Annotated in this window: 47 protein-coding genes and 4 pseudogenes; 18 read left to right on the forward strand and 33 right to left on the reverse strand. The window is 39.2% G+C overall.

Translation table 11 applies throughout. The features are described 5' to 3' along the window. A partial coding sequence (locus FTU75_RS06540; protein WP_180115461.1) for a BapA prefix-like domain-containing protein occupies nucleotides 1–1,005 on the reverse strand: 1,005 nt, incomplete at its 3' end. A gap of 501 nt (nucleotides 1,006–1,506) precedes the next feature. Further along, nucleotides 1,507–2,703: a peptide antibiotic transporter SbmA gene (sbmA, locus tag FTU75_RS06545; RefSeq protein ID WP_180115462.1), complete on the reverse strand. Its 1,197-nt coding sequence runs from the start codon at nucleotides 2,701–2,703 to the stop codon at nucleotides 1,507–1,509. A 459-nt stretch (nucleotides 2,704–3,162) separates the two neighbouring features. Between sbmA and FTU75_RS06550 the strand changes: the two genes are divergently transcribed. After that, entirely contained in the window at nucleotides 3,163–3,357 is a 195-nt protein-coding gene (locus tag FTU75_RS06550) for a hypothetical protein (protein ID WP_180077334.1), read from the forward strand. Between the two features lie 284 nt (nucleotides 3,358–3,641). Here FTU75_RS06550 and FTU75_RS06560 read toward each other — a convergent pair whose 3' ends face one another. The 9 genes from FTU75_RS06560 to FTU75_RS06595 form a co-directional block, all read right to left on the reverse strand. Next, nucleotides 3,642–4,364, reverse strand: coding sequence for an AbrB family transcriptional regulator (locus tag FTU75_RS06560; protein ID WP_257223730.1), 723 nt, complete (start codon nucleotides 4,362–4,364; stop codon nucleotides 3,642–3,644). A 99-nt stretch (nucleotides 4,365–4,463) separates the two neighbouring features. Continuing rightward, nucleotides 4,464–5,396 (reverse strand): LysR family transcriptional regulator, encoded by a 933-nt coding sequence (locus tag FTU75_RS06565; RefSeq protein WP_180077346.1) that lies wholly within the window; start codon nucleotides 5,394–5,396, stop codon nucleotides 4,464–4,466. Nucleotides 5,397–5,622: 226 nt separating this feature from the next. Next, the gene (locus FTU75_RS06570; RefSeq protein ID WP_111886050.1) at nucleotides 5,623–5,730 is read right to left on the reverse strand and encodes a DUF2474 family protein; all 108 of its coding nucleotides are present in this window, start codon (nucleotides 5,728–5,730) and stop codon (nucleotides 5,623–5,625) included. Nucleotides 5,731–5,741: 11 nt separating this feature from the next. Next, a complete protein-coding gene (gene cydB / locus FTU75_RS06575; protein WP_180115463.1) occupies nucleotides 5,742–6,746 on the reverse strand; it encodes a cytochrome d ubiquinol oxidase subunit II in 1,005 nt (334 codons plus the stop codon). Further along, the gene (locus FTU75_RS06580) at nucleotides 6,739–8,169 is read right to left on the reverse strand and encodes a cytochrome ubiquinol oxidase subunit I (protein WP_180115464.1); all 1,431 of its coding nucleotides are present in this window, start codon (nucleotides 8,167–8,169) and stop codon (nucleotides 6,739–6,741) included. Before FTU75_RS06580 ends, cydB begins: the two co-directional genes overlap by 8 nt. Nucleotides 8,170–8,428: 259 nt before the next feature. After that, nucleotides 8,429–8,842 (reverse strand): DUF2946 domain-containing protein, encoded by a 414-nt coding sequence (locus FTU75_RS18405; RefSeq protein WP_078193302.1) that lies wholly within the window; start codon nucleotides 8,840–8,842, stop codon nucleotides 8,429–8,431. A 205-nt stretch (nucleotides 8,843–9,047) separates the two neighbouring features. Then, entirely contained in the window at nucleotides 9,048–9,920 is an 873-nt protein-coding gene (locus FTU75_RS06585) for an MBL fold metallo-hydrolase (protein ID WP_078193078.1), read from the reverse strand. 2 nt (nucleotides 9,921–9,922) lie between these two features. Continuing rightward, a complete protein-coding gene (locus FTU75_RS06590; protein WP_180024030.1) occupies nucleotides 9,923–10,339 on the reverse strand; it encodes a DUF6691 family protein in 417 nt (138 codons plus the stop codon). Between the two features lies 1 nt (nucleotide 10,340). Further along, nucleotides 10,341–10,757, reverse strand: coding sequence for a YeeE/YedE family protein (locus tag FTU75_RS06595; RefSeq protein ID WP_180035493.1), 417 nt, complete (start codon nucleotides 10,755–10,757; stop codon nucleotides 10,341–10,343). Between the two features lie 126 nt (nucleotides 10,758–10,883). On the opposite strand from FTU75_RS06595, the gene FTU75_RS06600 reads away from it, so the two are divergent. Then, nucleotides 10,884–11,192 (forward strand): metalloregulator ArsR/SmtB family transcription factor, encoded by a 309-nt coding sequence (locus FTU75_RS06600; RefSeq protein WP_180115465.1) that lies wholly within the window; start codon nucleotides 10,884–10,886, stop codon nucleotides 11,190–11,192. Nucleotides 11,193–11,235: 43 nt separating this feature from the next. Here FTU75_RS06600 and FTU75_RS06605 read toward each other — a convergent pair whose 3' ends face one another. The 4 genes from FTU75_RS06605 to dsbD all read right to left on the reverse strand — a co-directional run bounded on the left by FTU75_RS06605 (nucleotide 11,236) and on the right by dsbD (nucleotide 15,225). Next, nucleotides 11,236–11,598 (reverse strand): YidH family protein, encoded by a 363-nt coding sequence (locus FTU75_RS06605; RefSeq protein WP_180115466.1) that lies wholly within the window; start codon nucleotides 11,596–11,598, stop codon nucleotides 11,236–11,238. 88 nt (nucleotides 11,599–11,686) lie between these two features. Continuing rightward, the gene (gene dsbG / locus FTU75_RS06610) at nucleotides 11,687–12,439 is read right to left on the reverse strand and encodes a thiol:disulfide interchange protein DsbG (RefSeq protein ID WP_180115467.1); all 753 of its coding nucleotides are present in this window, start codon (nucleotides 12,437–12,439) and stop codon (nucleotides 11,687–11,689) included. A 21-nt stretch (nucleotides 12,440–12,460) separates the two neighbouring features. Beyond that, a complete protein-coding gene (locus tag FTU75_RS06615) occupies nucleotides 12,461–13,303 on the reverse strand; it encodes a TlpA disulfide reductase family protein (RefSeq protein WP_180115468.1) in 843 nt (280 codons plus the stop codon). Then, nucleotides 13,300–15,225, reverse strand: coding sequence for a protein-disulfide reductase DsbD (dsbD, locus tag FTU75_RS06620; protein WP_257223731.1), 1,926 nt, complete (start codon nucleotides 15,223–15,225; stop codon nucleotides 13,300–13,302). The genes FTU75_RS06615 and dsbD overlap by 4 nt, the downstream gene beginning before the upstream one ends. A gap of 167 nt (nucleotides 15,226–15,392) precedes the next feature. Between dsbD and FTU75_RS06625 the strand changes: the two genes are divergently transcribed. Together FTU75_RS06625 and FTU75_RS06630 are read left to right on the forward strand one after the other, a co-directional pair. Continuing rightward, entirely contained in the window at nucleotides 15,393–16,082 is a 690-nt protein-coding gene (locus FTU75_RS06625; protein WP_078193085.1) for a response regulator transcription factor, read from the forward strand. Further along, nucleotides 16,061–17,422, forward strand: coding sequence for an ATP-binding protein (locus FTU75_RS06630; protein WP_180115470.1), 1,362 nt, complete (start codon nucleotides 16,061–16,063; stop codon nucleotides 17,420–17,422). Before FTU75_RS06625 ends, FTU75_RS06630 begins: the two co-directional genes overlap by 22 nt. Before the next feature lie 128 nt (nucleotides 17,423–17,550). Here FTU75_RS06630 and FTU75_RS06635 read toward each other — a convergent pair whose 3' ends face one another. Beyond that, nucleotides 17,551–17,760, reverse strand: a complete 210-nt coding sequence (locus tag FTU75_RS06635; RefSeq protein WP_257223732.1) for an Arm DNA-binding domain-containing protein — start codon at nucleotides 17,758–17,760, stop codon at nucleotides 17,551–17,553. Nucleotides 17,761–18,177: 417 nt separating this feature from the next. On the opposite strand from FTU75_RS06635, the pseudogene FTU75_RS06640 reads away from it, so the two are divergent. Then, nucleotides 18,178–18,598, forward strand: a pseudogene (locus tag FTU75_RS06640) (Fic family protein); the annotation flags it as partial. A gap of 55 nt (nucleotides 18,599–18,653) precedes the next feature. On the opposite strand, the gene FTU75_RS06645 reads toward FTU75_RS06640, so the two are convergent. Further along, a complete protein-coding gene (locus tag FTU75_RS06645; protein WP_180115471.1) occupies nucleotides 18,654–22,094 on the reverse strand; it encodes a pyruvate carboxylase in 3,441 nt (1,146 codons plus the stop codon). Nucleotides 22,095–22,390: 296 nt separating this feature from the next. Between FTU75_RS06645 and FTU75_RS06650 the strand changes: the two genes are divergently transcribed. Then, on the forward strand, nucleotides 22,391–22,825 hold the full coding sequence (locus FTU75_RS06650; RefSeq protein WP_180115472.1) for a PaaI family thioesterase: 435 nt from the start codon (nucleotides 22,391–22,393) through the stop codon (nucleotides 22,823–22,825). A gap of 72 nt (nucleotides 22,826–22,897) precedes the next feature. On the opposite strand, the gene FTU75_RS06655 is transcribed toward FTU75_RS06650, so the two are convergent. The 4 genes from FTU75_RS06655 to FTU75_RS06670 all read right to left on the reverse strand — a co-directional run bounded on the left by FTU75_RS06655 (nucleotide 22,898) and on the right by FTU75_RS06670 (nucleotide 27,879). Continuing rightward, nucleotides 22,898–24,136: a DcaP family trimeric outer membrane transporter gene (locus tag FTU75_RS06655; protein WP_180115473.1), complete on the reverse strand. Its 1,239-nt coding sequence runs from the start codon at nucleotides 24,134–24,136 to the stop codon at nucleotides 22,898–22,900. 188 nt (nucleotides 24,137–24,324) lie between these two features. Beyond that, complete coding sequence (locus FTU75_RS06660; protein ID WP_180115474.1) at nucleotides 24,325–25,524, reverse strand: CaiB/BaiF CoA-transferase family protein; 1,200 nt, start codon at nucleotides 25,522–25,524, stop codon at nucleotides 24,325–24,327. Nucleotides 25,525–25,589: 65 nt separating this feature from the next. Next, nucleotides 25,590–27,107: a 3-hydroxyacyl-CoA dehydrogenase gene (locus FTU75_RS06665; protein WP_180115475.1), complete on the reverse strand. Its 1,518-nt coding sequence runs from the start codon at nucleotides 27,105–27,107 to the stop codon at nucleotides 25,590–25,592. Between the two features lie 4 nt (nucleotides 27,108–27,111). After that, nucleotides 27,112–27,879 carry an enoyl-CoA hydratase-related protein gene (locus FTU75_RS06670; RefSeq protein WP_180115476.1) on the reverse strand — a complete coding sequence of 256 codons (768 nt, stop codon included), beginning with the start codon at nucleotides 27,877–27,879 and terminating at the stop codon, nucleotides 27,112–27,114. Between the two features lie 271 nt (nucleotides 27,880–28,150). Between FTU75_RS06670 and FTU75_RS06675 the strand changes: the two genes are divergently transcribed. From FTU75_RS06675 to FTU75_RS06690, 4 genes and pseudogenes are all read left to right on the forward strand, one after another. Beyond that, nucleotides 28,151–29,302, forward strand: coding sequence for an acyl-CoA dehydrogenase family protein (locus FTU75_RS06675; protein WP_180007406.1), 1,152 nt, complete (start codon nucleotides 28,151–28,153; stop codon nucleotides 29,300–29,302). Nucleotides 29,303–29,361: 59 nt separating this feature from the next. Next, nucleotides 29,362–30,603 carry an acetyl-CoA hydrolase/transferase family protein gene (locus FTU75_RS18650; protein ID WP_373423586.1) on the forward strand — a complete coding sequence of 414 codons (1,242 nt, stop codon included), beginning with the start codon at nucleotides 29,362–29,364 and terminating at the stop codon, nucleotides 30,601–30,603. A gap of 12 nt (nucleotides 30,604–30,615) precedes the next feature. Further along, nucleotides 30,616–31,809 carry an acetyl-CoA C-acetyltransferase gene (locus FTU75_RS06685; protein ID WP_180115478.1) on the forward strand — a complete coding sequence of 398 codons (1,194 nt, stop codon included), beginning with the start codon at nucleotides 30,616–30,618 and terminating at the stop codon, nucleotides 31,807–31,809. 382 nt (nucleotides 31,810–32,191) lie between these two features. Next, nucleotides 32,192–33,430 (forward strand): annotated as a pseudogene (locus FTU75_RS06690) (MFS transporter); the annotation flags it as partial. Nucleotides 33,431–33,544: 114 nt separating this feature from the next. Here FTU75_RS06690 and FTU75_RS06695 read toward each other — a convergent pair. Continuing rightward, nucleotides 33,545–34,480: a LysR family transcriptional regulator gene (locus tag FTU75_RS06695; protein ID WP_180115480.1), complete on the reverse strand. Its 936-nt coding sequence runs from the start codon at nucleotides 34,478–34,480 to the stop codon at nucleotides 33,545–33,547. A gap of 112 nt (nucleotides 34,481–34,592) precedes the next feature. On the opposite strand from FTU75_RS06695, the gene FTU75_RS06700 reads away from it, so the two are divergent. From FTU75_RS06700 to FTU75_RS06725, 6 genes and pseudogenes are all read left to right on the forward strand, one after another. Further along, nucleotides 34,593–35,753, forward strand: a complete 1,161-nt coding sequence (locus tag FTU75_RS06700) for an acyl-CoA dehydrogenase family protein (protein ID WP_180115481.1) — start codon at nucleotides 34,593–34,595, stop codon at nucleotides 35,751–35,753. A 12-nt stretch (nucleotides 35,754–35,765) separates the two neighbouring features. Beyond that, a complete protein-coding gene (locus FTU75_RS06705; RefSeq protein WP_257223733.1) occupies nucleotides 35,766–36,578 on the forward strand; it encodes a CoA ester lyase in 813 nt (270 codons plus the stop codon). A 31-nt stretch (nucleotides 36,579–36,609) separates the two neighbouring features. Continuing rightward, entirely contained in the window at nucleotides 36,610–37,452 is an 843-nt protein-coding gene (locus FTU75_RS06710) for a hypothetical protein (protein ID WP_180115482.1), read from the forward strand. 1 nt (nucleotide 37,453) lies between these two features. Continuing rightward, complete coding sequence (locus FTU75_RS06715) at nucleotides 37,454–38,644, forward strand: CaiB/BaiF CoA-transferase family protein (RefSeq protein WP_180115483.1); 1,191 nt, start codon at nucleotides 37,454–37,456, stop codon at nucleotides 38,642–38,644. Nucleotides 38,645–38,741: 97 nt separating this feature from the next. Continuing rightward, entirely contained in the window at nucleotides 38,742–40,454 is a 1,713-nt protein-coding gene (locus FTU75_RS06720; protein ID WP_180115484.1) for an electron transfer flavoprotein-ubiquinone oxidoreductase, read from the forward strand. A gap of 382 nt (nucleotides 40,455–40,836) precedes the next feature. Next, a pseudogene (locus FTU75_RS06725) lies at nucleotides 40,837–41,666 on the forward strand (TIGR02391 family protein). A gap of 30 nt (nucleotides 41,667–41,696) precedes the next feature. On the opposite strand, the gene FTU75_RS06730 reads toward FTU75_RS06725, so the two are convergent. The 3 genes from FTU75_RS06730 to FTU75_RS06740 form a co-directional block, all read right to left on the reverse strand. Beyond that, nucleotides 41,697–44,834: a type I restriction endonuclease subunit R gene (locus FTU75_RS06730; RefSeq protein ID WP_180115485.1), complete on the reverse strand. Its 3,138-nt coding sequence runs from the start codon at nucleotides 44,832–44,834 to the stop codon at nucleotides 41,697–41,699. 74 nt (nucleotides 44,835–44,908) lie between these two features. Continuing rightward, nucleotides 44,909–46,165 (reverse strand): restriction endonuclease subunit S, encoded by a 1,257-nt coding sequence (locus tag FTU75_RS06735; protein ID WP_180115486.1) that lies wholly within the window; start codon nucleotides 46,163–46,165, stop codon nucleotides 44,909–44,911. A 1-nt stretch (nucleotide 46,166) separates the two neighbouring features. Further along, the gene (locus FTU75_RS06740) at nucleotides 46,167–48,929 is read right to left on the reverse strand and encodes a type I restriction-modification system subunit M (protein ID WP_180115487.1); all 2,763 of its coding nucleotides are present in this window, start codon (nucleotides 48,927–48,929) and stop codon (nucleotides 46,167–46,169) included. A gap of 197 nt (nucleotides 48,930–49,126) precedes the next feature. On the opposite strand from FTU75_RS06740, the gene FTU75_RS06745 reads away from it, so the two are divergent. Both FTU75_RS06745 and FTU75_RS06750 read left to right on the forward strand, forming a co-directional pair. Further along, the gene (locus tag FTU75_RS06745; RefSeq protein WP_180115488.1) at nucleotides 49,127–49,927 is read left to right on the forward strand and encodes a hypothetical protein; all 801 of its coding nucleotides are present in this window, start codon (nucleotides 49,127–49,129) and stop codon (nucleotides 49,925–49,927) included. A 201-nt stretch (nucleotides 49,928–50,128) separates the two neighbouring features. Further along, nucleotides 50,129–50,746: a hypothetical protein gene (locus FTU75_RS06750; protein ID WP_180115489.1), complete on the forward strand. Its 618-nt coding sequence runs from the start codon at nucleotides 50,129–50,131 to the stop codon at nucleotides 50,744–50,746. Between the two features lie 60 nt (nucleotides 50,747–50,806). On the opposite strand, the pseudogene FTU75_RS06755 reads toward FTU75_RS06750, so the two are convergent. The 8 genes and pseudogenes from FTU75_RS06755 to FTU75_RS06790 all read right to left on the reverse strand — a co-directional run. Continuing rightward, nucleotides 50,807–51,271, reverse strand: a pseudogene (locus tag FTU75_RS06755) (HNH endonuclease domain-containing protein); the annotation flags it as partial. 143 nt (nucleotides 51,272–51,414) lie between these two features. Then, the gene (locus FTU75_RS06760) at nucleotides 51,415–51,645 is read right to left on the reverse strand and encodes an AlpA family transcriptional regulator (RefSeq protein ID WP_180009639.1); all 231 of its coding nucleotides are present in this window, start codon (nucleotides 51,643–51,645) and stop codon (nucleotides 51,415–51,417) included. Between the two features lie 92 nt (nucleotides 51,646–51,737). Then, nucleotides 51,738–52,631 (reverse strand): hydrolase or metal-binding protein, encoded by an 894-nt coding sequence (locus FTU75_RS06765; RefSeq protein WP_180115490.1) that lies wholly within the window; start codon nucleotides 52,629–52,631, stop codon nucleotides 51,738–51,740. A 113-nt stretch (nucleotides 52,632–52,744) separates the two neighbouring features. After that, nucleotides 52,745–53,788 (reverse strand): YqaJ viral recombinase family protein, encoded by a 1,044-nt coding sequence (locus FTU75_RS06770; RefSeq protein WP_180115491.1) that lies wholly within the window; start codon nucleotides 53,786–53,788, stop codon nucleotides 52,745–52,747. Between the two features lie 149 nt (nucleotides 53,789–53,937). Next, nucleotides 53,938–54,984, reverse strand: coding sequence for a DUF932 domain-containing protein (locus FTU75_RS06775; RefSeq protein WP_180115492.1), 1,047 nt, complete (start codon nucleotides 54,982–54,984; stop codon nucleotides 53,938–53,940). Between the two features lie 79 nt (nucleotides 54,985–55,063). Next, nucleotides 55,064–55,411, reverse strand: a complete 348-nt coding sequence (locus FTU75_RS06780; protein WP_180115493.1) for a hypothetical protein — start codon at nucleotides 55,409–55,411, stop codon at nucleotides 55,064–55,066. A gap of 97 nt (nucleotides 55,412–55,508) precedes the next feature. Further along, nucleotides 55,509–55,877 carry a hypothetical protein gene (locus FTU75_RS06785; RefSeq protein WP_180115494.1) on the reverse strand — a complete coding sequence of 123 codons (369 nt, stop codon included), beginning with the start codon at nucleotides 55,875–55,877 and terminating at the stop codon, nucleotides 55,509–55,511. A 148-nt stretch (nucleotides 55,878–56,025) separates the two neighbouring features. Then, nucleotides 56,026–57,177, reverse strand: coding sequence for a hypothetical protein (locus FTU75_RS06790; RefSeq protein ID WP_180115495.1), 1,152 nt, complete (start codon nucleotides 57,175–57,177; stop codon nucleotides 56,026–56,028). Nucleotides 57,178–57,671 lie beyond the last annotated feature (494 nt).

A 57,671-nucleotide genomic window follows, 5' to 3' on the forward strand; every position in this document is an offset into this window, starting at 1 on the left:
GGTGATATCCGTCAACGCATCAATACGGTCTTGCAAACCATCTTTGGCATCTTGCACGGCTGCTGGTGCAGACGGTAAAGCATCGACTGCATCTTGCGCTGCGTCTTTGGCGTCTTGTGCCGCTTTGAGTGCTTCTTCAAGTTCGGCTTTTTCGGTTGGGGTGATTAAACCATTTGCATTGGCTTCTTCTAATGCATCTTCTGCGGCTTGATACGCATCTTCTGCCGCTTTTACTGCCGCTTCGGCATCGGCAATTTGTGCATCAACTACATCATCAATGCCATTGCCATCGGTATCGGTGACCGCTGGAATCTCGATATCCGTTAAGGCATCAATGCGATCTTGCAGTGCATCTTTGTCCGCGCTGTCTGGCAAGGCATCCACTGCATTTTGTGCTGCATCTTTAGCATCTTGCGCATTTTTTAAGGCATCTTCTAAAGCTGCTTTTTCTTCAGGGGTAATTAATCCATCCGCTTGTGCATCGGTCAAAGCATCCTTTGCGGCTTTATTTGCATCTTCTGCTGCTTTTACCGCTTTTTCTGCCGCATCGAGTGCTTGATTTGAGTTGCCCGAACCCGATGAACTATCTGAATCATTATTTGCCCAAGCTAAAATGCCTCCAGCAGTAACTAAAGGAACTAACCACGTCCATAAACCAACTGTTGAATCTGAATAGAGTAAAGGATTAATTTCATCGATCGGATTATAGTTAATTTCAAATAATCCAGCTTCATTTGGATTTGTTTCTAATAGATATAATTTATCATCTTCTTCTAGTACAACATTGTTTTCATTTGGATTATCTGTAAAGTAATTCTCAATTATTAGTTGCTGTCCATCTTTCATTTTTATAATTAAAGTATTTCCACTTCTCTCCATACTTAAAACATTTTCTTTTGAAGTATGTATAACAACAACAGAAGCCTCCTTTAATAAAATATTACTCGTTTGTATGTTTTCTAAAACAGAATGATGTTCTTTTGACACAACTTGGACTTGTAACATGACAATTACCCTCTGGTTTATTTATAGATTTATGATTTAAAAATTTTTTTTAACCACAAGCTTTATCTTATTAATCAAAAGGCATGTGAATGGACATATAACAGTTCAGCAAAGTTAAAAAAAATATTAAAGTTTTTTTCTTTATCGCATTGTTAAGATGCTTCACGCCAAACAGAAAGAATGAATTTGCACACAAACACACACCAATACCCAAAATATGTGATTTTGTTTGCATTTCAAATGTAAAAAAAAAGCAAATAAAATGTGATAAAATTCAACAAAAATGTAATTTTTATAAATTAATCATCAATATGGATACAATATACATACGTAAAATTACCAAAATTACATAATAAGTATTTTTATTTACATTTTTTTTATAAAATCATGAAATAAGTTCTAACCTCTTTAATTTATTGATTTTATTTATTTGTAATTCTCATTAATTAAAACCATAAAAAAAACCTGTAATTAATTACAGGTCATTTTTAAGATTAAAAATTAATTATTAATTGTTTTTTCAAATGCTTTTAAACGTTTGTAAATAGAAATCAGTTCAATAATGGTTGTCCACGAGGAAATCAGGTATTGGAAAGAATCACGTACACGCCCAAAGACATTTAAAATTTGCATTAATATACCGAGCGTGATTGTTCCCGCTGCAATACTTGGAAACAATACAAAGAACCCATAAATATTATCAAGCTGCATATACCAAATACGAACTAGGTTGAAATAAGCATAGTGAAAATACAGTCTAAAATAATTAAATCGGACTTCACCAAATAATTCTTTTAATGTGAGAGGGTCTGCTCGATCTGCATGATCTTCACCATAAACTAATTCTTTACGATATGCTGCTTCGACTTTTTGATTATTAAACTCCAAACCCGGTAGTTTATAACCCACAAGCATTAAAATAACCGTCCCTAATACTGCCCAAAGGACTGCCGCCCAAACTAATGCATAGGCAATTTCCCCCACGACAGGTAATTTCTTTACATGTGTTGATAAAGTTAACAGCACAGGTAGAAATGCAATTAAGGTCATCACCGATTCAACCAAGCTAACCCCAAGTCCCTCTGTGGTTCTCGCAAAACGCATCGTATCTTCTTGAATACGCTGTGAGGCACCTTCGATGGTTCTCAGTTTTTCCCAATGTGCAGTATAAAAGTCATTCATTGCGGTACGCCAACGAAAAACATAATGACTGACGAAAAACAGGTTCAATACCGCCAGTGTGACATACACCATGGCCACATAGAGAAAAGTCAGCGTCTCTGAATATAGCGTCGCCACTTCGCCCCCACCACCTGAAAGCATCTTCTGGATCAGATCATAGAATGGGTTATACCAAGCATTGATTACGACATTACATTCCACACTAAACCAAACATTAAACAGGATAAATGCGGTTCCCCACACAGACCATCGTTGCCAAGGATTATCTGATTTAATCTTCCAAAAGGCTGCAAAGAGTGCCGTTGCTACAAAAAACCAAGCATAGAACCATAAAAATTTGGGGCTCCAAAATCGGCTAATACCAATAGGCAGCTCTGCTTGATGATAATTTGCAGCTAAACCAAACATCGTACCCCAACTATTGCCACCGCTATACCACAAGACAATATTGATCACGAACCATATAAGGAATGATCCAAAAAACCATTTTGGATTTGGAAAAAAAGATTTAAACATTGGTCCTACATTTCCCTGAATCTTTGTTTTTAGATTGAGTTGCTGATAATAAGTTTTATTTCATTAATTTTCTTGTTCAGATTGAATATTTAACGCTGTTTAATCTGAAATTTAACAATCAAATACAAGACGACACATCTTTCGGTTAGCTTAAGGATGAAAACTGCAGTTCACCTTAAATTCATTATTGATCATGCCCTTTTGATGATCTGGTCATTGTTTGTGGAACAAAAAACACATCTTAGGACATATAATTACTGTTAAAAAGTTTGTCATATTTTAAAATTTTTTTTGATATCAACAGATTAAAAAACCTTAATTTATTTAACCATTATTTAAACTTAAGTTATGGAAATCTCTAAAATATTTTCTGCGATGGAGCTCACGTCATTTACAAAACATGTTTCTTCACCAATAATATGCTAAGTTCAATTAACAACCTATGCTTGGGGAAGTAAAATGGAAAGTGCAATTGTTGAATTACTCAAACCAATTACATTAAATAAAGAAAATTGCAGTCCTTTGTTTTTTGAAACTGGTACCGTTTTAAAAGTGATTATGCAAACGCCAGAAGGCCTTTTGGTAAGTAATGATGACAAATTTAACTTTATGATTTCATTCAAAGATAAGAATGATGTTTGGCGCGAAATTTAATTTTGACGTTAAATCTTTAAATCTTCGAATTTTGCATAATAATGAAATTTAAAATTTACTGATCTAAAACGGCATTAAAATAATAAGGGACTGACTAGAGCAGTCCTGAATCAAATTGATCCCTCTTGCTCATCTTCACTTTCAAACCATCATTTAAGACCGTTTTCTCAACTATCTTTCATTAATCTCATTTTTTTCTAACTTCTACTCCACTTTATTTCAAATGCAATCTAAAGAAAGTGTTCTATTTAATTCATCTGAATCAAAGATCGAATTGGGGATAATTAAGGCTTATATGTTGTTTTAAAAAATATTTTTTTGCTCAATTGATAGAAATAATTGGTGGTCAATATCACAAAAATCAGGCGTGATAGTTGAAACGCAACCACGATAGGCACAGCTAATCCAAGGGCTTTTGCCATTAAAGACATTTCTGCAATGCCGCCGGGAGATAAGCCTACACCTGCAGCTAATACACATGAAGCGCCGTCAAAACGCGTGCCATCTTCAGCAATTGCAGCAATAAATGTCCCATCTTCAATAATCAGTTCATTGATTTTTGTGTTGTAGCGAATCTCGACCCCTAAATCTTTTGCACTTCTAAAATAGGCATTCACCAAAGCTTTACCACCGCCCATAAAAAATGCATTGGTCCGTGCTACATGTAAGGCACCTGATAACGGTGGTTGAAAATTTACCCCATGTTGACGCATCCAATTACGGCAAGTTGCCGTGGTGCGAATCACTAAACGCGCTAAATGCTCATTGGTTTTACCTGCAGTCACTTTGAGTAAGTCCTGCCAATATTCTTCTTCTGGATAGGCATCAACTAACACATCTTGAGGTTCATCATGCATACAACGCAGGTTACGGGTATGTTGTGAATTTCCACCGCGCCATTCCTTTGGTGCTGCTTCTAACAATAAAACTGAAGCGCCAGCCTCCCTTGCTGTCAATGCTGCACATAAAGCGGCATTCCCACCGCCAATTACAATTACATCATGCATTCGATGTCTTCCCTTTCGAATTTGATGTAATTTAAGACCAAAACTGCCTAGCGCTGTGATAGGCAACTTTTAAATAGGTGTTTAGTAAAATTAAATAGGCTAAAAGTCTAATAGCTCTGCACTTGACCATAATCCTTTATTGATCAGCTGCTTAACACAAATTTTAATTGCTACTTTGGTGGCGAGACTTGCAGGAGAAAGCTCTTCTTCAGCAATACTAATAAGATAATTAATTCGATCTAGCACTGGTTCGACTACTTTGAGTAAACAAATATCTGATTTGAGATAATCAAAATGTGCACTGACAGGTTGAATGGTCGCCATATTTAAGTTGCTGACACAGTTCATGAGTAAGTGTAAACCATCAACTTCATAATTTACGTCCAGCCCTTCAACCTTTTGATCTATGAATTTACGTAGACCATGTCGTTGGCTTGGTAGTACCAGAGGCAAACGATTCACATTTTCTAAATCAATTTTTCCATTTTCAATGCAGTGTTCAAAGCCATACTCTTTCAGTAAAGAACGATTTGCCATAAGAAACATTTGTTCTTTTAATAACGGTTGTACTGCCCAATTGGCATCGACATCTTGGGTAAAAATAATGGCAATGTCGAGCTGTCTTGAGTTGACTAAATTGGTTAAATTTCCCGAGAGACTTTCAACTAAATGAATTTTAATATCAGGATAACGCTCTGACATGAGCTGCATAAAGGGAATACCCAATACAGATGCGATGCTTGGAGAAAATCCTACACTCACATGACCAGTCAGACGAGATGAGTGCGCCGCCTCAATAGCATATTGCACATGACGTAGAGAAAGTTGAGCTTGCTTAAAAAATGCTAAACCCGCTGGCGTGGGCGTCACACCTGTAGAATTTCGCTGTAATAAACGTGTACAAAGTTCATCTTCAAGTTTTGCAATTTGTTGACTGAGTGCCGATGTGCCAACCTCAAGTTTTTGTGCAGCTTTGCCTAAACTTCCAGATTCTACAATGGTGATGAAATATTTGAGCTGTTTAAGTTCCACTCACGCTCCTTAAGATTTTTTCAATGCTTCATGTTAGTTTTAACAATATAGAAGCTAAAAAAACAGAAAAATCATTCAAAAGAAGTATTGAATATAAAAAAATATATTTTATGTATTTCGACACTTTAAATTGTCATATTCTACTTACTCAATTCACCTTTAGTCCCTCAAAAAAATCCACTATCTTACCCAGCAAGATAGTGGATTCAGATTTAAGGAATAGGTTCTAGTAAGCCCACTGCACCAGCAGTCTAAAGAACCCTGCAACAAGCGCCAAACTCAAGACACCACCAAGCCATAGCACAATAAACCAGCCTGCTTGATTCAGTTTCATGATGATTCTCCTTAATGATAGCCATCATCGCCGACACGAACTTTGTCACGGAACACCCAATACGACAGTGCGGTATAGAACAAAATAATCGGTATCAGCACCAATGCTCCAATCAAGGCGAACAATTGACTGCTTTGCGGTGCTGCTGCCTGCCAAATGGTGACGGATGGTGGGATGATATTTGGCCATAGACTGATTAAGAACCCTGTATATGCCAGCACAACTAAGACAAGTGTATAAATAAATGGCGCAAATTCCTGACGTCTTTTACAGGCACGTAAAGCCAATAATGTGAAGATCAATACTAAAATCGGCACAGGGCTAAAATAGTACAGTTGCGGCAAGCTAAACCAACGATTTGCAATCTCTGCATGTACCAATGGGGTGTAAATACTCACTGCAGCAAAAATCACAAATAAGGCAATAATCAGTTTTGGCATGAGGCTAAACATATGATTTTGAACACGTGCATCAGTTTTAAAAATCAACCATCCGCAGCCCAAAGTGGCATACAGCACCACTACAGCAATGCCGGTAAAAATTGAAAATGGGGTCAGCCAATCCAATCCGCCACCACTATAAATACCATTGGTGGTTTCAATCCCTTGGATATAAGCACCTAAAATCATACCTTGGAAGAATGATGCCAAGATCGAGCCCCAAATAAACGCTTGATCCCATAAATGTTTGGTTCGGTTCGCTTTAAAACGAAACTCAAAGGCGACTCCACGGAAAATCAGCGAGATGACCATTAAGATAATCGGCATATACAGCGCAGAGAGTACAGTCGAATACACCAATGGAAATGCCGCAAATAAGCCTGCACCACCTAAAACCATCCATGTTTCATTGCCATCCCAAACTGGTGCGACTGTATTCATCATCACATCGCGTTCTTGGCGATCTTTTACTAAAGGAAAAAGGATACCAATCCCTAAATCAAAGCCATCGAGTACCACATAAATCAGCACACCTACAACAATGATTACTACCCAAATTAAGGATAAATCAATCATGGTTTTTCTCCTGTGGTTGTACTTCAAGCGACTCATCAATCGTACTCATTGGACGATTTGATGCACGAATGACCTCACCATCGCTATGGGCTTGAGAATGAATGAACTGGGGTCCTTTAACCATCAATTTGAGCATGTAATAAATCCCAATACCAAATACGACGCAGTAGACAATCACAAAGATTATTAAGGTTAAACCGACTTGTTCTGCCGATACTGGTGACAAGGCGTCTTTGGTACGCAGTACGCCATACACGACCCAAGGTTGACGCCCGACTTCTGTGGTAAACCAACCAGCAAGCAGGGCAATAAAGCCTGAAGGTCCCATACATAAGGCAAATTTGTGTAGCCATTTTGACTCATAAAATTTCCCAGTTTTACGCAACCATGCCCCCATCAGAGCAAGCAAAATCATCAAGACTCCCATACCGACCATAATGCGGAAGCTCCAAAATACTATGAGCGAGTTTGGTCGATCTTCAGGGGCAAATTCTTTTAAGCCTTTCACCTCTCCCTCTAAGGTGTGCGTCATGATCAGACTACCGAGGTTCGGAATGCCAATTGCATACTTGGTTTCTTCCGCCTCCATATCAGGAATACCGAACAAATATAACGGCATGCCATGATCTTTATTAGTTTCCCAATGTCCTTCAATTGCAGCAAGTTTCGCAGGTTGATGTTCTAATGTATTTAGACCATGCATATCCCCCACAAATACCTGTAAAGGTGCAAGTGCGAGAATCATCCACATCGCCATAGAAAATGATTTTTTTACTAAGGCATCACGGCGACCTTTGAGTAAGTGCCATGCTGCAGTAGCAGCGACCAATAAGCCAGATACAAGGAATGCTGCTAGAGCCATATGCGCTAAGCGATAAGGGAATGATGGGTTAAAAACGATAGCAAACCAATCTTGCGGCACTATAATGCCATTTTCAAAGCTAAAGCCTTGTGGAGTTTGCATCCAGCTATTGGAAGATAAAATCCAAAACATGGAAATACAGGTGCCAATTGCCACCATCAGTGTGGCAAAGAAATGGGTTTTAGGACCCACTCTTCCCCACCCAAACAGCATAATGCCTAGGAAACCCGCTTCTAAGAAGAAGGCACTCAAGACCTCATAACTGAGTAAGGGGCCAGTGACACTACCCGCAATACGAGAGAATTCACTCCAGTTGGTGCCAAATTGGTAGCTCATGACTACCCCTGAAACCACTCCCATTCCGAAAGACAATGCAAACACCTTGATCCAAAATTGGAACAGATCACGGTAAACGGGATCTTGTGTTTTAAGCCAACGCCATTCTAAGACCGCAAGAAAACTTGCTAGCCCAATGGAAATTGCAGGGAAAATAATATGAAAAGAAACTGTAAAAGCGAATTGAATTCGCGCCAATTCAAGTGCTGTCAAACCTAAATCCATGTCTATCACCTTATTGTGGAATTATGCGGTGAACCACTAACGGCCCATAATTTCGGGACTGCTTTAGGAAAGATAGATCAGTACGATGACGCAGACTGTTGTGAATCTGTTGGGATTTGATCAATTGTTTTAGCCTAATGATATAGGCGAACCGATTCTGTTCGCATCCGCTAAACGATGCAAAAATATAAAGTTTCATAAAATCACTCTTTAAATACCGAGGTAAATCAACAATTCAAATTGTTGGTCTGATTAGGATTTAAAGTGTGTGTGGAGGTGCCCTACCTTGTGGAAGTAAGTAAAGCCTTTGCAGTGAAAAATATACATGTCGGAAAGCATCTTTATAGAAACTTAGACGGACTTGAATCTTATCGATGATTTCAACTATCTCAAAATCAAAAGGTAGGACAACATCACCATAGACGGTACAGTATTGGCATTGATGGTTATGTCCATTGTGATCGTCGTGATTATGATCGTGGGTCAGATGATGAACAAGTTCGTTATACGTCTCATGTACGTGTTTGTGCTTTTCTGGGGACAGTAAATTATGTGTAATAGAGAGACATACCGGAGCAATTTGAAATTCTTCGGGTAATAGCGGTTGTAAATATACTGCGATTTGCAAAACTAAAGTTAAAATTGCAAAAAACAGTCCACTCTGTCTTAGCAACATATTCTCTCAACAGATGCCAACGAAAGCAAAAATACTTAAAAGGCAGTGCTGGCTTGAAATCCGATCATACAAGTCAGCTTTATAGAATAAATATACCTAAAATACCAAGATCTTTAAAGTGAATATTCACTTTAAAGATATAAATATTAATTTTTAAGATAAAGACATAAATAAGTCTTTAATAATTTGAAATACAATATTTTTAGGTTTTAAAAAAATTAAGCGGTAACTTTAAATACGACACCCCATTTTCTTCAGGTTCGGGAAATTGGCCCGCTTTCATATTGATTTGAATCGACGGCAAAATCAGTTTAGGCATACTTAATGTTGCATCCCGCTCATGACGCATCTGCACAAATTCAGATTTTGTAGTTCCCTCATGAATATGAATATTGTGCTCTTTTTGCGTTTGAATATCGGTTTGGCAGTGATATTCATCACGCGTTTTTGGCAAATAGTCATGGCACAAGAACACCCGGGTGGACGCTGGCAATTGATACAGTTTTTGCACCGAATCAAATAAGGTATCTGCACTACCACGCGGAAAATCACAACGTGCTGTGCCATAATCTGGCATAAATAAAGTATCACCGACAAAGACTGCATCACCCACTACATAACTTAAACATGCAGGCGTATGACCTGGTGTCGGGATGTTATATGCCTCTAGCTCACCAATATGAAAATGCTCATGATCATCAAATAAATAATCAAATGGTTGTTGAGCATTAAACTGCTTGATATCTAAATTATAAATGGCACTAAAGGTTTCTTGCACCAAGGCAATATGATGACTCATGGCAATTTTGCCACCGAGTACAGATTTTAAATATTGTGCTGCAGTCAAATGATCGGCATGCACATGGGTTTCCAAAATCCAATCTACTTTTAAATCTTGTACTTTGACATATGCAATGATTGCATCAGCATGGGTGGTCGAGGTGGTTGCCGAAGCCGCATCATAGTCCAAAACACTGTCAATGATAGCGCAGCGCTTGGTTACCGGATCACTCACCACATAACTAAATGTATTGGTCGCTTGATCAAAAAAATCCTGAACAATCGGTTGTTGCATAGTTAAGCTCCTGACCATTTACGGTGAATCAACACGCCTGCAAGCATCGCCACTATAAAATATAAAACTTGATAATGCCCTAAGCCAATTAAGGTGAAACTTGGCGCTGGGCAAATGCCGGCAATCCCCCATCCCACACCAAATATTAAGGCACCGATAATAAGCTTTGAATCAATTTTATTGTTACTTGGTAAATCAATCTGCTCATTAAATACTGTGGTTGGTGCACTGCTACGTACCGCTTTTTGGAATGGAATAAATGCCACAGCAATTGCACCCATCATGACAAAGGCAAGGCTTGCATCCCAATTACCAAATATGTCTAAAAAATCGATCACTTTTTGCGGATTAGACATGCCAGAGAACATCAAACCTACTGAAAAAAGCGAACCAAAGACAAAAGCTAAAAAGTTTTTCATTTTAAAATGCTCCAATCAAGTGACGAACGACATATACAGCAATAAAGCCTGCAAACATAAAGGTCATAGTTGCAATGATGGAACGTTTAGATAATCGGCTGATCCCACAAATACCGTGACCACTGGTACAACCAGAACCTAAGCGGGTACCAAAACCCACCAGTAAACCAGCAATAATCATCATTATTGGGCTAGCAGACACGATAATCTCTGGTTGTACAAAAAGACCATAAATAAATGGCGTGATGATCAAGCCTGAAAGAAACCACACTGCAGGCGTTTTAAAAATCGTCTGTGGATTCAGTACCTGCGCAATTAAGCCACTGATGCCTGCAATACGCCCATGGACATACAAATAACCCACCACTGCTATACCCAACAGAGCACCACCAAGAAACGCTGTCACAAAATCATGCATAGTTAATGCGCCATAAAACAATATTTAAACTTATATTATATAATATTATATATTAATCAAGTCATTTTATGTTATTATCTCGATATACTTTGCTCCTTTTGCTTTTTATGATTCAGGTTAGACGTTATGAACATCGCAATCGATAACTTAAAAATTGAATTTACGCATGTTGATACCGTTTCCAATTGTTTGAAAGTGTTATCAAATCCTGACCGTTTAAAAATTTTATGTGTGTTGATCAATGGCGAATTAAATGTTCAGCAAATTGAGGAATGTACTGATATTCATCAGCCGACCCTATCGCAACAATTGACCGTTTTACGGAACAATAAAATTGTTTCGACACGTCGCGAAGGCAAACAAATTTTTTATCAATTGGCAGACCCTAAAGTGCTGGGTATTATGCAAACGCTGTATCAATTGTACTGTCAGTAATAAACATTTTTGTGCATGCTTTTGTATGGAAGCTCAGCTAAGCTTAGTAAATCCAAAATGAGATGATCAGTAAAAACCCAGTCAGCATGGTCAATAAATTCAGCCACACGGGATGTTGGCTCTGATAATCCGCAATAAATTCCTGTTCGGTTAATGATCGCAATCCTCGACGATATTGCAAAATTGAGGCAAAGTTCACCAATAAACCAAACACAATCACGGCAATGCCAAGCCATTGTCCATAGATAATTTTGTGCTGATATTGCTCAGGGTGCAGTAATTGTAGCAATACATTTGATTTTTCAATCACAAAACCAAAGGCTATCAGCGCTAAACCACTGCGATTCCATGCCAATGCCGTACGTTCCAAAGCAAACAATACCCGTGGATCTTGTAAATTTGACATTGTGCCCTCTGATGTTTAAGTCGTTGATGTTGAGCTTAGCATGATCTTAGACGGGCTGATGTGTTGGCTTGGTGAACATCCATTTTACTTATTTTTCAAAGATTTCTTTGAGATCACTCGGCATCCCTTGTGCGGACTGAAAGTTCCCCTTGCTGTCACGCCAAGCAATGGATGGTGTTGAGAAGAAACCATATTTGCCCATTAACCTTTGGTTAAAATCAATTTTTTCTGCAATCTCTAAAGGAATATTTTCAGCTGGTTTAAGACGATTTTTGCCACGATTGACATTGATATCATTAAATACGGCTGTTGGATTTTTTGACATCAGTAAAGTTGCCACCTGAGCACGGCTTTCTTCACGAATCACACCCACTTGAATATGACGTAATTGAACCTTGTCTGACTCTACCCAAGGACGTGCTTCTTGCCAAAATTTATGGCAATACGGGCAATTGGGATCTGAGAATACATAGACAATACGTGGCGCATCGGTTATGCCATCTTGAATCCATGTTGAATCTTCTAATGTTTTCCATACATCATCCAAAATGGCTTTTTTCATATGGGTTTCAATTTGGGTGTTTGAAAGATTATTGCCTTGGGCATCAAACAACTCACCTTTTATATAATATTTACCATCTTTAGAAATAAAAATGGTATTGGAATATTGATCTTCATGTCCTACCCAACCTGTTAAACCTTCGGGTGCAGGAATTGGTTTGACAAATTGAAAGCCTTCTTTTTCTAGTTGTTTTTTAATGGCATTCGGATTAGCACTGACACCACATGCCACCGTCAACAGTGTTCCGATAACTAAACTGGTTTTAAGTAAAGTATTCATGACACATATCCTATGATTAATTTATGGGTTAATTTTCTTGAGATATTGTTGCAACATCGCTTGACTGATTTCGCCTTGATGACGCGCAATCAACTGACCTTGTGCATTGAAAAATAAGGTAGTGGGTAAACCTAAACTGTTCACTGCTTGTGGCATTTCACCCTGCACATCTAGCAGAACGTGTTTAAAACTGAAGTGATGTTTTGTGAGATAAGCACGGACGGTATCGACCTCCTCCCCTTGATTGAGCATGACAAAATGCACCTCAAGATATTGATCCTGCGCACGCTGTAATACAGGCATTTCACGATGACACGGAGGGCACCAACTCGCCCATAAATTCATAACCGTGGGCTGACCTTGAAATTGTTTTAGCGCAATGATTTCTGACGGATCTTGATGGGTAAGATTCAGACTCGGAAAACTCAAACTTGGATAATGGCTGTCTTGATGCGTGATTTTTTGTACTGTCCATCCCGCCCCCACGAGCATGACAAAGATCAGCAATAATGTGGCCTTTGCTTTGTTCGCAATGGCTGAATTTCGCCACCAAAACCATGCACTTCCTATAATTATTCCGCCACTCAGATGAAACCCTTTGTCTTGAATTTTCAGCATATCAATTGGCGATGCGAGATAAGATTCCAGATTTAATCCAATAAAAACTAGGCGTGCACCTATTAATCCGATCCAAACACTGTTCCAAATCGAATCTTGGAAACGCTGTTGAATCTCGGCTGACCACTGTGCTTTTTGCCCGACTTTTCGTCCAATCATGGCGCTGACCAGCAAAGCCAACACCAAACACAACAGTCCCCAAGGCAACATGAATGGTCCAAGATGCAAGGCTTCATTCGAAATCATCGCTGTGCTCCAACCTTAAGTCGGTTCAAGAGTTGCGCTGCACTAAAGGTACCCGTCAAACGTAGATTGCGCTGTTCCTGATGCTCTGTATCTAAGAAAATTAAAGTCGGTGGCCCTAAAATTTGCCAGTCTTTCAGCACAATATCTTGACTTGCTTCATATTCGGTTAAATCGAGTTTGATTCGAGCAACAGTATCTAAAGCTGTTTGTACATCGGCACGAGGCAACACCTCTTTTTCAATCGGCTGACAAGCCACACACCAATCGGCATACACATCTATGAGCACTGCTTGTCCTTTGACTTGATTGAGTGCCTGTTCAAGCTCAGCTTGGGTACGTACTTTTTGCCATGCGACTAATGTTGTGGCTTGTGTCGTATTCAGTTGTGACCATGCTTGCGTGACATACCATCCACCCGATATTGCAGTAGCTAAGCTCATAACAATAAACAGTAGTTGCGTCGGCATCTGCGAAATATGCGGACGTATCTTCCATAAAATGTAAACCGTGATATCGATGAATAAGAGTCCCATCAACGTCAAATAAACCACGCTCGGCAGTAAAGGACGCAGGAAATACACTGCCAACAACAGCATGACAAAACCGAAAGTGAATTTCAGACGATCCATCCACACGCCTGGTTTGGGTAAGTACTGTGCACCAAACACACAGGCAATCAACAATGGTAAGCCCACACCTAGACCTAGAATAAACAGGTAACTAGCCCCCATCCACGGTTCAGGCAATTGCGCAACAAACAGCAAAGCCCCTGCCAATGGCGCACTCATACAGGGTCCGACAATTAGCGCAGAGATCATGCCCATAATGAATGAACCCCATAAGGTTCCATCTTTTTGTCGTTGTTGCCATTGATCTAAACGCTGTAATACACCTTGTGGTAAAGACAACTGGAATACGCCAAATAAATTCAATGCAAACAGCACGAACATCACGGCAAATAACCCAATAAATATGGGACTTTGTAACCAACGTTGGAAGTTATAGCCGAGTCCTGCCACAGCTAAACCCATCAAGGCATAAATCAATGCCATTCCGACCACAAAGACACCTGCAATCATGCCAGCACGATAGCCACGATGACGTTGTACCAAAATACTGGATAAGATCGGAATCAGTGGTAAGGAACATGGTAAGAATGCGAGCAATACACCTAAACCTAAAAAAATGATCAGATTCAGTGCAATATTGTCTGTTGAAAGTAAATAAAAGAAGTACTGGTCGTTGTTCCAATCGATCTGCTTCGTACGCTGTTCAGCATTCGTTGTAGTCACAGATTCAGAACTTGCCTGCATCATCAAGGCATCATCTAACTCTGGCGCACTGGCTTCGCTAGGTTCTGTTAAAGCAGTCACTTCAGAAGAGGGACTTAAGCCATTTTCATCCTCTTTGACTTCTGCTGTATTTGCTGGCGTTACAACTGTTACAGTTTCAGTGTTTTTCGCCTGTAGTTCTACAGGTATTGCAGTATTGGGTAATGACGACGATGTGACTGCATCTAATAATTTCTTTTGCGTTGTACTTTGCTGACTCAGCTTGCTTTCAGGCAATAATCCATCGGCATCGGTTTGAATGGTGGTGCGCTGAACTGGATAACATAAGCCACTTTCGGCACAGCCTTGCCATTCAATTTTATAGCTTTGCTTCGGTTGCATGGCGACAGTTGCTTGCACTTGTCCATAATGCACTTCGGTCATGCCGAAATTGGGGTCATCTTTTTGCTGTGGACGAGGCAGTTGCAGTGATAATGCTTTGCCATTTTCAATGACTTTAAGCTGATCATGATATAGATAATATCCATCAGCAATACGCCACGTGAAGATGGCTTTGTCTTGCGCTGTGGATACAGCCTGAAAAGAAAATGCTTGATCAGGAGGTAAAAAATCAGCGGATGCTGTTTGCATACTCAAAATGCTGAATATTCCACACAACCCTGCTAACCCTATACGCATAGATGACTTCCAATACCCGATACGAATCTATTTTGGTTGATTATGCAAAAGCATAAATTAAGGGAGCATTAATAAGATAAATCATTTATAAAATACAGGTAGGAAGTCAGGAAAACGCTATGTTTGTTGTTTTGGTTGAAGATGATCCATATATTGCCTCAAGTATTTGTGCCACATTGGATTTTTTAAATATTTCAGTAGAACATGTGAGTCATGCGCGTGATGCGGATTATTTTATCCGCCACAGTGCGGTCGATCTATGTTTACTTGATTTAGGCCTACCTGACCAAGATGGTTTAGACTTACTGCGATCATGGCGCAGAGATCAGATTCATGTTCCTGTTTTGGTTTTAACTGCACGGTTACAGACCCAGCAATGTGTTGAGGCATTAAATGTCGGTGCCGATGACTATTTAACCAAGCCTTTTGAACTGGATGAACTGATTGCACGGGTTCATGCACTCACCAGACGTCACCGCGGTTTTTCATCGAATGTCATTCAATTTGACCACTTAAAGCTCAATAAAGACACTCAAGAAGTCCATTATCAAGATCAAATGATTCAGCTTTCACGACGTGAATACAGTTTGCTTGAAACTTTGATGAGCCATCCAAATCAAGTGCTCAAAAATGAAGTTTTGCTAGATAAGTTATACGGCTTCCAAGACAGTATCGAAAGCAATGCTCTGAATGTCCATATTTATCACTTAAGGCAAAAATTGAATGCGGACTATATTCAAACCATTCGTGGCGTCGGTTATATGTTTAAAATTCCTGAGTCAATGCCATGCAAAAATCACACAGCTTAAAATGGCGCTTGGTCAGCAGTCTTTTGGCTGTGATGATCGGCTTATGGAGTGTGGTATTTGTTTGGCTGTATCTCGACTTACAAAAACGTCTTCAGGACACCTTAGATCAACGTTTGCATGCCTCCGCACAAATGGTCGCACGACTGATTCAACAATTACCACTGCAAAGTTTGGATGAGTCTGCCTTAGTCCAACAACTTCATTCCACAGACCAAGAACAATTGATCGCTTGCGAAGTATCTTTATTTAGCTCTGACATCAGTGTAGGACAGCATGTGATTGCCAAAACACGCGGGGCACCGAAAGATTTAAGTCAGCAAGCGGTTGGTTTCAGTACTTGGCAACAAGGTGAGACGCAATGGCGCAGTTATGTGTTACGCCGTGGTGAGATTCAAGTAGTGGCTGCAGAGCGTATGTTTTTGCGGGAGTCTTTGCTAAAACAAATTTTACAATCGGTCTTAATTCCGCTGATCTTGTCATTATTGTTGTGTATCGGCTTAATTGTTTTGATCATTCGTCGAGAATTTAAAGCCTTGGATCTGGTTGTAAGCGATTTAAGTCAGTCAAATTTATCGCTCAATGAGGCAAGCCAATATCTCACAAGCTTAGATGCCAATACCATGCCCTCAGAGATCTACCCTTTTGTGCAAAATGCGAATCGCTTAGTCCATAAACTGCATCAAAGTCTTGAAAATGAAAAAGTCTTTAGTGCATACGCGGCGCATGAATTACGGAGTCCTTTAACTGCAATTAAAACCAATGTGCAATTGGCACAACTGATAGCGAAAACGGACGGCAATATGAAATTGCAATATAGCTTGGATCAAGCAAATCAAAGTGTCCGTCGCTATGCTGATTTACTTGAGCAATTACTGATGTTGTCGAATACTGATCAATCTATTGAACAGATCAAAGCAAGCATTCAGGTACAGCCCATTATTGCAAAAGTACTCGATGATTTAGCACTGATTTATCCTGAAGCAACAGCTAAAATTCAGGTCGATTGGCACAGTCTTGGTAATTTGGCATTACCTCAATTTGTCTTGTATTCTGTTCTTAAAAACCTGCTTGAAAATGCCTTATTACATGCAAATGCTGATGTGATTGAGGTGAAAATGCAGGAAAATACGTTACGCATTCAAGATAACGGCCGACATTTAAATGCCGAAGACATTCGTTACTTAGGGCAACGTTTTTGGCGTAAATCGGCTCAGCAGAAAGGTCATGGACTGGGCTTATCTTTGGTCAAAATAATGCTGCAACAATATGCTTATACCATCCAATTTGAACCGAATTTTCCTAAGGGATTAAAGATTACACTGTTGTCTCAAAAGAGTTGAATAAAGCAGATTATCATTTTTAGATCATGACTATTTATTCTTTAACTCTCAAACCAATTCTCAACGACCAATTTAAAAATAGCTTGATATGTTTGTATTAGACTGACCTGTAATACAAGTATTTCAGTTCAAGGGCAAGCTCTCTTGCTTTCTTTAAACTCCCCCTCAGGATATAGACTGAATGACTCAGAATTGCGTTCACCATGAACGGTATAACGTACATTCCAGTATTTTTGTCCTGCTGGCGTCACAAGAAGTGAAAGACCATTCTCATCTGACAGACGGTAACGCTTATCTTGTGGCTGTGCTTTTCTGCATTCTGTATCTGTGAGTTTCATGTGTATTTACCCGTTATCAATCCTAAAATTATTGGGTAAATTTTCCCAAAAATTACCCACTCAAGGCAAAAATTGGGTCACACAGCTTAGGACAAGGTCGGACAATACAGCCAATAAAAAAGCCTTTAAACATTGAGTTTAAAGGCTTTTTTAGGAATTTGGTGGGATGGCGGGAGTTGAACTCAACTCCTAAACTATTGATTTAGTGAACCATAAAGTCAATAGCATTTTACCTGTACCCATTTTTTACCCAAATTAGATTTAGCGCATTGAATCACAAAATTTATTTTGTTCAAATCCATTAACAGGATTTGAAATGGTGTACTGATTTTAACACGTATACATTTAATATAAAAGAAATGTTATAACATTTCTTTTATATGTATCATTTAAAAATTCAACTGTAGATAAAAAGTTATGTTTGACATTATAGATACTTTAAAAACAAAATTAGATCAGCATCGTCCCCTTTCTCCTGCAATTGTAAAAAAATCTTATTGTTCGCTGAACATACCATTCAAATGCAATTGCAGCCAATACACTGACATTGCTAGAAACAAAAGTTGTGTTGGAAGGTATTACTGTTGGCGGGAAAGCATTACGAGCACATTTCGAGGCAATTAACCGTAGAAATGCGATTTACTATGTAGAAGGCTTTATTCGTAAAGAAGAGCCTTTTTCTGAATGGCAAATCCAGAACATCCATCAACTAATTCTTAAAAATATTGATAATGACAATGCTGGATGTTACAGACAGCAAAACATGCTTATTTCAGGTGCTACTACTCCCCCACCTGATTACACCTTATTGAATGACAAAATGGCTCAATTAATAAATTAGTATAAACGAAAACCCAGATTGCAAATCTGGGCTTGCTTGAATTTATTTTCTCTTAGGATAATGTCATCACCAAATCCATGGTTTTTACAGATTGACCCGAATTCAATAAAATGTCTTGAATAATACAATCCACTTCCGCTTTAACCGCCAACTCCATTTTCATTGCCTCAACAGTAAATAAAGTTTCTCCTTTCTCAACTTTCTGGCCTTGTTTCACAGCAACAGTACTGATCATACCCGGCATTGGCGCGCCAACATGCTGCGCATTTCCTGTTTCAGCTTGAGTACGGCTCTGCTCTGACAGTTGTCCAGTTTGCTGAATTTGCAGCAATCTCAACTGTCCATTTAATTCAATAAATAAATCAACGTTTCCATTCTTCGCTTGGGATTGCGCTAGAAGTTTAATTTCTAGCATTTTGCCTTTTTCAAGCGGAACTTCAACAGCTTCATTTTCCATTAAGCCATAAAAGAATGCAGTCGAAGGTATATTGGATACTGCACCATATTTCTGCTTATGCTGCATAAATTCCATAAATACTTTTGGATACATCAAATAAGAAGCAAATTCTTGCTCACGAATACACTGACCTAAAAGTTTTTGAACATTTTTCTTTTCCCCTGTTAAATCAACTGCAGGCAAAAGCGCACCAGGTCTGTCACTTAAAGGCTGTTCACCTTTTAAAATTTTTCGTTGTAAATCTTCAGGAAAACCATGCGCTGGCACTCCTAATTCACCCTTAAACAGCGAAATTACAGATTCAGGGAAATCAATTGCATAGTCTGCGCTTTTTACATTTTCGGTCGTCAAATTATTCGACACCATAAACAAAGCCATATCCCCTACAACTTTAGAGGTCGGCGTGACTTTAACGATATCACCAAACAGTAAATTGACTTGAGCATACGCATCTGAGATATCTGACCATTGCTCTTCTAAACCTAAAGAGCGCGCCTGTTCGCGTAGGTTGGTATATTGACCGCCTGGCATCTCGTGATGATAAACGTCTGCTGTGCCTGCACGCATATCTGCTTCAAACGGTGCATAAATATTGCGTACGCCTTCCCAATAGCTCGATAACGCTTGTAGACTTTTCTGATTTAAACCTGTATCACGCTCAGTATTTTGCAGTGCCGAAACAATGGAGCCCATACTTGGCTGCGAGGTCAAACCGCTCATTGCATCCATGGCGGTATCTACAGCATCTACTCCTGCATCAATTGCAGCTAAGATACTTGCCGAAGCAATCCCGCTTGTGTCATGTGTATGGAAGTGAACTGGTAAACCAGTCTCTTCTTTTAAGGTCTTAATCAATTCATAGGCAGCTTTAGGCTTACAAATACCGGCCATATCTTTAATTGCCAGAATATTTACTCCAGCCTTTTCCAGCTGTTTCGCCATATTGACATAATATTTCAAATCATAGCGGCGACTACGATCAAAAATATCGCCGGTATAGCAAATCGCGGTTTCACAAAGCATGCCCGTGTCACGTACAGCATCTATCGCGGTGCGCATATTATCCACTGCATTTAAAGAGTCAAAAACACGGAATAAATCAATACCAGACTGCGCGGCTTGCTGAATAAAATGACGTACGACATTATCAGGATAATTGGTGTATCCCACCGCATTTGAAGATCTGAGCAACATTTGGAATAAAATATTTGGTACAGCTTCACGTAGTTTTTCCAAACGCTCCCAAGGGTCTTCTTTTAAGAAACGCATCGATACATCAAAAGTTGCCCCGCCCCAGCATTCGAGTGAAAATAGCTGGTCTGCCATTTTTGAATAATATGGCGCAATGGCAAGCATATCTGCACTGCGCATTCGCGTCGCAAACAATGACTGATGTGCATCTCGCATAGTCGTATCGGTAATCAAGACGCGTTTCTGATCTAACATCCATTGACTGAAACCATCTGCGCCGAGCAATTTAAATTGCTCTCTAGAACCTGTTAAACCTGAATCATTGCTAAGTTCCCAAGACGGTAGTGGTGCTGAAAAGGTCTGTATTTGAGGTAATTGTCTACCTTTCAGTTCCGGCTGACCATTGACAGTGATATCACCTAAAAACTCTAAGAGCTTTGTTGCACGGTCTTGTTTAATTGGAAAGTTCAGCAGCTCTGGTGTTGTATCAATAAATTTTGTCGTACATTGGCCCGAACTGAATAATGGATGGGTAATTACATTTTCTAGAAAGGCTAAATTATTCGCAACACCGCGGATTCTAAATTCTTTTAAAGTTCTCAACATACGGGAATTGGCTTCATGCATAGATGAACCACGTACCGTCACTTTTGCAAGCAGCGAATCATAATATGGACTAATAACAGCACCAGTATAAGCTGTCCCGCTATCGACCCGCACCCCAAAACCTGTCCCTGCACGATATGCAGTCAGCTTGCCATAATCTGGCATAAACGCATTTTTCGGGTCTTCAGTGGTCAGACGGCATTGAACAGCGTGACCAAGCATTTTAATTTGCTCTTGGACAGGAACAAAACTTTCTTTCTCACCGATCTTCGCCCCTTCAGTAATACGAATCTGAGCTTTGACAATATCAATGCCAGTGATTTCCTCAGTGACTGTATGCTCTACTTGAATACGCGGATTGACTTCAATGAAGTAAAACTCGCTTGTTTCAGCATCCATTAAAAATTCAACTGTACCCGCATGCGTATAGTTCACCGCCTTTGCAAGCCTCAAGGCTGCTGCACAGAGTTTTTCACGCTGTTCTTCATTCAAATAAGGTGCAGGCGCACGCTCTACAACTTTTTGATTGCGACGCTGTACCGTACAATCACGCTCAAACAAATGAACAATATTGTTATGCATGTCCCCAAGTATCTGCACCTCAACATGACGTGCTTGACGAATCAACTTCTCTAAATAAATTTCATCATTACCAAAAGCAGATTTTGCTTCACGGCGTGCAATGTGAATAGCATCTTCAAGCTCACCCTCATGCTCAATTGCACGCATGCCACGACCACCACCACCCCAGCTTGCCTTCAGCATTAATGGATAACCCACTTGAGCGGCAATCTCTCGGCATTCCATAATTGATTCTGGCAGTGCATTTGTTGCTGGCACAACTGGCACACCAGCAATGACTGCGACATTACGCGCCATTACTTTGTTACCAAGCTGTCTCATCACATCTGCACTCGGTCCAATGAATAGTATTCCAGCTTCTTTACAAGCTTCTGCAAAATCTGGATTTTCTGATAAAAAACCATAACCTGGATGAATGGCATCTACATTATTTTCTAATGCAATTCTAATGATGTCCTTAATATCTAAGTAAGCCGCAATTGGTTTCTTGCCTGCTCCTACTCGGTATGCTTCATCTGATTTAAAACGATGCATGGCAAATTTATCTTCTTCTGCATAAATCGCAACGGTTCGAATGCCCATTTCAGATGCTGCCCGCATGACACGAATCGCAATTTCACCACGGTTCGCAACTAATATTTTATGAATTTGGCGCATAGTTTTCTACGTATTAATAATGAATAGAAGATACACATTGGAAAATAAATCACAATGCGACGTTTTAATTTATAAAATTCATATAAATAAAATGAATTTTCAACTTAAATCAAAACACCCTAAAAACAAATCTACATAAATAAACCAAACAGGTATAATAAAATTTTCTTCGGCTAACAATAGTTTTTCACTATACAAAGAGCAGTCCAATAACAAAGTTGTATTTAATTTTTAAAATTTTATGTTATAAATAAAATAAATATTCTCTTAGAACAGCAATATATTTAGGATTTAAAATGTCTACAGATCAACTTACGGGTTTAGAGTTTTTAACAGCAGTCAAAGATGGGAGTATTTCCCACGCCCCGATGGCCAGCACCATCCCAATGAAACTGGTTGAAGTAAAAACTGGATATATTGTTTATGAAGTTACGCCAAATCAACATCATATAAACCTTCAAGGCGGTGTTCATGGTGGCTTTTGCGCAACGGTATTAGACAGTGTAACTGGCGCTGCAGCACATACTGTCATGGAAAAAGGGATTCGTTTTGCCACGACTGACCTAAATATTAAAATGATCCGTCCGATGCAAATTAATAAAACCTACAGGGGAATTGGAACCATTATCAATACAGGTAAAACTTTGGTTATGACTGAAGGTAGAATTATTGATGAAAATAATAAAGTTTTTGCGCATGGCACAGCAACATTAATGATCATCAAACGATAATATTAATTTTTTCCAAAAAAAATAATATCAGGCCATATTAATATATAGCCTGATATTTAAATAACAAACCAATTAAAAATCATATTTCGCCATAAATTCTAAACGGCTATCTTTACCTTGTTTATTATCCATCGTTTCACGTTCACCATATATATACTCCATACCAAAAGTCACTGGTTTAAATGGGTTATACATCAGGTTTAGCCAAGCTTGCTGTAAACTCTCATTTCCAGTCGCATTATTTTCATCATAAAATAATGCACCATAACCTAAAGTACTTCTTAATTTCGGATTAATACGATACGTTAAACCTGCGCTCACTGCATCAAACTCAACTAACTTCAAATCATTGCTTTGAATATAGCTGTTTGAAGCGTTATATAAAAAATACTTATCATCACCAACGACATGTGAGTAGTTTGCATTCACTGTCACATTATTCGCGGGTTGATATTGCAGACCTGCTGCGACACCCCAGCCAAATTCCGTGAGATCATCCTGCTGAGAACGGTTTCTGACTTCTTGCGCCAAAACTCGACCATTAATTAATAATTTGTTATCGGCCAGTTTTTGACTGACTTTTGCCGTCAGTGCGGGAAACTCATTGGCATCACTGGATTTTTCTATCCCCACCAAAAGCTGTGCATCCGGTGACAGCGCATGGCTATAGCGAACCATTGGCGTTCGATAAACGCCACCACCCAAAACACCATTAAAATCTAAAAGCTCTGGCAGTGTCTCAGTGGATAAAAATGATGATGTTGTTTGACCAACAAGCCAATTGTCCCAAGCCAAATAAGCATGACGAATACGAATGGTATCGTTTTTATCACCGCCGCGAAAATCGACTTCCACTTTAGCATTGATATCTTTATCTGCCAGTTTAGTCTTTAAATCCATCCCAATACGTGATGAAGTCAATGTGCTGTCGAAGCGGTTTTCCGTTTGCTTTTTATTGGCATCACCCTCTAAAGCCACGTTGTTGATACGGTTAAAAATACCGTTACCGCCTTCAAATTGATACGCAGCATCCGCACGGACAAAACCATAGAGCGTGACTTCCGCACCGCCTTTAGAACGGGCTTGAACGATGGTTTGATCAGCTTTTTCTGTATTTGCTACGAGTGTTGCCGTGGTATTTTGATTTTGCTGCAGTTGCGCATTTTGCTGCGCAACCATTGCTTTCAACTGATCTATTTCCTTGTAAAGCGCATCAATCTTTTGATTGATTTCCGTATTCGCATACGTCATTGGAATAAATAAACAGCTGCTCAGCGCTGCAACTAAACTTGATTTTAAAAATGGCAACATAGTGCCCTCCCTGTGATTTTCAAACATCCATTTATTTGAATTTATTATGAAATTTTATTTTCATTTCAATTTCATGAAACAAGTGTCCCCCTCAAATTTCATAAAAAAATTTGATGCCTTTTTGCAGGGGGACTTAAACACTTAGTTTTCGCTTAAATTGGCAATTTAAGCGAAATAACACTTTTTGATTAACCGACAATACCCTTCGTACGCAGCTGAGAAATTTCTTCAGCTCCAAGGTATCGTTCTAAAACAGCATCGGTGTCTTCACCCAAGGTTGGCGGTGCCTTACGATATTGCACTGGAGTGCGTGAAAATTTCATTGGCGAAGCAATGACTTTCAATTTCTCTTTCATTGGATGCTTCATTTCAACCAGCATTTTTCGGGCAATCACTTGTGGTTCAGCAAAGGTCTGTTCAAGATTATTGATGACACCGACAGGAACTTTGACTTTCTGAATGGTTTCCACCCAGTATTTTCCTGTATTGGTTAAGAAATGCTGACTTAAAATTTCGACAATTTCATCACGGTTTTTAAGTCGAAGTGCATTGGTCACAAAACGTGGATCTGTTGCTAATTCGGGTAAACCAATCGCTTCACACAGCACTACATATTGCTTGTCATTTCCGCAAGCCACAATAAAGTCTTGATCAGAAGCTTTAAAAACTTGATATGGAACAACATTGGCATGCTGATTGCCATAACGCTTCGGAATTTCACCTGATGTAATATAGTTCATGCCAATATTGGCTAAACATGCGACTTGTACATCCAACAGCGCCATATCAATATGCTGACCTTGACCTGTCTTAAAGCGGTTAATAATCGCTGCTTGAATGGCAATGGCCGAATATAAACCTGTATTTAAGTCGGCAAATGCAACGCTGGTTTTTAACGGCTCTTTATCACCCGTAACTGACATCAAACCGCCAATACCTTGAATGATGTAGTCATAACCCGGCTCTTCTGCACGTGGTCCATCTTGACCGAAGCCTGTAATAGAGCAATACACCAAGCCTGGATTAATTTCTTTTAAGCTCTCATAGTCTAAACCGTAGTTTTTTAAGGAACCCGCCTTATAGTTTTCAATAACAACATCAGAATCCTTCGCAAGTTGACGGACAATCTCTTGTCCTTCTGGCTTAGAAATATCAATGGTAATTGAATGCTTATTGCGGTTCGCAGCTTGGAAATACGCACCTTCACGTGTTTCTTCCCCAGCATCGTTTTTCATCCAAGGTGGACCCCACATACGGGTATCGTCTCCCACACGTGGACGTTCCACTTTAATCACTTCTGCACCAAGGTCAGCCAATATTTGACCACACCAAGGACCCGCTAAAATACGACTTAAATCTAGGACACGAATACCTTCTAAAGTACCCATAATAAATCACCTCTAAATCCGTTCAGAATATTGTTTCGTTCTTGAAAAAATGATGAATAAATGCGTTAAATCGACGCTGTGTGCAGCAAATCTAATTTAAGTTTTGCTCGGCGCTGTAACCATGGGCTTGGACGGTAGCGCTGATCACCGGTAATCGCATAAATACGATCAAGTACCAATAAAATACGATGTGCGCCAAGCACATTACCCCAGCTGATCGGGCCATGCGGATAACCAAGACCTAAACGTACCGCTTTATCAATATCTGAAGCAGATGCAATACGCTGCTGAGCAATATCACATGCCAAATTAATGATCATTGAAATTACACGCTGACTGACGAAGCCTACACTTTCTTCAATCACGCTGACGCCATGATTATTCTTTGCAAATAATGCATGCGCTTGATCAATGTATTTTTTATCCGTAATGATGGACGGCATTAATACGCGGCGCATATTAAAGTCAGTCAACATATCGATGCTGACACTTCGCGCTGCATCGACATTAAAACGTTGGCTAGCTGTTGTTGTGTCTTCGCCATAAGTCGCCAATACAATCAGGCTATCCGCAGCAGGACTTTCGGCATGATCTAAAATGAATCCGTGTGATTGAACATATTGCGCCAAAATTTCACGGTCCGTTTCAAAGTCTGTACCCAGCCAAACCGCATTAAAGTCTTTTACATTCGGTACAGCTTGCGGCGGTGCTTGATCTAAACGTGTATCTTGATCATAACGATAGAAACCTTGACCAACTTTTTTACCTACTGTATTGCCAGACAGCATTAAGCGGGTCAGTGTACTTGGACGGTAACGGTCTTCTTGATAATACTGATTGAAAATGGATTCCATCACACGATGAGAAACATCTAAACCTGTTAAATCATACAGTTCAAACGGCCCCATTTTAAAACCTGCAGACTCACGTAAAATGCGATCCATTTCACTGACAGTTGCAACACCTTCACCTAAAATTTTAAGTGATTCTGTTCCAAAAGCACGTCCTGCATGATTCACCAAAAATCCTGGTGTATCCTTAGTTTTCACACCAAAGTGACCCATGCACTCAGCCAATTCTAATAAAGAATCTACAACTTCATCCGAAGTAAATAAACCTTTGACCACTTCTACAATTTTCATCAGCGGCACAGGATTGAAAAAATGGAATCCTGCTATACGTTCTTTATGCTTACAGCTTGCAGCAATTTCTGTAACGACCAATGACGAAGTATTTGAAACTAAAATAGCCGACTCAGAGACAATGTCTTCCAGCTGCTTAAACAAGGTCTGTTTAATTTCCAAGTTTTCAATAATTGCTTCAACAACCAAGTCAACACCAGCTACTTGCTCTAACTGATCAACCACAATGAAACGGGAAATAGTTTGCTCAAAAGCAGCTGGAGAAATTTTCCCTTTCGCTACCAATTTTTCCAAAGTAGCTTTGAGTTTATTTAAACCTACTTGAGCCGCACCTTCTTTCGCATCAAATAAACGAACCTCAAGACCTGCCTGTGCTGCAATTTGCGCAATACCCATACCCATTACGCCAGTACCCACTAGCGCCATTTTCTCAATTTTCATTGTGTTACTCTCCTTGATACACAGCTGGTCTTTTTTCTAAAAAGGCTTTTGCACCCTCTTTTTGATCCTTCGTATCAAATAAAATTTGCAAAGCTTTACGCTCTAGCGCAAGTGCGCCATCTAAAGACATATCCTGTCCTAAATTGGTCACTTCCTTAATCTGCTGTACTGCAATCGTTGAAAAACCAGCAATTGTATTTGCTATTTCAATCGCTTTTGGCGTCGCATCACCTGCTGTTACTTCTGAAACCAAACCCATTTGCAATGCTTCCTGAGCAGGAATTAATTTTCCTGTCAACACCAACAGCATGGTTTTATATTTGCCAATAGCACGTAATAAACGCTGCGTACCGCCTGCACCCGGCATAAGACCGAGCTTGACTTCTGGCTGTCCAAAAGTTGCTGTTTCGCTCGCAATAATAATGTCTGCATGCATGGCAAGTTCACAGCCTCCACCCAATGCATAGCCATTAACAGCAGCAATAATAGGCTTGCTGCAATTTGATATACTTTTCCAGTATTTTTCAGTATGGCGCAAATACATTTGGCTAGTTGTAGCCGTTAGAAAATCGTTAACATCAGCACCAGCAGCAAAGATTTTTTCACCGCCAGTCAACACAATCACTTTTACGTTTTTATCGGCATCTAAAGTATCAAAGGCATTTGCCAAGGCCTCTCTAAGCGCTAAATTTAAAGCATTTCGCGCTTCAGGGCGATGCAATTCAACAATTGCAACCCCATCTTCCTTAACCGCTATTTTAAGTATATCCATACCGTTCTTTTGTATTCCGTACAGCGTATTTTTAAATCAATATACAGATGATTATTTTTAAAAGGAATGATTAAAGCTATGAAAATAGACTAAAAGTGGATATTAATTTTTGATTATTTTGATCAAAAATTAACATATAAAATTCACTGTGTAATCTTAAAATCTGATTGAAGTGATAACATTGACACTGTATAAAGTGAGAAATAATTAAACAAAATTGAATAGCTGTTCAGACGAGAACAGTTCATAAATGACACAAGGAGCCACTGTCATGATCCGCGATCAAGAAACATTAGATCAATTGGTAGATACAATTCGTCAATTCGTTGATGGCGTATTAATTCCGAATGAAGAGTTAATGGCTGAAACAGATGAAATGCCACCGCATGTCGTTCAGCAAATGAAAGAGTTAGGACTATTTGGTTTAACAATTCCTGATCAATATGAAGGTCTTGGCTTAACCATGGAAGAAGAAGTCATCATTGCATTTGAGCTTGGACGCACCTCTCCAGCCTTCCGTTCGTACATTGGCACAAATAACGGTATTGGAGCTGCGGGTTTAATCATTGATGGCACAGAAGAACAAAAACAGCAATTTTTACCTAAATTTGCTTCAGGCGAAATCATTGGTTCTTTCTGCTTAACTGAACCCAACTCAGGTTCTGATGCGGCTTCATTAAAAACAACAGCAGTAAAAGATGGTGATGAATACATTTTAAATGGTACGAAGCGTTTTATTACCAATGCCCCGCATGCCGGTGTCTTTACAGTAATGGCACGTACTAACCCAGATATTAAAGGTGCAGGCGGTATTTCGGCTTTTATCATCGACAGTAAATTACCAGGCATTTCACTTGGTAAGCGTGATAAAAAAATGGGGCAAAAAGGCGCGCATACCTGTGACGTTATTTTTGAAAACTGCCGTATTCCTGCATCAAGCCTGATTGGCGGTGTTGAAGGTGTCGGTTTTAAAACTGCCATGAAAGTGCTCGACAAAGGCCGTCTGCATATTGCAGCACTTAGTGCGGGTGCAGCAACACGTATCCTAGAAGACTCTTTACGCTATGCAATGGAACGTACCCAATTTGGTGAGCCAATTGCTAATTTCCAATTGATTCAAGCCATGCTTGCAGACTCTAAAGCTGAGATTTATGCATCAAAATGCATGGTTTTAGATGCAGCAAGAAAACGTGATGCGGGACAAAATGTCAGCACGGAATCCTCTTGTGCAAAAATGTTTGCCACTGAAATGTGCGGCCGAGTAGCAGACCGCGGTGTACAAATTTTAGGTGGATCAGGCTATATCAGCGAATACCCTATTGAACGCTTCTACCGTGATGTACGCTTATTCCGTTTATATGAAGGTACAACACAAATTCAGCAAATCATTATTGCCCGCAACATGATTCGCGAAGCATCATAAAAAATAATGGGGCTCGACAGGACGAGCCCTTTTTTGTTCTTATGTATAAATGAATGAATATGATGAACAAAGTAAAAAGTGTCGACTGGAAAAACATCATTAAAGAAAACGACTTAATTGTTTGGGGACAAGCTCAGGCTGAACCTATTTCTTTAACTCAGGATTTAATGCAAAAGTTACCTGAGCTGCCAAAATTCCGTGTTTTTTTAGGTATCAGTAACTACGCCACATGTCAGCCAGCACATGCTGAAAAAATCGATTTCTCAAGTTATTGCGGTGCTGGAAGTAATCGTAATTTGGCAAAAAATCATCATTTAGATATTCTGCCTTTACATTATTCAATGCTAGCAGAGCACATATCTCCTGATATTTTATTAATACAGCTCTCAGCACCCAATGAGTTAGGACAATATAGTTTTGGACATGGTCAGGATTATATTTCAGATTTAATCCCTAAGTCTAAAATCATTATTGCACAAATTAATTCAGATATTCCATGGACATATTCAGAGACATATTTAACGCAAGAAAATTTTGATTATTTCATTGAATCCAATCATAAACATATTACCGAAATAAATAATGAACACTCATTGGTTAATTTGCAAATTGCAGAGAATGTAGCCTCATTAATTCCAAATGGTTCAACCTTACAAATTGGCATCGGCACCCTGCCTGAAGCCGTTTTAAATGCCTTAAATCAGCACAAGAATTTAGGTATTCATAGCGGCATTATTAGTGATGGTGTTGGTGAACTGACCAAAATTGGCGTGATTAACAATGCCGAGAAACCCATTGATACCGGTATCACAATTACTGGCTTAGTGAACGGCTCGGACGCATTACAGCAGCTGGTACACCTCAACCCGAATATTCAATTGAGGCCAACGTCCTATACGCACAGTGCCAGCGTTCTGACTAAAATTCACAACTTAATCGCAGTGAATTCAGCAATTGAAGTTGATCTGACTGGGCAAGTTAATGCTGAAGTTGCAAATGGCGTCTATGTCGGTGCAATTGGCGGCGCATTAGATTTCATTCGCGCGGCAAATCAGGCACAAAATGGCTGTTCCATCATTGCATTACCTGCAGCAGGTAAAAATTTTTCACGGATTGTCTCACAATTAAACGGCCCTGTTTCAACGCCTCGATGTGACATTGGCATTGTTGTTACTGAATTTGGTATTGCCGATTTACGTGGCTTGTCTATTAAACAGCGTGTAGAAAAAATGATTGAGATTGCAGCACCTGAGTACAGAGCACAGTTGGAATCAGATGCACAAAATACGATTTATCTTTAAATGGAGTTAATGATGAAAGAAGCATATATTGTCAGCCCAATCCGCACGCCTATTGGTAAATTTGGCGGTGGTCTAGCATCCTTATCTGCTGTAGATCTTGCCGTGAAAGTGATTGAAGCAGTTCTAGAAAAAACTCAAATTGATCCATCGACGATTGATGAGGTGATTGCCTCACAATCTTATGCATCCAGTGAAGCACCCTGCCTGGGCCGCTATGCCGCTTTAGCAGCCAATCTTCCAATTGAGGTTCCCGGCTACACACTTGACCGTCGCTGTGGTTCAGGCCTCCAAGCCTTGATGAATGCTGCAATGAATATTCAAACCGGCCAAGCAGAATCTGTTCTTGTTCTGGGTGTAGAAAGCATGAGTAATATTGAATATTACTCGACCAATATGCGCTGGGGCTCACGCGCAGGTAATGTGACTTTTTATGACCGCTTAGAGCGTGGCCGTGAGCGTTCACAACCTGTGGAGCGTTTCGGCTATATTTCAGGCATGCCCGAAACTGCAGATAATTTAGCACATGATTACAATATCAGTCGTGAAGAATGCGATGCTTTTGCCGCACTGAGTCATCAAAGAGCAGATGCTGCATGGAATAATGGTTTGTTTACAGATGAAGTTATTCCTGTTGAAGTTAAAACTAAAAAACAAACAACAGTGGTACTCCGTGACGAAGGAATTCGAGCTGATACAACTGCAGAAGGTTTAGCTAAACTTCGTATTCTGCGTGAAAATGGTGTGACCACCGCAGGAAATTCGAGTCAGCAAAATGATGCGGCTGCAGGATGTTTAGTGGTCAGCGCAGAATATGCAGAAAAACATGGTTTGAAACCATTGGCTAAAATTGTAGGTTGGACTGCAGTTGGTTGTGAACCCAGCCGCATGGGTATTGGTCCTGTACCAGCAGTACAAAAATTGCTGTCAAAACACAATATCAGCTTAGATGAAATTGACTTGCTTGAAGTGAATGAAGCCTTTGCTGCTCAAGCGTTAGCAGTGTTAAAAGCATTAGATATACACGACTACTCACGTGTCAATGTCAATGGTTCCGGGATTTCACTCGGTCATCCTATTGGTGCAACGGGCATCCGTATTATGACGACGCTTTTACATGAAATGCAGCGCAGAGATGCAAAGTATGGATTAGAAACCATGTGCATCGGCGGCGGGCAAGGCATTGCTGCCTTATTTGAAAAAGTCTAAATACGACGTAAAAAACCATCACTTTCAGTGATGGTTTTTTGTTTAAATAGCAATCAATTTTCAGCATTAAATAGATCAAAACATAACATATTTATATCTATTTAAATTCAAATAAAGCATCGTTATATTAAATATAGATCTTTAGGTTGTCTGTTTTTTCAGACACACTTAATAATCAAAATAAATTAATTGAATCAGGATCGATAAATTAATTTACCCATTTAAATAACTTTCGCAACTATATTTTAATTATAGTCAATCATGCTATCTATTTATTAACTGAATTCCATATTCAGCATAATAAAACGTATAAAATAAGATGTTCACATCTTAAAAAACATAGCAGGCTATTAAATATAAAAAACATTTAAGGATGAATTATATGCAAGCAGCAAATGTAGTCAGTTCACCGCCTAAGCAAAAGTGGATTGCAGCTTTTATATTCTGCTTTTTGGTTCTTTTAGTCGATGGCGCAGATATGCTGCTCCTCTCTTATAGCCTCTCTAGTTTAAAAGCAGAATTTGGCTTGTCGTCATTTCAAGCTGGAATGCTAGGCAGTGTAACTCTTGCCGGTATGGCCATCGGAGGTATTTTTGGCGGTTGGGCCAGCGATAAATTCGGCCGTGTCCGTATTATTTCCTTGAGTATCATTAAATTCTCAATCTTGACTGCACTTTTAGGTTTTGTTACAGACGTTTACCAATTTGCTGCTGTTCGCTTTCTTTCTGCTCTAGGCTTAGGTGCGGTTTATATGGTATGTGCAGGTTTGATGTCAGAACTTGTTCCTACAAAATATCGTACAACGATTATTGCGACAATTTTTACTGGATGGACATTTGGCTATATTGTAGCTTCATTGCTTGCTGGTGCGATTATTCCAGAACATGGCTGGCGTATGCTATTCATGGTGAGTGGTTCAGCCGCAATTATTGGTATTCTTATGCCATTTTTTGTCAAAGAATCAGAAGCTTGGAAAAATGCACGACTCAATCGTACTCAAAATGAAGCTAAGATGGTCAAAACTGACCGCTCAGTATTTAAAGCATTGGTTGAAGATAAATTAATTTTCAGAACGCTCGTGTTTTGGATGATTGTCGCTGGCTTCATGCAGTTTGGTTATTATGGTGTAAATAACTGGATGCCGTTGTACCTAGAGCAAGAATTGGGCATGAACTTCAAGTCTATGACCAACTATTTGATCGGCAGCTATACAGCAATGATTGGTGGTAAGATTTTAGCTGGTGTGATGGGTGATAAACTCGGACGTAAGTTCACCTTCATGTTCGGTGCGATTTCTACTGCAATTTTCTTAATCATCATTGTAATGTTCCATAATGCCAGCAATATTCTGTACTTGCTTGTGATCTTTGGTTTCTTATATGGCATGCCGTTGGGTGTATATACCACCTATATGTCTGAGAGTTTCCCGACCAATGTACGTGGAACTGCCATTGGTACCGCACATAATGTTGGACGTATCGGTTCGACTATTGCCCCTGCAACCATTGGCTTCATTGCAACAGAAGGTTCTATTGGTTTAGGCTTCTTGGTGATGGGTGTTGCATATTTAATATGTGCATTACCAACATTGTTTATTAAAGAAAAAATGTATGACCCTCAAGCAGACACCAAAAATTTAGAGTCAGCGGATAGCAAAGCAAATGCAACTGTCGCTGCAAATAAAACAGCGTAAGTTTGATACTCTATAAAAAAATGCTCCTGAGGGAGCATTTTTTTATTCTTGGCCGATCCATTCACAGCCAAGCCATGTACCAGAACGTACCGCCTGTCTTGAACTCGCAATAATTTCATTGGCAATGGTATGCACCAATTTTGAAATATGGCGTGTATTCGGGAGTGCCAAACCAATTTCACGCATAAAATCTGGGTGATTAATAATTGAGGCCTGCAAAGTCTTTTGCGCTAATTCTGTTTTAATAGAAACCAGCGGTAAAATCGTAAATCCAAAGCCTTCTTTCACCAATTGTTTTTGCACATTGAGATCATTCACTTCTGCACTGATCTTTAGTTCATATTTAGCTTTATGAAAACCTTGCTCAATCAGTGTACGTAAACGATGCGGTGTGTATGGCAAAATTAATTCAAATGCAGACATCTGCTTCAACTCTACTTCTTCCAGTTCATTTAGTTTAGAGTCGTAAGCGCCTATCAGCCACAGCTGTTCACGTACAAGCGGCTGTAAATCTAAAAACTTAGATGAAACTGACCCATAAATCAAAGCAACATCAATCTCACCGCTTTCTAGCCATTCTTTTAAATGCCCTGAATACCCCACTGTAATTTTTAAATTGACAAAGGGATATTTTTCTTTTATCACCCGCATGAGAGATACAGAGAGCGCTTCGCTTAGACTTGCTAAGATCCCAACATTGACCGTACCTTTCAACGCACCGTCTGATGAAGTTAATTCAATTTTTGCAGTTTCAATTTCCTTTAGAACTCGTCTTGCATAAACTTCTAGAATTTTTCCTTCATTGGTTAAGTGCATGCCATGACGGCCGCGTTCAAACAATTCGACACCAAGCTCATCCTCAAGTAAATGAATTTGCCGTGAAACTGCAGGCTGTACAATATTTAATAAAGCTGCTGCTTTAGTAATATTCTTAGTCTCTGAAATTGTTATAAAAGATCGTAATTGTTTGATGTCCATTTCAATATTCTTTTAGCATAACGACTATCAAAATATTCTATTTTATTATTCTCATAATAACAATATATGATCATTACAAGTTACTAAAAACCTGTTTCGATAAGGACATCAAATGAAAAGCACAATCAATAATTACCAAGAAATCCGCGAAGCAGTCCGCGCTTTATGTGCAGAATTTCCAGCAGAATATCATCGTAAAATTGATGAAGAACGTGCCTACCCAGAAGAATTCGTTGATGCATTGACAAAAGCTGGCTGGATGGCGGCCATGATTCCTGAAGAATATGGCGGTTCTGGTCTAGGCTTGACTGAAGCCTCTATTATTATGGAAGAAGTTAACCGCAGCGGCGGCAATGCTGGATCATGCCATGGTCAAATGTATAACATGGGCACATTATTGCGCCACGGTTCTAAAGCACAAAAGGAATTGTATTTACCTAAGATTGCAACAGGCGAATGGCGCTTACAAACCATGGGTGTGACTGAACCAACAACGGGTACAGACACCACCAAAATTAAAACCACAGCAGTAAAAAAAAGCGACCGCTATGTGGTAAATGGACAAAAAGTTTTTATTTCTCGTGTACAGCACAGTGACTGGATGATTCTGCTAGCACGTACAACTCCACTTTCTGAAGTCACTAAAAAATCAGAAGGTATGTCCATTTTCATGGTGGATTTACGTGAAGCTGAAAAAAATGGCATGATCGTCCGCCCTATTCCAAATATGGTTAACCATGAAACCAACGAAATTTTCTTTGATAATTTAGAAATTCCTGAAGAAAACCTAATTGGTGAAGAAGGCAAAGGCTTTAAATATATTTTAGATGGCTTGAATGCTGAGCGTACTTTAATTGCCGCAGAATGTATTGGCGATGGTTACTGGTTTATGGACCGTGCTACACAATATGTAAAAGACCGCGTAGTTTTTGGCCGTCCAATTGGTCAGAACCAAGGTGTACAGTTCCCATTGGCAGAGAACTTCATTGAAATTGAAGCTGCAAACCTAATGCGCTTCCGTGCATGTGAAATGTTTGATCGTGGTGAAAAATGTGGTGCAGAAGCCAATATGGCAAAGTATCTAGCAGCGAAATCAAGTTGGGAAGCGGCAAATAACTGCCTTCAATTCCATGGCGGTTTCGGTTTTGCTAATGAATATGATATCGAACGTAAATTCCGTGAAACACGCTTATATCAAGTTGCACCTATTTCAACCAACTTAATTTACAGCTTTGTTGCTGAACACTTACTTGGTCTTCCACGTTCATTCTAATGAGGTAAGTCAATGAATAAAGTGATGAAATCAGCACGTTCTTATCTCTTTGTTCCAGCCAATCGTGTTGAGCGCTTCGAAAAAGCGCTCAATGCCGATGCCGATGCTGTGATCATCGATTTAGAAGATGCCGTTCCATTCGATCTTAAACAGTCTTCACGTGATGCACTTGCTGCTTGGCTGCAAGACCATCCTGAACATCAAGTGATGATCCGCGTGAACTCAAGCCAAACTGAATGGTTCTTGGCGGATATCGAATTAGCGAAATTTCCCAATATAAGCGCAATTGTGCTGCCTAAAACTGAATCCAGCGCAGACATTGAAGCTGTGCTGAAAATTCGTGATGTTGGTATTTTTCCACTGATTGAAACACCTCAGGGTTTCGCAAATGTCAGACAAATTGCTTGTACCAAGCAAGTCATTGCTTTGATGTTTGGCACGATTGATTTCCAACTTGAGTTGAATATGAATGGCGGTTATTTAGAACTGCTATCGTTTAGAAATGAAATTGTTTTAGCCTCTCAACTCGCGAAGATTCAAGCACCTGTAGATGGTGTGACGGTTGATTTTAAGGATGAAGATTTAATTCAATTAGAAACACAGCAAGCTAAAAACTTAGGTTTCGCTGGCAAATTGTGTATTCACCCCAACCAAGTCAATCTTGTCAATCAAACGTTTAATCCAAGCACTCAGGAAATTTCTTGGGCAAACCAAATTATGCAAGCTGTTGAAGACGCAAAAGGACAAGCAGTCAGCTTGAATGGAAAAATGATTGATCTACCGGTTATTTTGCAAGCACAAAAAATTATTGATCGTGCATCTTAAGGAATAAAAAAAGGAATATAGGGATAAGAATATGGAAAATTTTGATGCTTGGATTGGCAAAAAAGAAGTTTTAAATGATTTTACACATCCGCGCTCTGTCTCAATGATGCAAGCGCTGCTAAATCAGACGGAAAATAAAATCAGTGAGTTACCGCACCTATATCAATGGTTTTACTTCCTGCCAATTGTAAATTCAGAAAACCTCGCTGAAGATGGACATCCTCAAAAAGGCGGATTCTTACCCCCAATTCCTTTTCCTAAACGTATGTGGGCAGGCAGCCGCATTGAATTTATTGAACCTGTACTACTCAATACCAACGTCCGTAAAGAATCTGAAATTATTAAAATTCAGTTCAAATCTGGCAAAAGTGGCGATATGTACTTCGTTACGGTAAAGCACTCTATATTTTCCAATGATATTTTAGCCATTGTTGAAGAGCAGGATATCGTTTATCGCGCTGCATCTAATCAGCCACAAACGCTTAAAGCTGCTGCGCCAATTGCGGTCACAGAAAAGCCATATACATACAAAAAAAGTTTTTCAGTGAATACCACTACGTTATTCCGCTATTCTGCTTTAACCTTCAATAGTCATAAAATCCATTATGATCGTCCGTATGCGATGGAAACAGAAGGCTACCCAGGCCTCGTCGTTCACGGCCCCCTTTTAGCAACATTGTTGCTGCATACATTTAAACAAGAACATAGCGATAAAAAAATTTCGCGCTTCGAATTCAAAGCTGTTAATCCTGTATATGATTTCAATACATTTTCAATTTGCGGCGATGTACAGCTCAACCAAGCTGAATTATGGATTGAAAAATCTGACGGGCAAATTGCAATGAAAGGCGCTGTACAATATCACGAGGGTTAACATGCCAGCTTTAGATGGAATCACTGTAGTCTCTTTAGAACATGCGATTGCTGCGCCATTTTGTACAAGGCAACTCGCAGACCTTGGGGCACGTGTCATCAAAATTGAACGCCCACAGGTTGGTGACTTTGCCCGAAAGTACGATGAACGTGTCGATGGCATGTCCTCGCATTTTGTTTGGACAAACCGTTCAAAAGAAAGCCTGACGTTAGATTTAAAAACTGAACAAGCAAAAGCTGTAGTCAAACAACTTTTATTAAAAGTTGATGTATTAGTACAAAACTTAGCGCCTGGTGCGGCATCACGCTTAGGCTTTTCATACGAAGAGCTTGCTGAAATTAATCCTAGAATTATTGTCTGCGACATTTCTGGATATGGCGATGATCTTAATCATCCTGGGCCATACCGCGACAAAAAAGCGTATGACTTGCTGATTCAGAGTGAGTCAGGCTTTCTCTCTATTACTGGCACGGATGAGGAAAGTGTTAAAGCAGGATGTTCCATCGCAGATATTTCTGCTGGCATGTATGCCTACAGTAATATTCTGGCTGCGCTGATTGAGCGCGGTAAAACAGGCAAAGGTAAACGCATTGATGTCTCTATGCTGGAAAGCATGACAGAATGGATGGGATACCCGCTGTATTACACTCTAAATGGTGAGTCCTCACCACCTCGGAGCGGTGCTTCACATGCCACCATTTACCCTTATGGGCCATTCCCAACAGGCGATCAAAAGCAAGTCATTTTAGGTGTGCAAAATGATCGTGAATGGCAAGCCTTTTGTGAAATGGTACTAGAAGCTCCTGAACTTTATCTCGATGCAAGATTCCACACCAATACACTCCGCTCGCAAAACAGACATACATTGTGTCATATGATCGAAAAAAAGTTCAGCCAGTGGTCACAAGCTGAAATTATGCAGCGTTTAGAAAGCGCAAATATTGCCAATGCACGTGTCAATCAAGTTCAAGACCTATGGCAGCATCCACAGCTTCAGGCACGCCAGCGTTGGATTGAGGTCGATTCCCCTGTTGGAAAAATCCCAACCTTAAAACCAGTCGGTTTATCCAATACTGAGGATTTTACTGTAAAAGGCATACCTAGTTTAGGTCAGCATACCCACAGTATTTTAAAGGAATTGGAGTTTAGTCCAGAATATATTCAATCCTTATCAGTTGAAGGCATTATTTAACTTCTTATCTCGCTTGCTTAGGCCAGCAAGCGGGTTTTTAAATTTAAGCTGAAATTTCTCACCCCAATTTTATGAAATAATCCACAGAGTAAAAATCATGGAAGATATTACACGTGAATCGATGGAGTTTGACGTAGTAATCGTTGGTGCAGGCCCTGCGGGTCTTTCTGCAGCGATTAAAATCCGTCAACTTGCAATTGAAAATAACCTGAACGATTTGTCCGTTTGTGTCGTAGAAAAGGGCTCCGAAGTAGGGGCGCATATTCTGTCTGGCGCTGTGCTTGAACCTCGCGCGATGAATGAACTCTTCCCTGACTGGAAAGAACAAGGCGCTCCTTTAAATGTGCCTGTCACTGAAGACAAAACCTATTTCTTATTGTCTGATGAAAAATCTCAAGAAATGCCGCATTGGATGGTGCCAAAAACCATGCACAATGATGGCAACTATGTCATTTCATTGGGCAACGTGGTTCGCTGGTTAGGCGCTAAAGCTGAAGAATTAGAAGTATCAATATTCCCAGGCTTTGCAGCTTCAGAAATCCTTTACCATGAAGACGGTACGGTTAAAGGCATCCAAACTGGCGACATGGGCATTGGCAAAGATGGCGAACCGACGCACAACTTTACCCCTGGCTATGAACTGCATGCAAAATACACATTATTTGCTGAAGGCTGCCGCGGCCATCTAGGCAAACGCCTTATTTCTAAATTTGATTTAGATAAAGATGCTGATCCGCAGCATTACGGTATCGGTATTAAAGAGCTTTGGGAAATCGACCCTGCAAAACACAAAGCAGGTACGGTAATGCACGGTGCTGGCTGGCCTTTAACTGAAACGGGTTCTTCAGGCGGCTGGTGGTTATACCACGCAGAAAACAACCAAGTGACTTTGGGTATGATCGTAGACTTGTCATATACCAACCCGCACATGTACCCATTCATGGAAATGCAGCGCTGGAAAACACACCCGCTGATCAAACAGTTCCTTGAAGGCGGCAAGCGTATTTCTTATGGCGCGCGTGCAGTTGTGAAAGGAGGTTTCAACTCGCTTCCTAAATTCACATTCCCAGGCGGCTCGCTGATTGGTGATGACGCTGGCTTCTTGAACTTTGCAAAAATCAAAGGCTCTCACACTGCCATGAAATCTGGCATGCTGTGCGGTGAAGCAGTATTTGAAGCGATTGCTGCCGGTGTAGAAAAAGGCGGTGACCTTGCTATTGCCCGTGTGACCGAAGGTGAAGACTTCTTCGCTAAAGAAGTGACTGCATACACTGAGAAATTTAACAACAGCTGGTTAAAAGAAGAGTTATACAACGCTCGTAACTTTGGCCCTGCAATGCATAAATTCGGTACATTCGGCGGCGGCGCATTTAACTTTATCGATCAAAACATCTTTAAAGTGCCATTTACGCTGCATGACTTACAGCCTGACTACAGCGCAATGAAATCTGTAGAAGCGAACAACATGAAACCAGACTATCCAAAACCGGATGGCAAGTTAACGTTCGACCGCCTATCTTCTGTATTCGTTTCAAACACAGTACATGAAGAAAACCAGCCTGCTCACTTGAAGCTGACAGATGCCTCTATTCCAGTAAATGTGAACTTACCAAAATGGGATGAGCCTGCTCAGCGCTACTGCCCTGCTGGTGTTTATGAAATTATGGAAGAGAATGACGGTTTTAAACGTTTCCAAATTAACGCAGCAAACTGTGTGCATTGTAAGACTTGTGACATCAAAGATCCCTCTCAGAATATCACCTGGGTAACGCCTGAAGGCGGTGGTGGTCCGAATTATCCAAATATGTAATTTAAGATAGTTCTTGTGAGGAAGCTCACATATACCCATACATGTGGAGTTATAACTAGCTCTTCATTTTAATTTTTTAGGTAATCTCAGTGCCTTAGGGTGCTGAGATTGAAAATATAACTGCAGTATGGAATATAATAAAAAATTAACTCTTCAAAAAAAAGTATAATTATTTTTTATTCATTGGCTCATATATAAATTCAAGATAATTTTTTGCAAAAAAAAATGAACGGTTTTTAAATAATAGCTTTTTTTGAGGTGGTGGCAATTGAACTCACCCAAAATCCCCAAAGAAATCTAGCAATTAGAAAATTTGAAGTACTAGATTTTTACCCCAATTTACCCCATCATCTTTTCGAACAACAATTCTCTATTTATAAAAATGTTTAAAACAGAAAATTACTATCGTGTCGATTATTTAGGTGAAGAAGGCATTACAGAAACATGTCTATTAAGCCTGCACAATTTGATCCAAACTCATGCAGATCTAAGTTACGCCCTATTGCTGACAAGTGAACAATCTCATGCCTTTATCTTGAAAGATCTAACCGAAAATTATTATGTCATTCGCTCTGGCTTTACATCTTGTTATTCAGGTGAAGGACCAAAGGGTCTAGCAAAAGCATTAGCTCTTTTAAGCAAACATAGAATTGAAACTGAAGAAATTCTAATACCTACGAAGCTTCTCAATAGATTGAATAACTCATCATTAAATGATCAGGATATTGATTTTATTTTTCAGCAAAAAATCATTCGTCCTATTCGTCTGCATGATTATATTTATCCTTTCGAAAATGAAGCAGCCCACACTGTTAATTCAAAGCGTTACTACCCTTTAGAACTACCCTACTCGATTATTGATGACAGAATTTTTGACCTTGCTCTACTCTTTAAACAAGATCCCGACTCTGCTTTAACAAAAGCATATAAGCGTCTTGAAGATATTATTCGTACACGTACAGGTATCCGTGAGCATAGCACCAAGCTGTTTGCTCAAGTCTTTCAAGGGGAAATGCCATTCTCACTTGGGATGTACCAGAGAGTGCCGAGATCAAAGGTCGAGTAAATTTATTTACAGGTGCCTATATGGCTTTCCGGAACGCTCGTGCACATCGAGAGAAAGATGAAAACTTAATTCATCAGTACCGAGAGTTTCTATTAATCAATGAGTTATATCTACTAGAAGCTGAAGCAATAACAGAATCAAAATAAGACAAGGCCATTTGGCCTCGTCTTATATTACTATGTTAATTCTTTGCCGTTACTTAATATGAATTTTCGCAACATTGCATCCACTCGAATATTTACTTTGTGAGGAAGAATGGTTGCTCCATCTTTAGCTTCTAAATATTGTTTTGCTTTGACTTTATCTACCGTTGCTAGAAGCTCATCAAAACGTCCAAACTCATTAATATTATTTACAGTCACCTGCGTATTCATGAGTTGTCTTAACTTCGTTTCATCGAGTCCTAGTGCTTCTGCAAGATCATGAATTCCATCTTCTTGTGCTTGGAATTGATACTCAGTAATGTAATCCCTGAACGATTTACCAGCAACAAGAGTCACATCTCCACTCTGTACATCATGCAAGAAGATATTAGCAAACTTCTGTTCTTCGGCACTGAGCATTGCAAAACTCTTATGCAATTCATTTAACGCATCTTCAATAGAAAGTTCTAAATCACCATTACGCAGTGCTTTTAGATATTTATCAAAACGACTATTCATGTAGTCTGAATCGATTTTGTCTGTATCGATTTCTGTTAAATAGCCTTCTACTTCAAAAGGTATGCTCCCACCACCTGAACCGCCACCACCGCCATTCGAGAACAGTTCTTTATAACGCAGTGCCAGAACTAAGAAAGTTTGCTCATCCAACTTTAATTGAATCGTAAATTTCTTTTTATGCTCATCAGTAAATTCATAACTCAATTTATCCCATTTAAAGCCCTGAATTTTAGCCGCTTCAAGATATTCGTTGAGTTGTTTAAACAGTTTGGCAAATAAAGCACAGGACTGATCATCTTCTGGTAACTTCTCAAAATTAGACACATGGGCACTTTTAAATACGCTATCAATTTTTTCGAAGATGTCATTGATGTTTTTTAAATTGCTTGGCAATTTATCGACAAATAAAGCCAATGGCTTATCACCCGAATATAATTTTACCGCAGCGTCGATATTACGCTTCATGGTGTGCGGACGACGATAATAACGAATAATGCCAAATGGCTTATCTTTGCCAAACAAGCGATTGGTACGTGAGAAGGCTTGGATTAGATTTGCATATTCTAACATCTTATCCAAATACAGCGTGTTAACCCATTTTGAGTCAAAACCTGTCAGCATTTGATCCACCACAATTAACAGATCAAGCTGTTTTTCAGGCGTATTTTCGATGCGTTTATAGGCTTCTTTGTGTGATAGGCGATCTGCAATATCTCTCTTCATCTTGGCATGAGTAGCTAAACTAAAGTCCACACCATAAAGTGCATTGTAGTCTTGAATAATTTCAACTAAGCCATCCTGTTTAAAGGCAGCATTACCATTGTTATCAATATTTGGATCAAATAAGGCTGTGACTTTTAGCTCTGGCATCGACGTTTTAATCAGTCGATAGTACTCAATTGCTTCAGGAATACTACTGGTTGCAAACATGGCATGGAATTTATGATTTTGGCTAAACTGCATCCAATTGTCTTTAATATCTTCAACAACTTTATTGCGATGCTCAGTACGATGATATTGTGATGTTGGCAGATAGTCTTCGATTCCTTTTATGTATTTGCCAGACTTATCTATACGCCCTGCCATTTCAACTTGCTTACTGTCCATAAAGTGTTGATAGACTGCTTTTTTGTCAGGATCATCGATGGCTTCTTTTTCTGTATTGGCTTTTGCCTGATACAGTGCAACTTCTTTACGCAATTTAGAATCTTTATAGGTTGAAACCAAATAAGGGTCAAAACCTAAAACGTTTTTATCTCGAATACCATCTGCAATGCTGTAACGGTGTAATTCATTACCAAATACCGTTGCAGTGGTATTCATATTTTTTTCGTTTTCTTCCTGAATCGGCGTACCTGTAAAACCAAAGAATACTGCTTGTGGGAAGGTATCTTTAATGGTCATCAACATTTCACCAAATGTAGAGCGATGTGCTTCATCTACGATGATGACAATCCGTTTTTTATTGATCAGTTCAATGTCATGTGCATTTAAACCGCCATCTTCATCCTTAATATTACTCATTTTTTGAATTGAGCTTACGATCAAGACTTCATTTGGATTTTTACTTTTAAGTTTACTGACCAAGGCATGGGTATTTTCAGTGGCTTGGACAAAGTCTTCAATTTCAGCAAAGTTGTTATATTGCTCAAGTGATTGCACACCCAATTCAATACGATCCATTAAGAAAATCACTTTATCTGCATCTTTGCTCAGAGCAATCAAATGGGCTGCTTTAAAGCTGGTCATGGTTTTACCTGATCCAGTAGTATGCCAAATATAACCACCTAAACGATCTCGGCCATCCCATTCTATACTTGCCACTCGATCCGTGATTTCATGTACAGCAAAACATTGATAACTGCGCATCACTTTTAAAATACCATCAGTTTTATCCGCAATAGTATAAAAACCAATAAGTTGATGAGCCATGGGGATAGAAAGCAGATTCCCTGCAATATCTTTCCAATAGTTCACGGGTTCGTTATTAAAATCTCCCCAATTGAAATAGAAATCTGAGTTAAATGTGCCATCAGGTCCCGGGTTGGCAAAGTACCATGTTTCTTCTGGGTTCATTGCCACGAAGATTTGTACCAATGCAAACAAACCTGTAAAGATGCCCGAACGTGCATAGTTTTCAATTTGGTGTGCCGCTTGACTCACTGGCACGCCTGAGCGTTTTAGCTCGATATGAAAAACAGGCATACCATTAATGAGCAGCATTAAGTCGCCACGACGGTCATTTAAGATTTTAGATTTGGTTGGGAATTTGGGTTGTTGCGCAATTTGATAACGGCTTTTACCTGCGGCAATTTCTTGACGGTCGTAAATGGTTAAGCTGACTTCTTTACCACAATGTAGTTCATCATTTGGATTGTCACGTTTAATGGATACGGTTTTACCGTTAATAAATCCATTGAGGGCAAACGGTGTACGTAGCGTATTGATCTGTTCAATAATCTGATCCATTTCCCCTTGAGTTAAAGGCTGATTATTCAGTCGATCAATTTCTCGGTTATTTTGAAATAGGATCTTTGCCCAGTTATCAATCAGATCCTGTTCCGTTGGGTTTTTAATGACATCTTGCCAACCTTTTTTTAAAAGGAGATCAATGAGTGCTTGTTCGAATGCTGTTTCGCTTTTAAAAGTCATATCAAATTTAGTTTTATAAAGTCAGTATTTAGATTTTAAAAATCCCCCTTACATCAAGGGGGATATAGCAATTATTAAACAAACATTTTTTCTAAAAATGCTTGTTTCAGATTTTTTACAGTTTGGAGCTGTTGCTGGTGTAAATAGATCTTTTCATCAATTTTTTTGAAGAATTGACCTATTTTTTCCTGTTCAGCTGGCTCTGGGATTTTACAGGTAAATCCTAAAATCTTACTTGGAGAAGTATGCTTTACTGTCGTACCTGTTGCCGCTAGTACGATATATTTATGGTAGGATTTGGTCTGCAATAAATAGAATAAAAACTCTTTATCTAACTCTGAGTTTTCAAAATTAATTAGTCCTAATCGCTGATTATGAAGGAAGGTTTTTCCTTTAATTGATGGTAATAATGCAGGTAGACCTAAAGTATCACTTTCTTTACTTAAGTCAGTCATAGTTACAATAAGATCATTTTCCTTAAGGATATAATTCTTAGGAACTTCACCCTTATAGTAGATAAATTTTTCAGCTTTAAATCCACCACCAATCCTAAAGTTACCCGGCGTTAATAAACAATAATCGGTTTCTTTATCGCTAAAAAACTCACCATTAAATGCATAACCATGCTTAATCGAAATATAATCTAATAATTTTGAGCTATGCCAATCCCCACCAAAACCTTTTAAACGAATTTCAGGACGTTGAGCTCCCTGTTTTGGAAACATTTTTCCCAACATCGCTTTTTTAAAATTTTGGGTTTGAGCCAATTTCTTTTCATGTAAAGCAATTGATTGATCAAGCTTTCTGAACAAGTCACCAATAATAATCTGCTCTGATTGGTCTGGTAAAAAAAATGTGAAATTTCTAATATCATTAAGACTCAAATGAGGCACAGCAGTTTCAGTTTTGATTCCAGAAATATGACTTAAAAAGCCCTTATGTATATACTGGTAAATAAACTCACTTTCAACCTTATTACTCCTTACACGAGCAACTCGCTGAACTAAAAGTGCTGGTAAATCTTTTGAATTTATCTTAGCATAACTTTTCCCAATTAATGCACCATCCATTTGAATAACAATATCTTCGGCTTGTAGCAAATAGCGCTCTAAACCTTTTGAAGACGGCCAATATTTAGATAAATTAGCAGAGGTATCTAGATAACCTCTTTTGACATTCATTCCTCTTACTAGAAGAACACCACTAGATGTAAACTCATTGCTATCAAAGGGATTGCCTGTAAGCAAATCTGTACATTTGGCTAAACTTGATTTGAACCATCCGCCTACAAAGCCTATAAATCGCACCTCAGGGCATTTTTGCTTTTCCACATTACGCCCCTTTTAACAATGCTTGAAACTGTGCCAAACCTTGCATATCAAACTCATCACCTGTTAAGTCATCAATCAAGGCTGCAAGGCTATGCTCTGCCTCAGTCAGCTTTTGCGTGGTTTCCGTATAGGTCACGGCATACTTATCTGCCAAAGCCTGTACCGTATCGGTAAAATGCTCAATCACTTCATTCGGCAATGCCAAAATCGCAGACACAATCGGTTCAACCCACTTCGCTTCTAGCAACGCTTTCACTTGCGCTTCTTCTAAAGCTTCAATCGTGGTTTTGGTTAAAAGATGCAGTACAGCTTCTTCTTTACTAATCTGTGCTTTTAACTCTTTCTCTTGTGCAAGTAACTCATCGACCTGTACCAAAGTTGCCTCTAAACTGCCTTCTTCAAAACTAAAGCCTGAACGCAATTGCTTTAAATAGGCTTTTACTTTTGGTGCTGCATAAGTGCCATCTTTATTGGCTTCAATGTTAGACCACTTCACTTCCGCATGAGTTTGTACAAATTGCTCTTTTTGTTGCTTCTTCGGTTTAGGGTCTGTTCCTAAAAACTCAAGATATTCATTGAGTGCCACAATTTCAGGCGTTTCAATTTCCGCATAAGCTTGCTTTAACGCTTTAGCAATTTCAGCAGGCACAAATGCATCATTGGCTTCATTTAATAACTGCTCTTTATCTTCTTCAGATAAAGACTCCATCAAAGACTCGATCTCTGCACTCGCTTCTGCAAGTTCACGCTCTTTGACTTTTAAGGCTTCCAATTCTTTAGACAATAAACGTTGCTGTACTAGATCAAATGGCAATACATAGCCTACCCAACCTTCTTGTACTTCATGCTCTTTACCATCTTTCTTTTTAATCACGATATTTGGATTAACAATTTTGGCAGCATCCAAACCTTCAGATTGAATAATCTCCAAATCACCTGCAATACCTTGCCATTGATCATCTAAAGCTTGGTACGCCTGATATTTATCCACCAGTGGAATATCAGCTAAACGTTTAAAGATGTCCTTACTTAAAACATTTTCTTGCTGGGCAATATGCAAGCTTTGCATTTTGCCAATGAGTTCACCCTTCAAGTAATCCTTAAAATCAGCAAATGCGGTATTAAACTGAGTCACAAAGCCCTTCACATCTTGATGGCTGTGAATCGCTTGGCTAATTTCAGTCGTTGCTAAATTGACATAAGGCGTATCACTCTCGGCAAATAAGTCTTGGCGTAATTGTGGGAATGCCTTCCAATATGCACTGTGCGCATCAATTTCTTTTTTCGGAATACCGCCAAACATCGTGGCATAGATATCCCATGTTTCAGCCGTTGCTGAAGAGTCTACATAACGAGGAATATTCAGGTTGTAGCCCTGATCCTGAATTTCTTTTTGCGTCACTAGACGTGAGAACTGCTCAACATCTTTACGTTCAATCACAGCATCGACAATTTTCTTAATATTCGATGCTTGAAGATGGTTGTTTTTACCGAGCTTCACAAAGCCTTTAGATGCATCAACAATCAACACGTCTGTAGTTGGACGTTGTTGTTTTAAAATAAGGATGACCGTTGGAATACCCGTACCAAAGAAAATATTGGCAGGTAAACCAATAATCGCATCAATGTGGTTTTTCTTAATTAAATTGGTACGTATACGCTCTTCTTCACCGCCACGGAACAATACGCCATGTGGTAAGACAATCGCCATAATGCCATTTGGTTTTAAATGATATAAATCATGCAACAAGAACGCATAATCCGCCTTAGTTTTAGGGGCTAAACCGAATTCTTTGTATCGAGGGTCTGCATCTTTATTTGCTGGATCCCAGGCTTGTGAATATGGTGGATTCGATACCACTGCATCTACATAGAGTGGTTCGTAAGTATTGATGGGATCATTGTCTTCAAAAAATGGCCAGTCATCTTCTAAAGTATCAGCATTTCTCGCCACAATATTGGCAGGTAAAATACCACGCATCACCAAGTTCATACGGGTTAAGTTATAGGTATTCTCTTTTAATTCTTGTGCGTAGTATTTGATTTTATTGGCATCATTCACATGCTTCGCCACAGAACTACCAATATTAATCAGCAATGACCCTGACCCACTTGTTGGATCGTAAATTTTAATTTCAGGCTGGTCTTTTAAATGATGCGCAATAATTTCAGACATAAGCACTGAAACTTCATGCGGTGTATAGAACTCACCTGCTTTTTTACCCGCATTTGCTGCAAAAGAACCAATTAAGTATTCATAAATGAAACCAAGCACGTCATAGTCTTGCTTGTTATTCATTGGAATGACTTTGATCAGTTGCAACAAGTCACTGATCGCTTTGGTCTGGCTATTTGAGTTATCGCCTAATTTACTTAGACCTGTCTCTAATGTCTTGAAAATACCTTCAAAAACTTTTTTATGGGAACTATGAATGTGGCGTGAGAAAGCGGATAGCGCATCACGAACATCAGCAACTGTAAAGTCTAAGCCTTTATTGAGCCATGTTGAGAACAGGTCATCATAAGCGATGAAATAACCAATACCATTTTTAATAAATTCTACGGTTTCAGCATCTTCTTCTGTCAGTGCTTCAATATCTGACTGTGTAAAATCGTTCGCTTCTAAAAAGCTTTGTTCTTTATCGGAAAGAAACTTGTAGAACATGAACCCTAGGATATAGTCTTTATATTCATTTGCCTCAATCTTTGAGCGCATTTTATTGGCTGATTCCCAGATTTTGGAAGCGAGTTGTTGCTTGTTCATAGGGTTGTCTACAGTTCTTAAATAAGGTTAAAGCCTTTAATGACCAGAAGGCTTATGATGCCTGTATTCTCGTTGATTTGGGGGGTATTCTCAATAAGAACCGTCAAATAAGAAATATTTATAATTTTAAAGTGTTTTATATTTCATTAAATTTAATATAATATTTTCATGCATTTAACTTGAATGATACTCACAATATGGCAACTTTAGAAAAAAACTTAGAAATAGCAAATTTAGTATGTAAATTTGGGGATCACAATTTATTAGACTTATATAAAGAAGTTGTGGAGCCTTCATTTTTCAAAAACAAAAATCGAAAAGCTGGCAAAAGTAATTTCTATTTTGATGAAGTTTCATTGGTGAATCTAGGTGACGATATCCTAGGGGAGAAGAATACTCTTGCTTTAGTTGGCCGATTTGTTAAACAGACCAAACTTGAACGTGAGCAGTATCGTGATGCAGCTGGAAAGTTAGTAAAAGATAAGAAAAAACTTGATTCGGCACCTTCTGCGATTTTTGCTTTAATTTTAAACAACCATAGATTACTTTATGCTGCTGAAACGAAATATGCTCCAACTCCAGAAAATTTTAGAAGTACATTGTCATATTTTTTAAGAAATGAACAAATTAATTATAAAGATAGTTTACCGAAAGAAGAAAGAAATCCCTTTTTAAAAGAATTCCCAATTGTTGAGCTGACACTGACTCCGCTGACCAACCAAAAAACTTTAAATGAGAATATATACTTATTCAATAAGTTGAAAAAAGTTACATTTATTCTCAATGATCGTAATTCTGAAATTGATGGAGAGGATATGTTCCGTCAAATGCAAGAAACTTCAGATGAAGCTGGAGGTCAAGGAAAATTTGAAATTACTAATAACAAAGGTTTAAACCAAAAAGTTATTGCGAAAGAAGCTAATAAAGCAACTATACAAGGCAACCAAAATATTATACTTCTTGGTACTGACGCCACTGGAAAAAAAATTAAAAATTGACAATGAAGATGTTAAAATTCAAACAACTATTGATGTCGTTCAAAATAATATTTTTGCTACCGTTGTACATATGTTTTCAGCCTTTACAAAACTTATTCAGTCCAAAGAAATTAAAGTCAAACAAACAGATGCGGAAACCCAAGAAATTCTAAATACTATTGATACAAATAAGGTTATGACAATCCATCAGAATGAGACCGAATGATGAACGGATTATTGGAAGAAAAAAATATTCGTGAGATCTATAAAAAATCCAAAGCTATACCTTTGTCAAATTTTAATAAGTTTTTCCCAATCCTACTCGGCCTATTCTTTTTCTTCATCCTTATAATTAATAATGTAAGCATTGAAACAAGTTACACTAAAATTAACGAGTTGGTTTCTTTCTTGTTTTCATCATTATTTGCAACATTAGGTTTTTTAGTAGCTGGATATACAATATTTTGTACAATAACTCCCTTAGATTTACAAAAAAAAATGATTGAATACACTGATAACAAATCTAAGCTAATTTTTTTTAAGAAAGTTCATTTTACATTTATTAGAGTATTCATTTATTTTATAATATTCAGCTTCTTATTGTTTATTATATATTTTTTTAAAGACCTAAATTTAAGTTTAGGAAGCGATACTTTTAAAATAGATACCCTAAGGGACATCTATAAATACACTAACTATTTAGTTCTTACATTCTTAGTAGCTGGTACTACTTTTCTATTTTGCGAACTTAGCTCATTTATTTTCAATATTTATAATTCAGTTGCTACAACTTTGCACTGGTTGATAAATATTAAATCTGATTCCAATAAAGACCATTAAATATATCCACTGATAGGAGTAAGGGGTTACACCTTATGATTATCGACTTGCATATTAACTTCAATCAATTGATCCCCAAAACCACATCAAGTAATTATTTTCTTTTCCCTGTGCATAAGCCCACTCCGCCACTTTATGCGACCGCTCCTTATCTGTCAGAAAACCAAGCACTGAGATCCGATCCACAATAATCAAATCGTGTTCTTCATTGCGCTACTGCCATTTATGCAAAAACTCATCTGATGCCAGTAAATTACTTTTCTTAGAATTGCAACTTGAGTCCGCAAGCACAAAATTATGCCCTGTATCCGATGAATACATTGACCAAGGGATAAAATGATCGACGGCATAACGACCTTTCCGCATCGATTTATTGCAGTAGAAACATTTGCAATCTTGTAACTCAACTAAGATATTTGCCACTGCATTTAATTGGTTACGACTTGGCTCAAACATGAATTGTTCAAGGTTAGGTAACTGATTCAAAATCGGTGCATTACTACTGTTCTTACGGATGTAGTCTATCTTTCCATATCAACGTTTAACGATGCTTGTGCAAACTCATCCGCATGTTGATTGTAATAATCTATTGTTTTCATTCTTAGTACTTAGGCTAAAACTAATCTTAGTCTACAAAAAAATAAAAAAATAAGGGAGCAAAGCATCCCTTATTCTCGACTCGCCAACTTATTTTCAATCCACTTATGGATCTCATAAGCTGACCAGCCAATACGGTTTTGGGTAATTTTAACTTTCTTTGGAAATGTCGGATCATAATACGGTGAGTTTTCATCCATCATTTCATAGATTGTAGAACGTGCAACACCCACAATTTCTACAACTTGCTTAATACTGATGAGTTGATTCATTTGAAAAGTTTGACCAACAAACGCATTCATGAGTTTACTCCTAATCATTCATGCGAGCGGTTATTCGCTCAAATGATACGCAGCTCCATAAAAATTTAATCTCCTTAAAACTCAACAATCATTCAATTCAAAGTTTGAACAGAGCGCTGTAACTCATTCTGTAAATTCAAGCTTGTGATTTTCTTTTGTTGAGCATCTTCGCTGCCTTCATCAGATGGATAAAACTCTTCAATAACGTCTAACCCATCACCTGAATCCATTTCAAAAACTGCATTTGCATAACCCTGCCTCGCCTTATGATCTAAAGCTTCCTGATTAAAACCACTAGATTTACTCTGTTGATCAATTTCTTTAGCAGTCTGTATTGCTGACTTTAAATCAACTCCCTCACGTAAAGTTAAATCCACGTAATACACAGGCTGGCGGTAACTTTGGGTTGTAGATTTACCCCGAAGGGTGAGTTGCAGCGGTAAACATGAAAGTAATCCATTCGATGCTGCATGGTAGTAGCTCAGACGTGCAGCCAAGGTCCTTATACTGTTAAAACCAGTGGTTCTAAATATAAAAGTACCAAGCTCATCCGACTCATCTAAATTGACATGTAGTCGACCGTAAGGCTTGCAGTGTCCACCTTGAGCCATTGAACATAAATCAGGGGATGGACAAAGATGCTGCTCTACACCTTGACTAGTCAAGCGCTGGCAGGTTTCACCATTACCCACACAAACGGGTCGTCCTGTTTGACGATCAAATAAGCTGTACTCTGCACGCAGATTCAGCTCAGGATCATTGAAGATCATCCGTACAGGTATTGAGCGGAGTTTTTGATTGGATGCTTTAGCCCGCAGCTGTTCATCTAACGGATGTTTGATCCAACCACTATCTTTACTTTGGATTTGACTGGTAATGGTGAATTGGTCATCCTTTTCAGGCAGACGCTTGCCATTCTTTTCCACCATTCGGCCAATGCTGATTCGCCCTAAAATAGGCGGTGTGATTGCTAAGCCTTTAATCATGATATTCCTCTTTTTAACAATGAAATCGGCATAAAAAATCCCATGCTGTTTGGCATGGGATCGTTATGTCCTTAAATTGATTTGCTTGCGAATAGCAAAAGATTGATTTCATCTCATTCACCATCTGGATAAATATTGAAGCGTCTTGAACCAGATTTACTTTGCGGAAATTGGCTCAGATATTCAGGGTACTGTTTTAGTAGTGCTTTGCTGTCCAGGCTAATCGAGTCTTTGGCCTTTTTCCATGTCACCGAACCAGCTTTAAAGGTTGCGCGCTCAGCCTCCTGCATCTTGGCCTGCAGCTGGTGCTTCAGCAGATCGAATTGCTCTTGGTGCTTTTCAATTTGATTGCGTGCTTGAATCAGCTGCTCAAACTGTTGGTTGGCTTGATCATCTAACGAGAGATCGGTCGTACTTAGCGGTACATGCTCTGGATACAGTAATTGCAAAGCTTTAGCGGCCGATTCACTAGCATCTGCATCAGGCGGTGTATCCTTTTCCACGCACTCCCAGAAGTAACGCTCTGCATTCACGATATGCTGAATCACCGATTCTGAACGGATCACTTTAAATATACGGGTTTCATGTCCGCAAATCAGCACACAGATATGTGCTGCCTTCTTCCCCGTCACAGCCAGTTGATGCTGTACCTGACACAGTACATATAGAGGCACACCATCCCGCCAAAGCTTAGCGCCATATTCCCCTGCTGTTTTACATTCCAAAATCTGCACATCTGCGTCACCCACTACAGAGTAATCCAAGTTTGCTAACATGAAATGCTTGTCTGGATCAGGATGCTGCAGCACAGCATTCACCCGACGGACTTTATAGTTGGTATGCATGCTGTAGTATTCAGCCACTAAGGGTTCCAAACGCTTGCCCCAATATAGCGGAGCATGGCCTTCGCTTTCATCTTCAATCGATTGCTTGATCCGTCCAGTCTTGATCATCCAGAGTTCCAGCATCGACATATAAGGGTTGAGCCCACAGGCTGCTGCACAGTCACTGCTGCCGATGCCTTGCCTTCGCACTTCCAGCCATTCGGCCTGAGTCATATTTTTAGTCGCCATAAAACGTTTTGCGGTAAAATTTTTAGGAGCACGGAATACTTTAGGCTGTGCAGATGCTGCAGGTAGATTTGATAAATGATTCATTGTTAATTCCTCTAATTTAAATTTTGGGCATAAAAAAGCCGTGCCTAAAGACACGGCTTTAAGAGCTTGGTATTTGATTCATAAGTGAAGAAAATATTTGGCCTTGTTCTGTAATACTTAGGCTAATTTATAAAAAAGAACTATTGGGCTTAAGCAAGCATACGCAGCGCTTGTTCGAGTCCACGTTGCTTCAACCCAGCACCTGCGCCAAACCATGCTGAATCGAGTCGGTGATCTTGACTCATAGCCCGGCGTTCATGATCGGCAAACTCGGTGATACTGCAAAGTAAGCCATAAGCGGTATCTTTAGCTGAACTCAGTTCTGCCCCACGTCCATGCCCATTAAACATAGTCATGACTTTAGACATGGCACGGCCATTCGGCTCGGTCTTGTTTTCAGCTTTAGGGGCTGAATTAGCTTGGGTAGCGACATTTCTGTAGAACTGAATAATGCCTTCATCCTGTTCCGTTGGACTCAAGCTGCTATTGTTAAACACGGCATCAAAATAAGCTACTGCTTCGCTTTGAGTGACTTTACGCTGACTGAGCTGTTTCATTTCATACATATGTTCATCCCATGCCCGGACAGAAATTCCCAACTGCTGTTTAATCTTTTGGGCATCAAAGCGAGTGCTGTGCGGGACTTTGACCACACCTGCACTGCTGTTCTGTCCTTTGAGAGCAATCGCTAAGGTGTTATTGCACACCACACGGATTGAAGTGAACTGTGCAGTTGTCGCTAATGTTCCATCACAGCCCGTAGCCAATAAGATATAGCCATTACTGACATCTTTACTTTTGAGTGCTGCTGTCTGTCCGGTTTTAGCCAAAGCCCAGAATTTTTTTCCGCCTTTGAGTACCCCAGCTGTTTCTAGCTCAAAACCTGATTGTTCAGTTAAATCACGGTAGAACTCTAATATCTCAGCAGGCTGGACTTCCTGATAGCGCTGACTGACCACAGATAGAGGTGCATGGGTGTCCGAGCGGTAAAGTACACGCTGTTCCTCGAAAGGCATGATGATGCTTTGCCCGCGTTCGTTTTGCGCCATGTAGCTGACATTGGATGATTCAATACGCCAATCCATGCCTGCCTGTTTCGCCCAGACTTCAATCGGCTGATTTTGCGACAGTTGATTGCCAAGACCGTGCCAAGGGGTTTCTCCGACATAAGCCATTTTTTCAATTAAATGTGCCATATACTTATTTCCTTTTAATTTTTGCTGACTATTCAAATTAGGGGGATTAAAAACAACTACCGTCTAAATTCCATCAAATCTAGTTAAAGTAGTGTCCGCACTCCAAACAATGGTGATGTACTTGCGGCTGAGATTCATCTTTCATCAGGGTTTCGGAATGCTGCTCGTGGATGTGTTTCAAGATGCAGGCTGCACAGCCAACTGCCCCACCGATTAAAGCCCCAAATACATAAATCATCGTACGCTGCCCCTTAATCAGTCGAGCGCTAGATGCACCCATCGCGGCATAATTCACAACGTTCTGAATCAGATTTTGAATAGGCGGCTTTAAAGATCTTGGCTGCTGAAATTCAATGGATGTAGAAAGTTGAGGGCCGACCCTTTCAATTTGGTCACCGCCACATGCAGGACAAATAATTAAATTCATCTTTATTTCCTTAAAGTTTAGACATAAAAAAAGCCGAGTCCTTCATGGACTCGGCTTTTTGATTCGTTGATTTTGCTGTCTTAACCAATGAGATCGGCTAGTTAAAGCTATAACTTACAGTTCCTTCAGTGGTTTCAATATCTACCTGTACCACATTGGCAAAACTGCATTTAGTGATTCTTAATCTAGCAAGTTGCCCCATCTGAAAATGCAATGGAAAGTTAAATCTTCGATCATGACCGATAAAGCTGCACTGTCCGTTATTGACTATGACATTCGTCACCTCTATCGGTTCAGCTGTATTAGAACGAATGGAAATCACTGGAGTACTCCACGAGTACAAACCCGCTTCATTTAACTCTACTGAAAACGTATCAGGATCAAGACTTGAACTGCAGCCTTGTAAAGTCAGTACAGATATAAATGCCAATACAGCAAAGCTCAGATTTTTAAATAAGTTATTCATTATAAATTTTTCCTAAATCGTGTATTCAAATGTAGATATATACTTTCCCAGTCAATTGGCATTGAGAAGAGAAAGCCATTACATCTGGGTAATATGTATTTGAAATTTCTTTATTTTTAAAAAGCACTAAAATACAAATTTTTCATTTTCACCCATGACCCAAATACTGAAGCTCATCAGGTTCTTTAGGAATTTCTGGCTTAACGTATTTTTGTAATAATGATTCTGGAGATAAATAGTTTTCTAGGCCAAACTTAAATTTCCATATCGGTGATGTCAGCACGTCTTTAAAAGGTATTGTGTCAATTTCCTCAACAGCATCATTGTTTTTCCAGAATACATTGACCGCACTTTTTTGCTTAAATGTATTCGGCTTAATGATTGGGGAGAGATACAATCTAGAGGTATAGTTCTGCTGATCAGGATTGCCATAACGTACTAAATAAAAAAATATCCCATCCAAATTCAAGGTGTTATTTTTGGGTGTAAATACATAGCCGATGTTAAGTTGTCCAAAGTTTTCTGCGAGAGTCTTTGCTAAATCAGGCGGAACCTTGATGATTAGTTCTGATTTAACCACAGAGGAAACATATCGGCTTTTCTGTTTAAAGTTAATTGTCATTAACTCTTTATCAGCATTATATTGGTAAGCGCTTTCGCTTCCGATTGAAGTAATATCAGGAGCAATATAATTCAACACTCTTTCCAATAATTCAACATCATAGTCGATTACATTATTTAGGGAATTTTGCTGAGCTTGCTTAACTCGTTCCTCATAATGCTGTGTTTTTTCAAATTCCTGTTTGGGTTTAACCTTTGGTACTTGTAAGGCACGTATATAGTTTATGGCGAGATTGTTAGCATATTTGAAATATTCATCATTACTCAAATCGACTAACATATTGTTGTCTAAGTTATGCCCCGGCATTCCAATAACAAGAAGCTGACTCTTATCTAAATGTAATTGTTTCTTGATAAATTCATGATTGTCGGGGAAGAATAAATCATTCTCAAGCTTGCTCGGTTCTTTGTAATGGAGCACATTCATTTTTTCAGGGTAAAAGTAAATCAAATTACTTCGCAGTACATCACTGTCTATTTTCTCCCAACTTTGATCAGGACTGATTTCCGCTTTCGGTACAATCACGACTGATGTTTCAGTAACACTCTGCAAAGCTTCTTTGCTTTCTGTTGTTTGCTCTTCTACAGCAGGATCACTTTCAGGCTGATCTTTACTAGAGCAGGCGCCCAGTCCCATCAATAAAATACATAAAGACAGATACTTTAATTTTGTTGTCATCGTGCATCATTCTCTTTCTTTGTCCATAAGTGCCTCTCAGCAATCGCAAAGCTGGACTTATAGCGGTTTGATGTTCTTCTTGGAGTTCTGCCTTTTATTCTGATGTAACTGTTGCGTAGAATGAGTTGATCTACAAATCAGCGATAAAATAATTCAGATGTGCAGGCCAATAAAGGAACAAGCGCCTTTACTGAGCGTCCCCCAATTGCTAAATTTTTAAAATGCGGTTCTATCCTGCGAAGACAACGCCACAGAGAGTACTGGGGTAAAAAAGAGAATGAGAATTTAATAATGTAGTACGCATGGCGGACTCCTTTGGGTATAAAGAAGTTTCACCACATTACTGTCAAATAATGGTGGCGAAACGAAAGAGGGTTGACAGACTGATACCCAAAAAGATCAGCACATCCGAAGATGTCCCCCTCCCGTTCCGCCGCAGAGGGGGCACGTAGGGATGCCCACAAAAAAGAGAGACTTTTTCGTGTGCTTTGGGT

It is taken from the genome of Acinetobacter sp. YH12140, assembly GCF_013418475.1.
Lineage (GTDB): Bacteria > Pseudomonadota > Gammaproteobacteria > Pseudomonadales > Moraxellaceae > Acinetobacter > Acinetobacter amyesii.

Coding starts and splice junctions, on each gene's coding strand:
- sbmA (WP_180115462.1), bottom strand. CDS start 2,703: ATGTTTAAATCTTTTTTTCCAAATCCAAAATGGTTTTTTGGATCATTC.
- FTU75_RS06550 (WP_180077334.1), top strand. CDS start 3,163: ATGGAAAGTGCAATTGTTGAATTACTCAAACCAATTACATTAAATAAA.
- FTU75_RS06560 (WP_257223730.1), bottom strand. CDS start 4,364: ATGCATGATGTAATTGTAATTGGCGGTGGGAATGCCGCTTTATGTGCA.
- FTU75_RS06570 (WP_111886050.1), bottom strand. CDS start 5,730: ATGAAACTGAATCAAGCAGGCTGGTTTATTGTGCTATGGCTTGGTGGT.
- cydB (WP_180115463.1), bottom strand. CDS start 6,746: ATGATTGATTTATCCTTAATTTGGGTAGTAATCATTGTTGTAGGTGTG.
- FTU75_RS06580 (WP_180115464.1), bottom strand. CDS start 8,169: ATGGATTTAGGTTTGACAGCACTTGAATTGGCGCGAATTCAATTCGCT.
- FTU75_RS06585 (WP_078193078.1), bottom strand. CDS start 9,920: ATGCAACAACCGATTGTTCAGGATTTTTTTGATCAAGCGACCAATACA.
- FTU75_RS06590 (WP_180024030.1), bottom strand. CDS start 10,339: ATGAAAAACTTTTTAGCTTTTGTCTTTGGTTCGCTTTTTTCAGTAGGT.
- FTU75_RS06595 (WP_180035493.1), bottom strand. CDS start 10,757: ATGCATGATTTTGTGACAGCGTTTCTTGGTGGTGCTCTGTTGGGTATA.
- FTU75_RS06600 (WP_180115465.1), top strand. CDS start 10,884: ATGAACATCGCAATCGATAACTTAAAAATTGAATTTACGCATGTTGAT.
- FTU75_RS06605 (WP_180115466.1), bottom strand. CDS start 11,598: ATGTCAAATTTACAAGATCCACGGGTATTGTTTGCTTTGGAACGTACG.
- dsbG (WP_180115467.1), bottom strand. CDS start 12,439: ATGAATACTTTACTTAAAACCAGTTTAGTTATCGGAACACTGTTGACG.
- FTU75_RS06615 (WP_180115468.1), bottom strand. CDS start 13,303: ATGATTTCGAATGAAGCCTTGCATCTTGGACCATTCATGTTGCCTTGG.
- dsbD (WP_257223731.1), bottom strand. CDS start 15,225: ATGCAAACAGCATCCGCTGATTTTTTACCTCCTGATCAAGCATTTTCT.
- FTU75_RS06625 (WP_078193085.1), top strand. CDS start 15,393: ATGTTTGTTGTTTTGGTTGAAGATGATCCATATATTGCCTCAAGTATT.
- FTU75_RS06630 (WP_180115470.1), top strand. CDS start 16,061: ATGCAAAAATCACACAGCTTAAAATGGCGCTTGGTCAGCAGTCTTTTG.
- FTU75_RS06635 (WP_257223732.1), bottom strand. CDS start 17,760: ATGAAACTCACAGATACAGAATGCAGAAAAGCACAGCCACAAGATAAG.
- FTU75_RS06645 (WP_180115471.1), bottom strand. CDS start 22,094: ATGCGCCAAATTCATAAAATATTAGTTGCGAACCGTGGTGAAATTGCG.
- FTU75_RS06650 (WP_180115472.1), top strand. CDS start 22,391: ATGTCTACAGATCAACTTACGGGTTTAGAGTTTTTAACAGCAGTCAAA.
- FTU75_RS06655 (WP_180115473.1), bottom strand. CDS start 24,136: ATGTTGCCATTTTTAAAATCAAGTTTAGTTGCAGCGCTGAGCAGCTGT.
- FTU75_RS06660 (WP_180115474.1), bottom strand. CDS start 25,524: ATGGGTACTTTAGAAGGTATTCGTGTCCTAGATTTAAGTCGTATTTTA.
- FTU75_RS06665 (WP_180115475.1), bottom strand. CDS start 27,107: ATGAAAATTGAGAAAATGGCGCTAGTGGGTACTGGCGTAATGGGTATG.
- FTU75_RS06670 (WP_180115476.1), bottom strand. CDS start 27,879: ATGGATATACTTAAAATAGCGGTTAAGGAAGATGGGGTTGCAATTGTT.
- FTU75_RS06675 (WP_180007406.1), top strand. CDS start 28,151: ATGATCCGCGATCAAGAAACATTAGATCAATTGGTAGATACAATTCGT.
- FTU75_RS18650 (WP_373423586.1), top strand. CDS start 29,362: ATGATGAACAAAGTAAAAAGTGTCGACTGGAAAAACATCATTAAAGAA.
- FTU75_RS06685 (WP_180115478.1), top strand. CDS start 30,616: ATGAAAGAAGCATATATTGTCAGCCCAATCCGCACGCCTATTGGTAAA.
- FTU75_RS06695 (WP_180115480.1), bottom strand. CDS start 34,480: ATGGACATCAAACAATTACGATCTTTTATAACAATTTCAGAGACTAAG.
- FTU75_RS06700 (WP_180115481.1), top strand. CDS start 34,593: ATGAAAAGCACAATCAATAATTACCAAGAAATCCGCGAAGCAGTCCGC.
- FTU75_RS06705 (WP_257223733.1), top strand. CDS start 35,766: ATGAATAAAGTGATGAAATCAGCACGTTCTTATCTCTTTGTTCCAGCC.
- FTU75_RS06710 (WP_180115482.1), top strand. CDS start 36,610: ATGGAAAATTTTGATGCTTGGATTGGCAAAAAAGAAGTTTTAAATGAT.
- FTU75_RS06715 (WP_180115483.1), top strand. CDS start 37,454: ATGCCAGCTTTAGATGGAATCACTGTAGTCTCTTTAGAACATGCGATT.
- FTU75_RS06720 (WP_180115484.1), top strand. CDS start 38,742: ATGGAAGATATTACACGTGAATCGATGGAGTTTGACGTAGTAATCGTT.
- FTU75_RS06730 (WP_180115485.1), bottom strand. CDS start 44,834: ATGACTTTTAAAAGCGAAACAGCATTCGAACAAGCACTCATTGATCTC.
- FTU75_RS06740 (WP_180115487.1), bottom strand. CDS start 48,929: ATGAACAAGCAACAACTCGCTTCCAAAATCTGGGAATCAGCCAATAAA.
- FTU75_RS06745 (WP_180115488.1), top strand. CDS start 49,127: ATGGCAACTTTAGAAAAAAACTTAGAAATAGCAAATTTAGTATGTAAA.
- FTU75_RS06750 (WP_180115489.1), top strand. CDS start 50,129: ATGATGAACGGATTATTGGAAGAAAAAAATATTCGTGAGATCTATAAA.
- FTU75_RS06760 (WP_180009639.1), bottom strand. CDS start 51,645: ATGAATGCGTTTGTTGGTCAAACTTTTCAAATGAATCAACTCATCAGT.
- FTU75_RS06765 (WP_180115490.1), bottom strand. CDS start 52,631: ATGATTAAAGGCTTAGCAATCACACCGCCTATTTTAGGGCGAATCAGC.
- FTU75_RS06770 (WP_180115491.1), bottom strand. CDS start 53,788: ATGAATCATTTATCAAATCTACCTGCAGCATCTGCACAGCCTAAAGTA.
- FTU75_RS06775 (WP_180115492.1), bottom strand. CDS start 54,984: ATGGCACATTTAATTGAAAAAATGGCTTATGTCGGAGAAACCCCTTGG.
- FTU75_RS06780 (WP_180115493.1), bottom strand. CDS start 55,411: ATGAATTTAATTATTTGTCCTGCATGTGGCGGTGACCAAATTGAAAGG.
- FTU75_RS06785 (WP_180115494.1), bottom strand. CDS start 55,877: ATGAATAACTTATTTAAAAATCTGAGCTTTGCTGTATTGGCATTTATA.
- FTU75_RS06790 (WP_180115495.1), bottom strand. CDS start 57,177: ATGACAACAAAATTAAAGTATCTGTCTTTATGTATTTTATTGATGGGA.